Annotated in this window: 49 protein-coding genes (1 of these 49 running past the window's edge); 26 read left to right on the top strand and 23 right to left on the bottom strand. The window is 34.1% G+C overall.

Features of this window, described 5'->3' with window-relative positions:
* The 4 genes from OM075_RS07855 to OM075_RS07840 all read right to left on the bottom strand — a co-directional run.
* On the bottom strand, window positions 1–41 hold the start of the coding sequence (locus tag OM075_RS07855) for a Crp/Fnr family transcriptional regulator (RefSeq protein WP_301189941.1). Its footprint begins 670 nt before the window's first position; the window shows 41 of its 711 coding nt (coding positions 1–41); it begins with the start codon at window positions 39–41; the stop codon falls past the left edge of the window.
* Between the two features lie 134 nt (window positions 42–175).
* Window positions 176–1,825 carry an NAD+ synthase gene (locus tag OM075_RS07850; RefSeq protein ID WP_301189940.1) on the bottom strand — a complete coding sequence of 550 codons (1,650 nt, stop codon included), beginning with the start codon at window positions 1,823–1,825 and terminating at the stop codon, window positions 176–178.
* 248 nt (window positions 1,826–2,073) lie between these two features.
* A complete protein-coding gene (locus tag OM075_RS07845; protein WP_301189939.1) occupies window positions 2,074–2,730 on the bottom strand; it encodes a porin family protein in 657 nt (218 codons plus the stop codon).
* 63 nt (window positions 2,731–2,793) lie between these two features.
* Window positions 2,794–3,762 (bottom strand): bile acid:sodium symporter family protein, encoded by a 969-nt coding sequence (locus OM075_RS07840; RefSeq protein ID WP_301189938.1) that lies wholly within the window; start codon window positions 3,760–3,762, stop codon window positions 2,794–2,796.
* A 125-nt stretch (window positions 3,763–3,887) separates the two neighbouring features.
* Here OM075_RS07840 and gldB point away from each other — a divergent pair, with 125 nt between their 5' ends.
* A complete protein-coding gene (gene gldB / locus OM075_RS07835; RefSeq protein ID WP_301189937.1) occupies window positions 3,888–4,898 on the top strand; it encodes a gliding motility lipoprotein GldB in 1,011 nt (336 codons plus the stop codon).
* Between the two features lie 15 nt (window positions 4,899–4,913).
* Window positions 4,914–5,444 (top strand): 5-formyltetrahydrofolate cyclo-ligase, encoded by a 531-nt coding sequence (locus tag OM075_RS07830; RefSeq protein WP_301189936.1) that lies wholly within the window; start codon window positions 4,914–4,916, stop codon window positions 5,442–5,444.
* A 79-nt stretch (window positions 5,445–5,523) separates the two neighbouring features.
* Here OM075_RS07830 and fdxA read toward each other — a convergent pair whose 3' ends face one another.
* Both fdxA and OM075_RS07820 read right to left on the bottom strand, forming a co-directional pair.
* Entirely contained in the window at window positions 5,524–5,691 is a 168-nt protein-coding gene (fdxA, locus tag OM075_RS07825; RefSeq protein WP_301189935.1) for a 4Fe-4S ferredoxin, read from the bottom strand.
* A gap of 151 nt (window positions 5,692–5,842) precedes the next feature.
* Window positions 5,843–7,033, bottom strand: coding sequence for a M20 metallopeptidase family protein (locus OM075_RS07820; protein ID WP_301189934.1), 1,191 nt, complete (start codon window positions 7,031–7,033; stop codon window positions 5,843–5,845).
* Between the two features lie 674 nt (window positions 7,034–7,707).
* On the opposite strand from OM075_RS07820, the gene gcvP reads away from it, so the two are divergent.
* A complete protein-coding gene (gene gcvP / locus OM075_RS07815) occupies window positions 7,708–10,584 on the top strand; it encodes an aminomethyl-transferring glycine dehydrogenase (RefSeq protein ID WP_301189933.1) in 2,877 nt (958 codons plus the stop codon).
* A gap of 603 nt (window positions 10,585–11,187) precedes the next feature.
* Entirely contained in the window at window positions 11,188–11,751 is a 564-nt protein-coding gene (locus OM075_RS07810; RefSeq protein ID WP_301189932.1) for an REP-associated tyrosine transposase, read from the top strand.
* 234 nt (window positions 11,752–11,985) lie between these two features.
* Here the strand turns inward: OM075_RS07810 and OM075_RS07805 are convergent, their stop codons facing one another.
* The 7 genes from OM075_RS07805 to OM075_RS07775 form a co-directional block, all read right to left on the bottom strand.
* Window positions 11,986–12,972 (bottom strand): D-alanine--D-alanine ligase, encoded by a 987-nt coding sequence (locus tag OM075_RS07805; protein WP_301189931.1) that lies wholly within the window; start codon window positions 12,970–12,972, stop codon window positions 11,986–11,988.
* Window positions 12,973–12,983: 11 nt separating this feature from the next.
* Window positions 12,984–14,045: an RluA family pseudouridine synthase gene (locus tag OM075_RS07800; RefSeq protein ID WP_301189930.1), complete on the bottom strand. Its 1,062-nt coding sequence runs from the start codon at window positions 14,043–14,045 to the stop codon at window positions 12,984–12,986.
* A gap of 12 nt (window positions 14,046–14,057) precedes the next feature.
* Window positions 14,058–14,906 (bottom strand): PASTA domain-containing protein, encoded by an 849-nt coding sequence (locus tag OM075_RS07795; RefSeq protein WP_301189929.1) that lies wholly within the window; start codon window positions 14,904–14,906, stop codon window positions 14,058–14,060.
* Between the two features lie 132 nt (window positions 14,907–15,038).
* Window positions 15,039–15,197 carry a 50S ribosomal protein L34 gene (rpmH, locus tag OM075_RS07790; protein ID WP_044262814.1) on the bottom strand — a complete coding sequence of 53 codons (159 nt, stop codon included), beginning with the start codon at window positions 15,195–15,197 and terminating at the stop codon, window positions 15,039–15,041.
* A 141-nt stretch (window positions 15,198–15,338) separates the two neighbouring features.
* Complete coding sequence (gene rsmG / locus OM075_RS07785) at window positions 15,339–15,959, bottom strand: 16S rRNA (guanine(527)-N(7))-methyltransferase RsmG (protein WP_301189928.1); 621 nt, start codon at window positions 15,957–15,959, stop codon at window positions 15,339–15,341.
* Window positions 15,960–15,994: 35 nt separating this feature from the next.
* Window positions 15,995–16,606, bottom strand: coding sequence for an RNA polymerase sigma factor (locus OM075_RS07780; protein WP_301189927.1), 612 nt, complete (start codon window positions 16,604–16,606; stop codon window positions 15,995–15,997).
* Entirely contained in the window at window positions 16,597–17,748 is a 1,152-nt protein-coding gene (locus OM075_RS07775) for a glycosyltransferase (protein ID WP_301189926.1), read from the bottom strand. The genes OM075_RS07780 and OM075_RS07775 overlap by 10 nt, the downstream gene beginning before the upstream one ends.
* 151 nt (window positions 17,749–17,899) lie before the next feature.
* Here OM075_RS07775 and tgt point away from each other — a divergent pair, with 151 nt between their 5' ends.
* The 4 genes from tgt (at window position 17,900) to OM075_RS07755 (ending at window position 22,282) form a co-directional block, all read left to right on the top strand.
* Window positions 17,900–19,030 carry a tRNA guanosine(34) transglycosylase Tgt gene (tgt, locus tag OM075_RS07770; protein ID WP_301189925.1) on the top strand — a complete coding sequence of 377 codons (1,131 nt, stop codon included), beginning with the start codon at window positions 17,900–17,902 and terminating at the stop codon, window positions 19,028–19,030.
* 108 nt (window positions 19,031–19,138) lie between these two features.
* The gene (locus OM075_RS07765; protein ID WP_301189924.1) at window positions 19,139–20,233 is read left to right on the top strand and encodes an LptF/LptG family permease; all 1,095 of its coding nucleotides are present in this window, start codon (window positions 19,139–19,141) and stop codon (window positions 20,231–20,233) included.
* A gap of 171 nt (window positions 20,234–20,404) precedes the next feature.
* Window positions 20,405–21,949, top strand: coding sequence for an acyl-CoA carboxylase subunit beta (locus OM075_RS07760; protein WP_301189923.1), 1,545 nt, complete (start codon window positions 20,405–20,407; stop codon window positions 21,947–21,949).
* Window positions 21,950–21,961: 12 nt separating this feature from the next.
* A complete protein-coding gene (locus tag OM075_RS07755; RefSeq protein WP_301189922.1) occupies window positions 21,962–22,282 on the top strand; it encodes a biotin/lipoyl-containing protein in 321 nt (106 codons plus the stop codon).
* Between the two features lie 57 nt (window positions 22,283–22,339).
* Here the strand turns inward: OM075_RS07755 and ispE are convergent, their stop codons facing one another.
* Entirely contained in the window at window positions 22,340–23,152 is an 813-nt protein-coding gene (gene ispE, locus OM075_RS07750; protein WP_301189921.1) for a 4-(cytidine 5'-diphospho)-2-C-methyl-D-erythritol kinase, read from the bottom strand.
* A 290-nt stretch (window positions 23,153–23,442) separates the two neighbouring features.
* On the opposite strand from ispE, the gene dnaB reads away from it, so the two are divergent.
* Together dnaB and OM075_RS07740 are read left to right on the top strand one after the other, a co-directional pair.
* Window positions 23,443–25,011: a replicative DNA helicase gene (dnaB, locus tag OM075_RS07745; RefSeq protein ID WP_301189920.1), complete on the top strand. Its 1,569-nt coding sequence runs from the start codon at window positions 23,443–23,445 to the stop codon at window positions 25,009–25,011.
* A 199-nt stretch (window positions 25,012–25,210) separates the two neighbouring features.
* Complete coding sequence (locus tag OM075_RS07740; protein WP_301189919.1) at window positions 25,211–25,933, top strand: peroxiredoxin; 723 nt, start codon at window positions 25,211–25,213, stop codon at window positions 25,931–25,933.
* A 95-nt stretch (window positions 25,934–26,028) separates the two neighbouring features.
* Here the strand turns inward: OM075_RS07740 and OM075_RS07735 are convergent, their stop codons facing one another.
* The 4 genes from OM075_RS07735 to OM075_RS07720 all read right to left on the bottom strand — a co-directional run bounded on the left by OM075_RS07735 (window position 26,029) and on the right by OM075_RS07720 (window position 29,394).
* On the bottom strand, window positions 26,029–26,724 hold the full coding sequence (locus OM075_RS07735) for a YjjG family noncanonical pyrimidine nucleotidase (protein WP_301189918.1): 696 nt from the start codon (window positions 26,722–26,724) through the stop codon (window positions 26,029–26,031).
* A 128-nt stretch (window positions 26,725–26,852) separates the two neighbouring features.
* Entirely contained in the window at window positions 26,853–27,728 is an 876-nt protein-coding gene (locus OM075_RS07730) for a Cbp1 family collagen-binding glycoprotein adhesin (RefSeq protein WP_301189917.1), read from the bottom strand.
* 64 nt (window positions 27,729–27,792) lie between these two features.
* Window positions 27,793–28,515, bottom strand: a complete 723-nt coding sequence (rsmI, locus tag OM075_RS07725; RefSeq protein ID WP_301189916.1) for a 16S rRNA (cytidine(1402)-2'-O)-methyltransferase — start codon at window positions 28,513–28,515, stop codon at window positions 27,793–27,795.
* Between the two features lie 21 nt (window positions 28,516–28,536).
* Window positions 28,537–29,394, bottom strand: a complete 858-nt coding sequence (locus OM075_RS07720) for a DUF8457 domain-containing protein (protein WP_301189915.1) — start codon at window positions 29,392–29,394, stop codon at window positions 28,537–28,539.
* 258 nt (window positions 29,395–29,652) lie between these two features.
* Here OM075_RS07720 and OM075_RS07715 point away from each other — a divergent pair, with 258 nt between their 5' ends.
* Genes OM075_RS07715 through OM075_RS07705 form a run of 3 tightly spaced genes read left to right on the top strand, consistent with a single transcriptional unit; the run spans window position 29,653 to window position 32,967 of the window.
* The gene (locus OM075_RS07715; RefSeq protein WP_301189914.1) at window positions 29,653–30,228 is read left to right on the top strand and encodes a thymidine kinase; all 576 of its coding nucleotides are present in this window, start codon (window positions 29,653–29,655) and stop codon (window positions 30,226–30,228) included.
* Window positions 30,229–30,231: 3 nt separating this feature from the next.
* Window positions 30,232–32,700, top strand: coding sequence for a bifunctional UDP-N-acetylmuramoyl-tripeptide:D-alanyl-D-alanine ligase/alanine racemase (locus OM075_RS07710; protein ID WP_301189913.1), 2,469 nt, complete (start codon window positions 30,232–30,234; stop codon window positions 32,698–32,700).
* A gap of 12 nt (window positions 32,701–32,712) precedes the next feature.
* Complete coding sequence (locus OM075_RS07705) at window positions 32,713–32,967, top strand: hypothetical protein (protein WP_301189912.1); 255 nt, start codon at window positions 32,713–32,715, stop codon at window positions 32,965–32,967.
* A 43-nt stretch (window positions 32,968–33,010) separates the two neighbouring features.
* On the opposite strand, the gene OM075_RS07700 is transcribed toward OM075_RS07705, so the two are convergent.
* The 4 genes from OM075_RS07700 to OM075_RS07685 all read right to left on the bottom strand — a co-directional run bounded on the left by OM075_RS07700 (window position 33,011) and on the right by OM075_RS07685 (window position 36,918).
* On the bottom strand, window positions 33,011–33,769 hold the full coding sequence (locus tag OM075_RS07700) for a CHAD domain-containing protein (protein WP_301189911.1): 759 nt from the start codon (window positions 33,767–33,769) through the stop codon (window positions 33,011–33,013).
* A 106-nt stretch (window positions 33,770–33,875) separates the two neighbouring features.
* A complete protein-coding gene (locus tag OM075_RS07695; RefSeq protein WP_301189910.1) occupies window positions 33,876–34,703 on the bottom strand; it encodes a DUF3108 domain-containing protein in 828 nt (275 codons plus the stop codon).
* Between the two features lie 44 nt (window positions 34,704–34,747).
* Window positions 34,748–35,059, bottom strand: coding sequence for a thiamine-binding protein (locus tag OM075_RS07690; protein ID WP_301189909.1), 312 nt, complete (start codon window positions 35,057–35,059; stop codon window positions 34,748–34,750).
* A gap of 56 nt (window positions 35,060–35,115) precedes the next feature.
* Window positions 35,116–36,918, bottom strand: a complete 1,803-nt coding sequence (locus tag OM075_RS07685) for an Ig-like domain-containing protein (RefSeq protein ID WP_301189908.1) — start codon at window positions 36,916–36,918, stop codon at window positions 35,116–35,118.
* Between the two features lie 141 nt (window positions 36,919–37,059).
* Here OM075_RS07685 and OM075_RS07680 point away from each other — a divergent pair, with 141 nt between their 5' ends.
* The 12 genes from OM075_RS07680 (at window position 37,060) to OM075_RS07625 (ending at window position 54,212) form a co-directional block, all read left to right on the top strand.
* Window positions 37,060–37,956 (top strand): DUF8429 coiled-coil domain-containing protein, encoded by an 897-nt coding sequence (locus OM075_RS07680; protein ID WP_301189907.1) that lies wholly within the window; start codon window positions 37,060–37,062, stop codon window positions 37,954–37,956.
* Window position 37,957: 1 nt separating this feature from the next.
* A complete protein-coding gene (locus tag OM075_RS07675) occupies window positions 37,958–39,121 on the top strand; it encodes a lytic transglycosylase domain-containing protein (protein ID WP_301189906.1) in 1,164 nt (387 codons plus the stop codon).
* A gap of 104 nt (window positions 39,122–39,225) precedes the next feature.
* A complete protein-coding gene (locus tag OM075_RS07670) occupies window positions 39,226–40,227 on the top strand; it encodes a DUF4837 family protein (RefSeq protein WP_301189905.1) in 1,002 nt (333 codons plus the stop codon).
* Window positions 40,227–40,628 (top strand): hypothetical protein, encoded by a 402-nt coding sequence (locus OM075_RS07665; protein ID WP_301189904.1) that lies wholly within the window; start codon window positions 40,227–40,229, stop codon window positions 40,626–40,628. Before OM075_RS07670 ends, OM075_RS07665 begins: the two co-directional genes overlap by 1 nt.
* Window positions 40,629–40,666: 38 nt before the next feature.
* Window positions 40,667–42,115, top strand: a complete 1,449-nt coding sequence (locus OM075_RS07660; protein ID WP_301189903.1) for a leucyl aminopeptidase family protein — start codon at window positions 40,667–40,669, stop codon at window positions 42,113–42,115.
* A gap of 227 nt (window positions 42,116–42,342) precedes the next feature.
* Window positions 42,343–43,446: a 4-hydroxythreonine-4-phosphate dehydrogenase PdxA gene (pdxA, locus tag OM075_RS07655; protein ID WP_301189902.1), complete on the top strand. Its 1,104-nt coding sequence runs from the start codon at window positions 42,343–42,345 to the stop codon at window positions 43,444–43,446.
* Between the two features lie 279 nt (window positions 43,447–43,725).
* Complete coding sequence (locus tag OM075_RS07650) at window positions 43,726–44,778, top strand: lytic transglycosylase domain-containing protein (protein ID WP_301189901.1); 1,053 nt, start codon at window positions 43,726–43,728, stop codon at window positions 44,776–44,778.
* Between the two features lie 47 nt (window positions 44,779–44,825).
* Window positions 44,826–47,696 carry an excinuclease ABC subunit UvrA gene (gene uvrA / locus OM075_RS07645; protein ID WP_435873469.1) on the top strand — a complete coding sequence of 957 codons (2,871 nt, stop codon included), beginning with the start codon at window positions 44,826–44,828 and terminating at the stop codon, window positions 47,694–47,696.
* Window positions 47,697–47,773: 77 nt separating this feature from the next.
* The gene (locus OM075_RS07640; protein WP_301189900.1) at window positions 47,774–49,438 is read left to right on the top strand and encodes a nucleoside kinase; all 1,665 of its coding nucleotides are present in this window, start codon (window positions 47,774–47,776) and stop codon (window positions 49,436–49,438) included.
* 100 nt (window positions 49,439–49,538) lie between these two features.
* Window positions 49,539–51,431: a sensor histidine kinase gene (locus tag OM075_RS07635; protein WP_301189899.1), complete on the top strand. Its 1,893-nt coding sequence runs from the start codon at window positions 49,539–49,541 to the stop codon at window positions 51,429–51,431.
* Between the two features lie 150 nt (window positions 51,432–51,581).
* Window positions 51,582–52,289 carry a 3'-5' exonuclease gene (locus OM075_RS07630; protein ID WP_301189898.1) on the top strand — a complete coding sequence of 236 codons (708 nt, stop codon included), beginning with the start codon at window positions 51,582–51,584 and terminating at the stop codon, window positions 52,287–52,289.
* A gap of 24 nt (window positions 52,290–52,313) precedes the next feature.
* Complete coding sequence (locus OM075_RS07625) at window positions 52,314–54,212, top strand: DUF294 nucleotidyltransferase-like domain-containing protein (RefSeq protein ID WP_301189897.1); 1,899 nt, start codon at window positions 52,314–52,316, stop codon at window positions 54,210–54,212.
* 81 nt (window positions 54,213–54,293) lie between these two features.
* Here the strand turns inward: OM075_RS07625 and lpdA are convergent, their stop codons facing one another.
* A complete protein-coding gene (lpdA, locus tag OM075_RS07620; protein ID WP_301189896.1) occupies window positions 54,294–55,685 on the bottom strand; it encodes a dihydrolipoyl dehydrogenase in 1,392 nt (463 codons plus the stop codon).
* A gap of 669 nt (window positions 55,686–56,354) precedes the next feature.
* Here lpdA and OM075_RS07615 point away from each other — a divergent pair.
* Window positions 56,355–57,440 carry a DUF1573 domain-containing protein gene (locus tag OM075_RS07615; RefSeq protein WP_301189895.1) on the top strand — a complete coding sequence of 362 codons (1,086 nt, stop codon included), beginning with the start codon at window positions 56,355–56,357 and terminating at the stop codon, window positions 57,438–57,440.
* The last annotated feature ends 231 nt before the right edge of the window (window positions 57,441–57,671 follow it).

Genomic DNA, 57,671 nt, shown 5'->3' with positions numbered 1-57,671 from the left:
GTAGGTTCAGCGTTAAAATTGTTATCTATTCTTCTTGGCATCTTATCTATTATTAGCTCAGCTAGATTTATGTTTTATAACATATTGAGTCCAAAAATAGAAAAAAGCCCACATACTAGCAACTATTATAGTTGTAATGCAGACTTTTTTATCTTATTTTAAGTAAAATAAATTCTTAAAACTTGGAAACCAGAGGAATTCTTCGTCCTAAACCAAATGCTTTTGATGAAACACGGATGATAGGTGCCGTTTGAAAGCGTTTATATTCGTTTATATTTACCAAACGAACTGCTTTTAACACTACTTCTTTATCAAAACCTTGTTCAATGATTTTTTGAGGATGTTCATTTTTCTCGATGTAATTAAATAGTACTTGATCCAAAACATCATAATCAGGTAGTGAATCACTATCCTTTTGATCCGGGCGTAATTCTGCTGAAGGTGGTTTTACAATAGTGTTAATAGGTATAATTTCCCGCTCTTTATTTATGAATCTGGCCAAATCAAAAACATCTGTTTTATATACATCGCCTAAAACAGATAAGCCACCGTTCATATCTCCATAAAGCGTTCCATAGCCTACAGCAGCTTCACTCTTATTAGATGTATTTAAAAGAATATGACCAAATTTATTGGATAGTGCCATTAATAAAGTACCTCTGATTCGAGCCTGAATATTTTCTTCAGTAACATCCGGATTTAACCCACTAAATAATGGTGCTAATGTATTATCAAATCCTTCTACAATATCTTTAATAGGAACAATATCATATTGAATCCCCAGATTATTTGCCAAATCTTCTGCATCTTTTATGGAGTGGTCAGAAGAATATTTTGAAGGAAGTAATAACACCCTGACATTTTCGGCTCCTAAGGCTCTTTCTGCAATAACTACAGTTACTGCAGAATCAATACCTCCCGATAAACCTAAAGTAGCCTTTTTAAAGCCCATCTTGTTAAAGTAATCCTTAACACCTAATACCAAAGCATCATGAATTAACTCAATTTTTTCTTTAGGATTAGTTTGAATGGCTTTATCAGAAGTCATCTCATCCAACTCGCAATACTGAATATCTTCGTTAAAAGAGTGGAGTTGTTTAATGATTTCACCACGGTTATTTACCGCTAATGAACTACCATCAAAAACAAGTTCTGTATTGGCGCCTATCTGATTTACATAAAAGAATGGAATCTCATTCTTAGCTGCCTTTTGTGAAATAATCTGTTGACGAATTTGTCCTTGATTATACGAAAAAGGAGAAGCTGCAATGTTGATCACCATATCCGGATTTAATTGTTTTAACTCCTTCATTGGTGATTTTTTGTAAAGCTTACTTTTGGCAAAGGAGTTAAATACAGGCTGTTCATCCCATAAGTCCTCACATATTGTAATAGCCAGTTTCTGGCCTTTATATTCAACTAAATTGAATTCGCTGTTGGGTTGAAAATATCTGTACTCATCAAAAACATCGTAGTTTGGCAATAATGTTTTGTGGTGTACGGAATTTATTTTGCCCTCAGCCAATACAAATGCAGAATTAAATAGTTTCTTTCCTTTTGGTTCCGGATTTATACTTGGACAACCAACAATAGCCATAATGTTGTTGCAAGCTGCTGCTATTTTTTCTACATAAAATAAACATTGCTCAATAAATTCTTCTCTTTCCAGTAAATCAAGAGGAGGATATCCACAAACAGCCAATTCGCTGAATACGATTAAATCACAACCATCATTTTGTGCTTTATTTATTGCATCAATTATTTTATTCGTGTTGGACTCAAAATTTCCAACATGGTAATTGAGTTGAGCAAGTGCTATTTTCATATTTGAGACTTTTAATTACGAGATGGAAACGATATTCAGAGCTTGATTTATTTCAAATTCTTATCGTATGCATCTGTCTATATGATTTTGGAAGTACAAAGAAACATCAAAGAATTGAAGATGCAAACAGAAATGCTTTATGAATTTACGGGTTAAAACATAAAAAAGGGTTTCAAATTACTGAAACCCTCTCAAAATATTGTCTGTCATTCATTTCTAATGACCTATATACTAAATATTCTGTTCGATTAAAATATAATACCAAAGTTAAATACTAACCTGTTTAATGTTGTTTTATCATTCGTATCTGCATTTTCGGTAATATCTGTTAATCCCTGGTTATAAGTTAAACCAAATTTCAGATAGGCATCTCCTCCAATAGAATATTGCATTCCTCCGCCAAACTGATAACCAAAGTTGATAAATCTTACTTCGTCATTAATGTTATTACCTGAACCATCATTGGTTTTGATATTAAACTGTGTGGTAACACCAAAAACACCATAAAAGCTACTTCTCTGAAAATCACTTGTTTGAAGTTTTAATCTAAAGGGAACTTCCAGATATTTCAGGCGATATTCTAAGGTTTTATTTGTTTCGGTTAGTGTTTCACCTCCAACCTTAAAGGATGTTTCATCCTGATATCTTAATTTACCCCCGGTAGTATTAATGGTTAAACCTGTTGATATCGCATAGTTTTTTGCAAAAAACTTATCCATTTCAACACCAAAGTTATATCCAAATAAACTTCCGTTGCTGTCTACTGAGCCATGGTCTGATTTTAACCAACTGATTTGTGGACTCAGGACAAATGCAAATCTTAGATCTGATTCTCTGTCTGTTTGAGCAAAAACAGAACCTGTGATCATCAGTAATAGTATAAGTAAAGAACTTATTTTTCTCATCATATATGTGTTTAGTAATTTGATTTTGCAAACATAAATAAAATTGTAGTTCGCTTCAAGTGTTTAATGCTGTGCTTGTTTTCCTAATTTTTGAGCAATAAAACTTACTACAATTAATTGTAATGAATGGTATATCATTATGGGAACAATGAATATACCTTGTGAAGCCATATTTTTAAAGAGTACATTTGCCATTACAGTACCATGGATTAATGATTTCTTTGAACCACAGAAAGTTGCAGTGATTCTGTCTTCTCTTGAAAAATTTAACCATCCTGAAATACCAAAAATAATGCCATATATTGCAGTGAATATGAAGGCTATAATAATGGCGGTAACGATTAAGTAACTCATGTTAATTGAATCAAAAATGTTAGCAGAAAAGGATTTGCTAAAACTATTGTATACAATCGACAGGATGATACTTTTATCGAATAAGGTAATGTATTTACTGTATTTACGTGCGTAAGCTCCAAATTTGTGATTAAGAAATAATCCTAATGCTACAGGTAATAATATTTTAATCACCAGGCTTAAAATGCTTTCCCAAAAATTAAAGTCGGCAGCACCAGAACTCATAAAAAGACCTATCCACATAGGCGTGATAATAATACCTATCAATCCTGAAATGCTGGCATTAAATATAGCACCGGGAATATTTCCTTTGGCTATGGATACCATAACTACAGATGATGATACGGTAGAGGGTAATGCAGCCATAAAAAATATTGCCAGCCAAATAAGTTCCTGATCTTCGTTTTGTATAAATGGTTTTAATAAAAGAACCAGTACAGGGAAAAATAAAAAAGTGGATAGCTGCGACAAAATATGAAGTTTGTAATTACTAAGTCCTTTTTTCATATCGCGAGGACTTAATTTTAATCCATAAAAAAAGAAGATTAATGAGATTCCTACCCCTGAGATATTTTCAAGATTAAAGACCGGATCAGCGCTTCCAATACCTGGTATAAAATAGGCGAGCCCAATCATACTGAGCAACGCAACTATAAAAAGATCTATTTTTTTAAGCATATATATGTTGATATTTAAAACAATGCGAATTTGCGTGAGGTTAGATTCGTAAGTGTGTAATCGATTATTCAGGAAGCAAAAATATGCTTTTTTATTTTTAAGTTTGTTCTCAAAATGTAGTTCATATGCGTATTTCTTATAAAATTTCAATTATATCACTGTTGGTTTTAGGACTGGCTTCATGTGTAAATAAATCTTTACATCCGGATGTGTCTGATGTGCAGGTTGATTTTAAGGTAATTCCATTTTATCAGGAGTTGAATCAGTTGGATTCTTTAGATGTCAGAGCTTCTATAGCTCCATTACGACAAAAGTATCCTCAATTTTTAGAGGCATTTAATAAGCAAATTATAAAAATAGGAGGGTATGAAAGAGTAGATTATCCCCAGCGATTAATGAGTTTTGTAAATTACGATGCCAATCAGGATATTATTAAGAAGTCAAAGGAAGTCTTCCCGTCATTTGATGGTTTCAAACAAGAGTTGGAAGGTGGATTTAAGCATTATAAACATTACTTTCCTAATGCTCATGTACCCGATATATTTTTAATGGTATCTGGTTTTAGCCAGAGTATTGCTGTTGATTCTGCCTGGGTAGGTGTAAGCATCGAAAAATATTTAGGTACTGATTGTGAATTTTATGAGTGGTTAGGTATTGCAAAATATTTGCGAAAAGGTATGACTAAGGAAAAAATGGCTTCGGATGTGCTACGTGCCATGGCTTTAACAAATTATGATTACGACAGACAAAAAGATGATGTAATCAATCATATGGTTTATACTGGAAAGATCAAATATTTTGTCAAGCATATGTTTCCTGATATAGCGGATACCTTGTTGTTTGATTATTCTGCCTATCAAATGAAATGGTGTTTGGATAATGAAGAGAACATGTGGTCTTCATTAGTGGAGTGGAAGCACCTGTTCAGCAACGATCGTATGTTAATACAAAAATATACTGGAGATGCTCCTTTTACAGCGAATTTTGGCGAGAATTCAGCACCCAGGGGTGGTGAGTTTTTGGGTTATAAAATTGTTGAGGCCTATATGAAAAATAACGATGATGTTACGCTGCAGGATTTAATGTTTGAGGAGGATGGACGTAAAATATTAGCCGCATCACATTACCGACCATAACTGGAAATGATTGAGATGGATAAGAATGAATTGAGGAAAGTTATTCAGAAAAGAAAAAAGAATCTGTCAAAAGAAGAGCGTATTGCTTCATCTATGGAGGTTTTTAAAGCACTTGAAGCGTCTCCAATATTTCAAAATGCTACACATTTGTTATGTTATTGGTCGCTTTTTGATGAGTTGGATACGCACTACTTTGTAAATAAGTATTGTAAAAATAAGAGCATCTATCTGCCTCGTGTAGTTGGAGATGAAGTTGAAATTGTTCCTTATTGTGGTGAAGCGTCAATGGAAAAGGGGGCCTTTGGTATTATGGAGCCTAATGGTAGTGCTATCTCTAATTATAATGAAATAGATTTAGTAATCGTTCCCGGAGTAGCTTTTACAACTGACGGTTACAGAATGGGAAGAGGAGGAGGATATTACGATCGCCTATTACCATTGTTAGCTAATGCCACAAAGGTAGGTGTAGCCTATAAATGCCAGATGTTGAATCAAGTACCGATAGAACCACATGATGTAAAAATGGATCAGGTATTTTGGGGATAAACACAGTTAGAAATATGATATAACAAAAAAGCCTGCTTAATCTGATTAAGCAGGCTTTTTGTGTATTTTCAATCTGCAATTAAGCAGGCTTAATTGCTTCTGTAGGACATACATCAGCACAAGTACCACAGTCAGTACAAGCTTCTGCGTCAATTTTATAGATATCTCCTTCAGAAATAGCGTCTACTGGACACTCATCGATACATGTTCCACATGCGATGCAATCTTCGTTTATAACGTAAGCCATTTTTTTATTGTTTTTATTAGTATTACAGCTAACAAAATTATTTTCTTTTTTTTTATATAAAAACAATATTATCTGTTTTAGCTTTATTTGAAATGTTTTTAAATAAATAAAAAGTTATAAAAAAACTTCTATTGGTCTTATTTATAGTTATTTATTGCGCTAAAACATCTAAAGCTATATATGCCATTAATCCTACAGAAGTCTCTAAGGATGATTCATTTAAGTCAAATCCAGGGGTGTGTAACCCACCTGTAGGCTTATTGTTCATCTGTTTAACTCCAAATCGGTAGAAAGTACAAGGATACTCTTGTGTGTAATAGCCAAAATCTTCAGCAGTCATTCTAATATCCATTTTATGGACATATTCCTGACCCAAATACTCACAAGCCGACTTATGTGCCAATTCTGTTACGTACTCTGAGTTTGTTACTACAGGATAACCATCATTGATTTTAATTTCACAGGTAGCTCCCATACTTTGGGCAATTTCACTGGCCATTTTTCTGATGTAGGCTTTTATTTTAGCTCTCCATTCCTCATTCATGGTTCTTAAAGTACCAGCTATTTCAACTTTTTCAGGGATAATATTGGTTGCTCCATCAGCAATAACACGTCCAAACGATAACACTGTAGGAATATTGGCCGGAACCATGCGGGCAACAATTTGCTGTAGTGATACAATGATATTGGCAGCAATTAAAACGTTATCATTTAAAGTATGAGGCATCGCAGCGTGTCCGCCTTTACCTTTAATCGTTAAATAAACTTCATCACCTGAGGCCATGTACATACCTTCTTTAAATCCAACATGCCCGGTTTCCATATCAGGCAGTACATGTTGTCCAATAATAATTTCAGGTTTAGGATGATCAAGAGCACCTTCTTCCATCATTAATTTGGCACCGCCAGGAAACTTTTCTTCTCCAGGCTGAAAAATAAGTAATATGGTTCCTTCCCATTGGTCTTTTAGTTCACTAAGTATTTTAGCTGTTCCTAATAATGATGCAGAGTGTGCATCATGTCCGCAGGCATGCATCACTCCGGCATTGCATGATTTTACTGAATGATCTTCGCTTTCATGGATTGGTAAGGCATCCATATCAGCTCTAAGTGCAATGATTTTTTTATCAGGATTTTTACCTTCGATTTTTCCAATGATACCGGTCTTAACATATCCTGATTTATAAGATATGCCATATTCATCTAATTTTGAGCAAATGTACTTTGAGGTATTGTATTCCTCAAAAGATAATTCCGGGTTTTCATGAATATGTCGTCTTATACCAACAATTTCATCAAAGTATTTATGAGTTAACTCTTTTATCTGATCCTTAAAATCCATATCTACTTGTTTAATTTGCTGCAAAGATAGTTTTTTACTCTGAAGCATTGATTAATATAGTATAGTGGATTTTAGTTTAAATTTATCATGTATGTAGTATTGGTAAAGTAGTTACTGAATTAAGCAGAGCGTCAGGCTAGCTAAGTTTGGCAAAGTGTGCCGCTATGTTGGTTTTTACCCGGCTTCCAGTCAAGTGTAGTTGAATAAAGATTAATAATACTTGTAACTTATATATAAAGTAATAAAAAAGCAGGAAGATAACTCACTCGTAAAAATACAGAAAAAGGCCTGAAAGGACTTATATATTATAGCATAGGGCATCGCCTCAGTTCTGCATAGCGTTTCGCAATGTCGTTTTATACCGGGCTTCCAGCCGGATGTGGTTTTGCAAAGATCATTAATGTATTTTGTTTATTGTTGCAAGTAAATTAGAACGTCCAGAGGCCGATTGTAAGGCAGTGAAGCGAGACGCTTCGCTGAGCAATGGAGTTGTACCAACAGATGTTTTTCGTCGATTATTCGCCCTTCTCATAATGACAAAAATCATCTTGAAAAGAAGTGTCTGTCATTTTTATAATATTCTTATTATCTTACCTTTAAAGCCATCCTGAAAAGGTGTGTCAGGGTTGCTATAATAAAGTGTAACTCTCATATTTTTAAATAAATAATTTATAATGGCTACAGATAAGTTTGTTGCAAGGCATATTGGGCCTCGCGATTATGAGATTGAAGAGATGCTTAAAACCATTGGTGTAGAATCAATGGAACAATTGATTGATGAAACAGTTCCTGAAAGTATCAGATTGAAGGAGCCTTTGCGTTTGGCAAAAGGATTAACAGAGCGACAGTATTTCAGAAAAATATTGGATATAGCCTCAAAAAATAAAGTATACAATACTTATATAGGAATGGGGTATTACGATACTATCACTCCTGCTGTAATTCACAGAAATGTTCTTGAGAATCCTGTATGGTATACTTCTTATACGCCTTATCAGGCCGAGATTTCACAAGGTAGATTAGAGGCTTTATTAAATTTTCAGACTGTAATTTGCGAGTTAACAGGAATGGAAATAGCCAATGCATCATTGTTAGATGAAGCAACAGCTGCAGCTGAAGCTATGGTAATGATGTTTAATTCGCGTCCAAGAGCCATGGTAAAAGCTAATGCAAATATCATGTTTGTGGATGAAAAAATATGGCCTCAAACAAGAGCCGTGTTGGAAACAAGAGCGAACCCTCTTGGAATTGAACTGCAATTTGGTGATTGGAAAGCGTGTGAACTATCTGAAAAACATTTTGGAGTGTTGGTTCAATATCCAAACTCAGATGGAAATGTAGTGGATTATAAAGAGTTGGTTACTAAAACTCACGAAGCAGGTTGTAAAATTTCGGTAGGTGCCGATTTATTAAGCTTATCTATGTTGGTTCCTCCAGGTGAGTGGGGAGCAGATATTGTTTTTGGATCTACACAGCGTTTTGGAGTTCCAATGGGATATGGAGGTCCTTATGCAGCTTATTTTGCCGCTCGAGAAGAGGGAAAAAGAAATATGCCAGGACGTATCATTGGTATTACTAAAGATGCCAATGGAAACAGAGCTTTAAGAATGGCTTTGCAAACCCGTGAGCAACATATTAAAAGAGAAAAAGCTACATCAAATATTTGTACAGCACAGGCTCTTTTAGCTACTATGGCCAGTTTTTATGCCGTATATCATGGTGCTGAAGGTATCAGAAGAATAGCAGGTCAAATACATAATATTGCATCCTTATTAACGCAAGAGATAGAAAAATTAGGATACAAGCAGTTGAATGAAAACTACTTTGATACCATCCGTTTTTCTATGGCTAAGCATGCATCTGTTGAATTAATAGAAAAGTATTCTCTTGAGTTGGAGATGAACTTCCGTTATTTTGAAAATGGAGATGTAGGTATCAGTATTGATGAAACTACCAACTTAGAAGATGTTAACTGGATTGTTGAAGTATTTGCTCGTGCAGCATGCAGCGATGTGCCAACAATTCTTGATATTGATGAAGTTTGTACTATTGATGAGGCTTATTTAAGAAAATCAGAGTATTTACAGCAAGAAGTATTTAAGTTGTATCGTTCCGAAACAGAGATGGTTCGTTACATCAAGAAATTGGAGCGTAGAGATATTTCACTAACACATTCTATGATTTCGTTGGGATCATGTACCATGAAATTAAATGCTGCAACAGAAATGTTACCATTAAGCTGGATTGAGTTTGGTGGAATTCACCCATTTGTGCCGGTGGATCAGGCTGCAGGTTATCATTTACTTTTTGCTGAATTAAAAAGAGACTTAGCTGAAATTACCGGATTTGCTGATGTTAGTTTACAACCTAACTCAGGTGCTGCAGGTGAGTATGCCGGATTAATGGTAATCAGAGCTTATCATCAAAGCAGAGGCGAAGATCAACGTAATGTGGCTATTATTCCTTCTTCTGCTCATGGAACTAACCCTGCAAGTGCTGTAATGGCAGGTATGAATGTAGTGGTTGTTAAATGTGATGAGCGAGGAAATATTGATGTAGCTGACTTAAAAGACAAAGCTGAAAAATATAAGGATACACTATCATGTTTGATGATTACTTATCCATCCACTCATGGTGTGTTTGAAGCTTCGGTTGTTGAAATTTGTAAGATTATCCATGATAATGGTGGTCAGGTTTACATGGATGGTGCCAATATGAATGCTCAGGTTGGTTTAACAAATCCGGGATTAATTGGTGCTGATGTATGTCACCTGAACCTGCATAAAACATTTGCTATCCCTCACGGTGGTGGAGGTCCTGGTGTTGGACCAATTGGAGTGGCTGAGCACTTGGTTGACTTTTTACCAACTCACCCTGTTGTTCAAAACGGACGAAGAGGTATTTCTGCTGTAGCAGCAGCACCTTGGGGAAGTGCCAGTGTAATGCCAATTACCTACGGTTATATAAAAATGTTGGGTAGTGACGGATTAAAGAGATCTACTGAAATAGCTATTTTAAATGCAAACTATCTGGCACATCACTTAAAAGAAGAGTATGGTGTGTTGTATACCGGAGAAAAAGGCAGAGTAGCTCATGAGATGATTTTAGAATGCCGTCATTTTAAAACAAGTGCAGGTATTACAGAATTGGATATTGCAAAACGATTGATGGATTATGGTTTTCATGCTCCAACTTTATCGTTCCCTGTACACGGAACTTTAATGGTTGAGCCTACTGAAAGTGAATCAAAACAAGAGTTGGATCGCTTTGTGGAAGTAATGAAATCTATATATGCAGAAATAAAAGAAGTTGAATCAGGTGAAGCAGATAAAACTAATAATGTATTAAAAAATGCGCCACACCCTGATTACAAAGTAGTTTGTGATGAGTGGACTCATCCTTACGGAAGAGAAAAAGCTGCATTCCCATTGGAATGGATTAAAGAAAATAAATTTTGGCTTACTGTGGCTCGTGTAGATGATGCCTTTGGTGATCGAAATTTAATGTGTACTTGTGGTTCTCCTGAAGAATACGAGTTACTTAATAAATAAAAATTGAGGTTTGAAAAGATGCCGTTCTAGTTTAGAGCGGCATTTTTTTTATGCCTTTAATTAAGGTGTCTGTTATGGGATGTAGTCGGGATAGCTTTGGGATTGGTAGCATTATAAAACAGATATAAGTCAAATGAAAGTTATATAAAAGCCATACCAAACTCATTAAACAATGAGTTTGGTATGGCTTTTATATGTTGAATATATGACGTAAATATGACTTAGTATCATTGCCTATACCTATTCTACCCAAAGCAAGTACATTGTTAATGTTATGAACAGTTGAATTATTTATCGAAAGAAGTTGACAGAACATTCAGTCATATGATATCATGCCCTGCATAGCGAACATAACCATGATTAAGTAATAGTAATAGATTCCATTCGCAGGAGCTCGGCATAGCGTCTTTGCTAACATAATGGTAAATAACTGTTAGCAGTTTCTTTTTCTAATTAATTATTGATATATTAAAGGTATGGTTCGGCATAGCGTCTCGCTATGTCGTATTAAAAAAGGCCTCTGGCCTCAATCTACATTAGATGTATAGCAGCTATTCATATAATTAACCAAAATAATACCTTAATTCAATTAAAAACTATACTATGAGCACAGCTTATCAAATAAGAGAGCAAGGTGAAATTTACTTTGTAACACTACAAATAGTTAATTGGATTGACTTGTTTAGTAGGCTTGACTATAGAAATATAGTAATTGATAATCTGAAATACTGTCAGAAAGAAAAAGGATTGGTTATTAATGCTTATGTCATTATGAGTAATCACATTCATTTAATTATACAAGCAAAAGAAAATAATTTGAGTAATGTGCTCAGAGATTTTAAAAGTTATACAAGTAAATGCTTGCTTGGTAGAATAGTGAATGGAGTAGAGAGTAGGAGAGAATGGCTTTTAATGCTGTTTAAAAAGGCTGCAAAAAAGCATAACAGAAATAGTCAATATCAGGTTTTTACTCATGAAAATCATGCAGTTCAACTGTATTCAGATAAATTTATCGACCAAAAACTTGATTATATACATGAAAATCCAGTGAGAGCTGGACTTGTTATGGAACCTCAGGATTATATTTATAGTAGCGCTACGAATTATGCTGAAGAGTCAAGTGTTTTGGATGTTGTTATCGTTGATAGAAGTTGGAACACAATTTAAATACCGGCCAGAGGCCGATTGTAAAGCAACGAAGCGAGACGCTTCGCTGAACGATTGTTGCACCAGCACTTTGGCTTCGAAAAATGTTATAGTGTAAAGAACAGTTCGGCCTAGCGTCATGCTGTGTTGTATTACATCCGGCTTTGAGCCGTATCTTTGAAATAAAGATTAATAATAAAAAAAGCTGCACTTAAAAAAATGCAGCTTTGAGTAATGAAATTAATATTTTATGCTTTAGTTGGCTCTGTTAATAGAGTCTTCAATAATATCTGTAAATACTTCTTTGATATCTAAACCTGCAGCTTTGATTTGTTGAGGAATAAAGCTTGTTGGAGTCATTCCTGGAGTAGTATTTACTTCAAGTAAAAATATTTTATTATCGCTCAACATATAATCTACACGGGCAATTCCTTTACAACCTAAGATATCATAAATCAAAGAAGTGATCTTTTGAATTCTATCGGTAGTTTCCTGTGGTAAACGGGCAGGGGTGATTTCCTGAGCTTTTTCGGCGTTGTATTTTGCTTCAAAATCGAAAAATTCATTGGCCGGAATTACTTCTGTAATAGGAAATACACATTCCTTTTCAGGTGTTTTATATAATCCACAAGTAAATTCATGTCCGCTGATAAACGATTCAATAATAACCTCGTTACTTTCTTCAAATGCTTTAAGAATGGCAGGTTCAATTTCCTCAAAGGTTTTTGCTTTGGAAATACCAAAACTTGAACCTCCGGCATTGGGTTTAATAAATAAAGGTAATCCTAATTTATCTGCAATATTTTCGCCCGCATATTCGGTTCCTTTTCTAATCAACAACGAGTCAGCAACAGAAACACCAAAGCCTTTAAGATAAGTATTGCAGGCAAATTTATTAAAGGTTAATGATGCTGCTAAAACGCCACATGTAGAATAAGGAATTTTCAACATATCAAAATACCCTTGTAGTCTTCCATCTTCACCCGGAGTTCCGTGGATTGTTATGTAAGCGCAGTTAAACAAAACCTTTTCACCATTCTTAGTAAACGAAAAATCATTCTTGTCAATTGGGTATTCACAACCATCCGATTCGGCTACCCATTTTTCGAGAGTGATTAATACTGCAACGGTGTTATATTTTGAACTGTCAATAAAAGAAAGTACACCTTGCGCACTTTTTCGTGAAACAACAATTTCAGAGGAATCGCCTCCGTAAACTACTGCAATATTTTTCTTATCCATTGATTGATATTTTATTCTTCAATATCTCTGTTTGATACATATGTCCTCCACTTTTCAATACATTGCATCATATCATCAGGAATTTCTGTATTAAAACTCATCTTTTCACCTGTATGAGGATGAACAAAACCTAATGATTTGGCATGTAAAGCTTGTCGAGGTAAAACCTTAAAGCAGTTTTGAACAAACTGTTTGTACTTTGTAAAAGTAGTACCTTTTAAAATTTCATGACCACCGTATCTTTCATCATTAAAAAGAGTATGGCCAATATATTTCATATGTGCTCTGATTTGGTGTGTTCGTCCTGTTTCTAAAATACATTGAACAAGTGTAACATAGCCAAATCTTTCTAACACTTTATAGTGCGTTACGGCGTGTTTACCCATTTCGCCCTCAGGATAAACCGTCATTTGCATCCTGTTTTTCAGGCTACGACCGATATGACCGGTTACAGTACCTTCGTCTTCTTCAACATTTCCCCAAACAAGAGCTACATAACTTCTTTCTGTTGTTTTTTCAAAGAATTGGCGTGCTAAATGATTTTTAGCTTGTTCTGTTTTGGCAATCACCAATAAACCAGATGTATCCTTATCAATTCTATGCACTAAGCCAGGACGAGGATCATCTGAATTAAACAGAGGCAGATCTTTAAGATGCCATGCCAATGCATTAACCAGTGTTCCTGTGTAGTTACCATGGCCGGGATGAACTACCAGTCCCGGATTTTTATTCACAACCAAAAGATGATCATCTTCGTAATGAATATCCAAAGGAATATCTTCAGGGATAATTTGAAGCTCACGCCTTGGGTATTCCATAACAATTGAAATGACATCGTTAGGCTTTACTTTGTAGTTTGGTTTAACAGAAACATCATTAACGCGAATGTTTCCTGCAGCTGCAGCATCCTGAATTTTACTACGTGAAGCATTTTCTAACCGGTTCACTAAAAACTTATCTATTCGGATTTGTTTTTGTCCCGGATCAGTAACAAAACGATAATGCTCAAACATTTCATTTTGCTCTTCTTCTATATCATCAAATTCTTCTTGTTTGTCGTTCTCCTCAATCATTGCTTATGCTTCTTATTCTTGTATTGGTTCTGGTGTTAAAATATCAGTACTTAAACTGTCAGTAACTAAAGTATCAGGAAGTATTTTTAAAGAATCAATGGTTAACCAGATATCTAAAGATGAGCCTAAACGAAGTTTTTTACCCATGTTAGCTTCTGGTAATTGTTTCCAAATAAAAGCTCTTAAGCTATCCTCCTGTGTGGCAATTGTATCATCATAAATGGTTACGTCAATATTTAAGGAGTTGCTTTGGCAAAGAGCCAGAGCTTCTTCAAGTGTCATGCCTTGTAAATCCGGAACCTCTGTTTTTGTATTGCTTAAACCTTGTCCCACTAAAAGGTCAATGGAAGATCCTTTGGCAATTAGGGTACCTGGTTCAATAGGTTTTCCTTTGTAATGCTGACCTAAAACCAACTGTGTGTATTCTGAAGGGATATAAATTAATTGTCCAACACGTAAGCCATAAGATTCTAAAGTAACCTGAGCATTACGTAAAGATATTTCTGCAAGCTGAGGCATAGGAACCTGTTCTGCAGTATATGCATTAATGGTAAAGAAAACAGTTCTGTTTTCTTTAACGAAGTTACCCGGTTTTGGAGTTTGTTCAACCACCACTCCAGGAGTTAAATCATCAACATGTACTGAATCGATAATTTTATATCGTAAACTTTTTTGTTGAATTAAATCAATAAACTGTTGTTCGGTTAACCCTGAAAAATCAGGTGTGGCAAAACTTTCACCGTGGTTGGTATAAATACTTATTCCTGTAAAAGTAATAATAAGCAGTATGGCTAATACTGCAAATGCTAAACCGATATGAGCAAAAAACTTTTTGCTGATAAAAAATTTGAGAACAGACATATTGTTGTGTTTTATCAAGATGAGCTCAAAAATAATATAATTACTATAATCTTGAATTAGAAATGGCTTGATTTTAAGGCAAAAAAAAAGGATTCATAAAGAATCCTTTTTTATATTCAGTTAAGCAATTACTTATGCTTTGTGTCTTTTTTCACTAGAAACGCTTAGTTTTTTTCTTCCTTTAGCTCTTCTTGAAGCTAAAACCTTACGTCCATTTGCACTAGCCATTCTAGCTCTAAATCCGTGCTTGTTTCTTCTTTTTCTGTTCGAAGGTTGAAATGTCCTTTTCATCTTAGTATTATTTTATCTTACGACTTTCTTTAATGTTCTTTTTTCGGACTGCAAAAATACATCTTTATTCTCTTTTTCCAAAAAAAAATACTTTTTATTTAAGTATTTCTTAATTTTTGTGTTAGGGCACAAATGGAATCTTTAAAAGGTTAGATGTATTAACTTTTTTGTTTCAAAGAATTCCTCTTCAAAAAAGTCTGTTAAAGGAGTTACGGTAACCCTGTTTTTAAAGGGTTTTACTTCTTCCATAAAATCACCACCTTTTAAATAGAGGATACCATTTGATATGGCATTGTTATTTTTGTCACTTATTAAATGTCGGGTTAAAGAAACAAACCGGGGGAAAGCAGTCACTGCCCTGCTGACTACAAAATCATATTTAGATTTTATTTTTTCAGAGCGTTCCTGTTGAGCGGTTACATTTTTTAAACCCAGCTCTTCCGCAATAGTTTGTACTACTTTTATTTTCTTTCCAATGGAATCCACTAAATGGAATTGGCATTCAGGAAAGTAAATGGCTAATGGAATACCCGGGAATCCTCCACCAGTACCCACATCTATAATTTTCGTTCCTGGTGTAAAGTTAATGAATTTGGCAATGCCTAAAGAATGAATAATATGTCTGATACCAAGTTCAGAAATATCTTTTCTGGAAATAACATTGATTTTTTCATTCCACTCCGGGTAAAGTTCTTCCAGTTTCTGGTATAGTTGAATTTTTTCCTCTGATAAATCAGGAAAGTATTTTTTGATCAAGCCCATCTTGTGTATCGGTCCCTCTTTGTTGATTTTAATGATTAGTCAAGCTTAACGTCAGAGTTTTTAAGCGTGTTAAATAATAATTCTCTGGCACGGAATAGTTGTGCTTTTACTGTACCTAAAGGAAGGTCTAGTTCCTGCGCAATTTCTTCATATGAAAACTCGTTGAAATATCTAAGTTCAATTAAAGTACGATATCTTGGTTTTAATTTTTTAACAACAGTGCGCATAAGTATGGCTTTTTGTTGTCTGATTAAACCTTCTTCCGGATCTGGAGTTTCGTCTTTAAGGTGGATAGGTTGATCATTTTCTTTTTCCTCGCTAAGATGAGTACCATCGATAGAAACAATATTGGTTCTTTTTTTACGAAGGTAATCAATGCAATTGTTCGAAGCTATTTTAAATAACCAGGTACTAAAAGCATAATTAGGAGAATATTGATGAATGTTTTTAAAGGCTTTACCGAATGCTTCAATGGTTAAATCTTCTGCATCACTTTTATTATTAACCATTTTTAAAAGCATAAAATAAATCGCGTCGCGATAGCGTCCCATTAGCTCAGCATAGGCTTTTTGATCTCCCTCTACTGCCAGCTGTACCAGACTGTAATCGTGTCTTGCTTTATCGGATAAGTTAGGATTTATGTCCATTTATTTTTTTTTGCTTGTCTTTTTCCGCCGAGTAATAATAAACCGGTAATTAAAGGTAATGTAAAATCAAATAAAATACCTCCAAAAGTTAAATCTCTTTGATTAAATTTTTTCGAAAGAACATTTAGTACCAATAGTTGAAGTACTATTTTCAAAAAAATCAATGCCAAGATACTTGCCACAAAAGTATGAAAAAAAATAGAAACAATGGAGAGCCCCCAAAATAATTGTCTCGAAAAGACTTCTGTTCCAATTATATATTTAATTTTTCTTTTGTAATAGGGTGAAGTTGTTAAATGTCTGCTTTTTTGTCTTCTCCATTCTTTAAAAGTTTGTGATGGTTGGGAGAATGTAAACGAATCAGGATGTGTAACAATACCAATATTATCTTTTGTTCCAGCATCTCTGATAAACAGATCGTCATCTCCAGACAATATATGCTGATGTTTTTTAAATCCCTGGAGTTTATTAAATAGCGCTTTGGTATAGGCCATGTTTCGGCCCACTCCCATATATGGAACGCCTCTAAGTGCAAAAGATAAATATTGAATAGCTATGGTAAATGTATCAAACCTGATCCAGTAATTTAAAAGACCTTTTTGTTTTGTATATCCTCCAAATCCCAGAATAATTTCTTTGCCTTGGTTAAAGCCTGCGGCCATATGTTTTAACCAATTTTTTGATGCAGGTACACAATCAGCATCTGTAAAAACTAAATTATTGTATTTGGCTGCTTTAATACCAATGGTCATGGCTAGTTTTTTGCCATGTCTGAATTTTTTATCGTAAGGTATAGTAGTATAATAAAGTTCTTTATGGTTTTCTTTAAAACGGGCTAATATTAATTCTGTATCATCTTCTGAAGCGTCGTTTACAACAATAACTTCAAAAATTCCCGGATAATCCTGATTAAATATTTCAGGTAAATTATTTTTTAAATTTTTAGATTCATTTTTTGCACATATAATTACCGACAATGGCGGATATTCAGAAAGGGGTTTTTCTTCCTTTTTTTTGATGTGCGTGTTAAGCTTTAAAAAGAAAAATAAATAGTAAAATACCTGTATTAGTAACAAGATGGCTAATGATATTATAATATAAAGCCATACTCCTGTAGTTGGTATGAAGTTTGATAAATCCACCTGATGTATTTATGTAAATTCTATATAAATGTTGTGTTTTGCGCAAGTGCAAAATACTATTGTTTTTTAAAAAAGCGAAGTGTGTTACAATATTTTTTGTGATTGCTAATTAAAGACTGTTTATATTTGCATCCCCAAAAAGAATAAAAAAATGGATTTTAAATTACAAGTAACAGATTCTAAATCAAGGGCGAGAGCCGGTAAAATCACTACGGATCATGGAGAGATTGAAACTCCCATTTTTATGCCTGTAGGAACTGTTGGTAGCGTTAAAGGCGTACATTTTAACGATCTTAAGGAAGATATTGAAGCACAAATTATATTAGGTAATACATATCATTTGTATTTACGTCCGGGACTGGATATTATTGAAAAGGCAGGAGGTTTGCATAAGTTTAATGGCTGGGACAGACCTTTATTAACAGATAGTGGAGGTTACCAGGTATTTTCATTAAGTGGAAACAGAAAGCTAAAAGAAGAAGGTGCTGTTTTTAGATCGCATATTGATGGTTCAAAACATTTGTTTACTCCAGAAAATGTGGTAGATATTCAACGTATTATCGGAGCCGATATTATAATGGCTTTTGATGAGTGTGCCCCGGGAGATGCAGATCATAAATATGCCAAAAACTCGATGGAACTAACTCATCGCTGGTTAAAAAGAGGTATTACTCATTTTGATCAAACAGATCCAAAGTATGGACATAGTCAAACATTTTTTCCAATTGTACAGGGAGCCGGCTTTAGAGATTTAAGAAAACAATCAGCTGAATATATTGCTTCGTTTGGTAGAGAAGGAAATGCTATTGGAGGTTTATCAGTTGGTGAACCAGCTGAAGTAATGTACGAAATGACAGAAGTAGTAACCGGAATTTTACCGGAGGATAAGCCAAGGTATTTAATGGGAGTGGGGACTCCGGTAAATATATTGGAATCCATTGCTTTGGGTGTGGATATGTTTGACTGCGTAATGCCAACACGAAATGGTAGAAACGGAATGCTTTTTACATCAAGAGGTATTATGAATATGAAAAATGAAAAGTGGAAAGACGACTTTTCGCCTATTGATCCAGAAGGCACTTCATTTGTAGATCATCACTATACCAAAGCTTATTTACGACATTTGTTTGTTTCAAAAGAATTGCTGGCAGCTCAAATTGGAAGTTTGCATAACCTGGCATTTTATTTATGGCTGGTAAAAGAAGCCAGAAAACATATTATTGCCGGAGATTTTGCCGTTTGGAAAGATCAAATGGTAAAACAATTAACTGTTCGGTTGTAAGTTTGTTTTTATGCTCTTTTTGATGACTATTTTATTGTTACACAAATAAGTAGCATAGTTCATTATATTTTTGTTCTTTTGTAATCTATATTAGAATATACCACTTTTATGAGAGGCGCTATACAAAGGCTTGATAGGTACATTATTCGTAAATTTTTAGGTACTTATTTTTTTGCAATTCTATTAATTATCAGTATTGCTGTAGTATTTGATATCACAGAGAAAATTGATAATTTCTTAGAAAATGGAGCACCCGTTCAAGCTATTATCTTCGATTATTATTTTAGTTTTATTCCATACTTTGCCAATTTATTTTCTCCGTTATTTGTATTTATTGCGGTAATCTTTTTTACCTCAAAAATGGCTTATGATACGGAGATTATCGCCATTTTATCAAGTGGAGTAAGCTTCAAGCGGCTGATGTTTCCTTATTTTGTTTCTGCATTTATAATAGCTGTATTTTCCTTTCTTTTAGGGGGATATGTTATTCCTCCATCCAACCAAACAAGATTGGAGTTTGAAAGTACTTATGTAAAAAAGAGCAAAAAGGATACCGGTTTAAAAGAAATTCACTTTCAGCTTGAACCTGGCGTATTTATATATATGGGACGCTTTTATAGCTATAGTAATAAAGGAAGTAAATTTAGTGCAGAAAGGTTTGAAGGCACTGAAATGAAATCGAAATTAACAGCTAAAACCATTAAGTATCTGGAAGATGAAAAAAAGTGGGAGTTGTCAAACTATATGATTAAAGATTTTATAGGTGATAATAGAATTAGTATTCGGGAAGGAAGTAAGCTGGATACCGTTTTTAATATGACCCCAGAAGATTTTAAATCAGAGCATAATTGGTTTGAAACAATGACTTATACAGAGCTAAGTAGATATATTGATGTTCAAACGCAAAAGGGAGTTGGATCTGTTAAGCCGTTTATTATTGAGTATTATAAAAGGTTTGCCAACCCATTTTCAGCATTTATTTTAACATTGATTGGAGTGTCATTGGCCTCCCGTAAAGTTAGAGGCGGAATTGGTTTACATATTGGAGTTGGTTTAGGATTGAGTTTTGGATATATTTTATTCATGACCATATCAACAACTTTTGCTATTAATGGTAATATGAATCCTTTACTGGCCGTGTGGTTGCCCAATATTGTGTTTGCAATAATTGGCGTGTATTTATATTTCAAAGCACCTAAGTAAAATTGGTAAAAGGTTAAATAATTAGCTAACCTGTTGCATATCCGTTTTTTATTTCGGTTCTTTGTGCGGTTTTTGAAAAATAATTTTCTAATTATTATATACCCAGAAATTCGCAAACTTTGTCTGTGTTATGACATTGATTTGTATTAGGTTAATTAAAAATGTTTAATTATGTCATTGAAAAAACACATCCTTGATCTTCGTAAAAGAAAAGAGAAGGTTGAAATGGGTGGTGGTGAAAAAGCCATCGAAAAACAAGTGGCCATGGGTAAAATGACTGCCCGTGAGCGTATTCTTGCCATTCTTGATCAAGATTCTTTTACAGAGTATGATCTTTTTGTTGAGCACGAAGCTAAAGACTTCGGTATGGACAAAAAGCAGCTTCATGGTGACGGTGTGATTATCGGTACAGGAACAATCTACGGAGCACCTATTTGTGTGTTCGCACAGGATTTTACTGTAGCGGGAGGATCTTTAGGGCTAATGCACGCTCGTAAGATCACAAAAATCATGGACCATGCGTTAAAAATGCGCGTGCCTTTGATCGGTATTAACGATTCAGGTGGTGCTCGTATTCAGGAAGGTGTAAATTCACTTGCCGGTTACGGTGAGATCTTTTACAGAAACACAATTGCATCAGGAGTTATTCCACAAATTTCAGTAATCTTAGGTCCTTGTGCCGGAGGAGCAGTTTATTCTCCTGCATTAACTGACTTTGTATTTGTGGTTGATAACATTTCTAAAATGTTTATCACAGGACCTGGTGTAATAAAAACAGTTCTTGGTGAAGAAATTTCAATGGAAGAACTAGGTGGAGCCCGTGTTCACGCAGAAACTACAGGTAACGCCCATTTCTTTGCAAATAGTGAGCAGGAATGTTTTGAGCAAATTAAAAAGCTGATCACATTTATCCCTTGGAATAACTCTAAAAAAGCTAAAGAATTCCCTCCAAAAGAACCATTGTATAAAGGTAATATTGAAGACCTTATTCCATCTGACCCACGTAACCCTTATGATGTACGTGATGTTATTAAAGGAATTGTTGATGATGGTGATTTCTTTGAAATTCAGGAGTTGTTTGCTGCAAACATCGTAATTGGTTTTGGTCGTTTAAATGGTCAAACTATTGGTTTTGTAGCTAACCAGCCTATGGTACTTGCCGGTGTATTAGATTGTGATAGTTCAGATAAAGCAGCTCGTTTTATTCGTTACTGTGACTCATTTAATATTCCAATTGTAACTCTTGAGGATATGCCAGGTTACTTACCTGGAGCAGATCAGGAGCATGCAGGTGTGATTCGTCACGGAGCAAAAGTTCTTTATGCTTACTCTGAAGCTACAGTGCCAAAAATTACTGTAATTCTTCGTAAAGCTTATGGTGGTGGTTATATCGCTATGAACTCTCGTCACTTAGGTGCTGACTTTATGTTTGCATGGCCAACTGCAGAAATCGCAGTAATGGGTCCTGAAGGTGCAGCTAATATCATCTTTAAGAAAGAAATTGATGCTGCTGAAAATCCTGAAGAAATGCGTAAACTTAAAGTTCAGGAGTACAGAGAGAAATTTGCTAACCCATATGTGGCTGCAGCAAAAGGATATATCGATTCTGTTATTGAGCCAAATGAAACACGTAATATTTTATTACATGCTCTTGAGGTGTCTGAAGGAAAAGATATTGTACATCCAGACAAAAAACATGGTATTCCTCCATTTTAAAAACAGCTGATAATGAGCGATAAAGAAGAATTGGTTGGATTTAGGGTACATACAATGGAGTACCAGACTAAAGTTACTAAAAAGTATGCCAACAGAAAAGCCTGGCAAGCACCAGATCCAAACGAAATTAAATCGTATATACCTGGAACGATTATTAAAATAAACGTAAAGGTTGGAGATAAGGTGAAAGAAGGAGAGTCGTTATTGGTTTTAGAAGCTATGAAAATGCAAAATCAAATTGCTATGCCATTTGATGGTACAGTAAAAGAGATTTGTGTTAAGGAAGGCGATAAAATTCCAAAAAACGAATTGATGGTTGTTATTGAAGAGTAATATTATTCGAAACAATTAAATATAAAGGCCCTGATACTTCAGGGCCTTTTTTATGTCTTATATTTTTTCAATCCAATTAAAATATTCGGGAAACAGTACCTTTGGTTTCTCATTAAAAATTCCAAAAACTGCCGCTCCACTTCCTGTCATTGCAGCATAGGTAGCACCGGAGTTATAAAGTTTATCCTTTATTTCTTTTATGCCAGGATGGTTAGGGAAAACCGACGCTTCAAAGTCATTAACAACAGTATCTTTCCAGTCTTTAATAGGTTGACTTAATTTTTCTGTTAAACTCATATCCGGAAATGCGGGTTTGATTCCACTGTAAGCTTCAGGAGTTGAGATATGAATATCGGGTTTAATCAGCATGAGGTATTTATCTTTTAAATTTAAAGAAACAGGTTGTAAAATATCTCCAATGCCAGTTGCAATACATGGTGTGTTAAGGATGAAAAAAGCACAATCAGCACCCAGTTTTGCTGCATAACTAATTAGTTTTTCATCAGAGATTTTTAATTGAAACATTTCGTTTAATGTGGTAAGTGTAAATGCAGCATCTGCAGAGCCGCCACCCAAACCGGCACCAAATGGAATCACTTTGTGTAAATGTATTTTTACAGGAGGAATATCGAAATCTTGTTTTAGCAAAAGTAATGCCTTAATGCAAAGGTTTGATTCAGCATTTCCATCAATAGCAATTCCGCTACTACTCCACAAATAAGGCTCATCACCGGATTTATTTTCTATGATTTCAATAACATCATATAATTTTGTTGGATAAAACAGCGTTTCAAGATTATGATAGCCATCAGGTCGTTTTTCAGTGACATGAAGACCGATGTTTATTTTTGCATTGGGAAAACAGATCATAGAAATATAATAATGTGAGATTTTTAAAATTGCTCAAAGATATTAAAGTCTTCAAATTTAAGTTTAAGGTTGGATGAAATAATCTTTGTCTATGGTAAAACAACTCCATTATTTAAGCATCATGGCATAGTATAAAGGCACATCAAAATTTAATTTTCATGGTGTGTATTGAGAATCAAGAACAAGGATTTATAGATGAATTTTTTTGATGAATGGGGTGGCTAATCGTGATATATTATAGCAAAAACTAATTAACTTTGTCCTCCCTTTGAAAAAAAGAATTACAGGTTATGGCACAAAAAAGGAATTATTCAAACAAAAAGGTACCAAGTGTAGATTTAGAGGTGGGCAAGATGCCACCACAGGTGTTGGAATTAGAAGAGGCGGTTCTGGGTGCATTGATGTTGGAGAAAGAAGCTTTTACAAGTGTTGGGGAATTGCTAAAACCTGAGTGCTTTTATAAGGAAGCTCATCAGAAGATTTATGCAGCGATTCAGAATTTGTATAGTAAAGAATATCCGGTAGATATGCTTACTGTTACTGAGGAGCTTCGAAAAGTAGGTCAGTTAGAAGAGATTGGTGGGGCTTTCTTTATCACTCAATTAACAGGTAGAGTTGCATCCGCAGCTCACATTGAATATCACGCGCGAATTATCTGGCAAAAATATCTTCAGAGAGAGGTAATTAAAATAAGCTCAGAAATTCAAACCAAGGCTTATGATGAAGGTATTGATGTTGATGATTTATTGGATGAATCAGAAAGTGCTTTCTTTAAATTGAGTCAGGGTAACATGAAAAAAGATGTTACTCAAATTAATCCGGTGATTGATGAGGCTATTGCAATGATTAAAGAAGCCTCTCAGCGTAGTGATGGATTGAGTGGTGTTCCTTCCGGATTTACAGAGTTGGATAGAATTACTTCCGGATGGCAGAAGACTGATATGATTGTTATTGCTGCCCGTCCTGCGATGGGTAAGACAGCTTTTGTATTATCTATGGCCCGGAATATGGCACTTCAGTTTAATCAGGGAGTAGCAGTGTTCTCACTTGAGATGGGTAATGTTCAGCTGGTGAATCGTTTGATTGTATCAGAAACTGAACTTCCGGCAGAGAAGATTAAAAAAGGTAACCTGGCAAGTTATGAGTGGGAGCAACTGGATCATAAAATTCAGAACTTAATTGATGCTCCTATCTTTGTGGATGATACCCCCGGTTTATCGGTTTTTGAACTGAGAGCAAAATGTCGAAGATTAAAAAAACAGCACGATATACAAGTTGTAATCATCGATTACCTTCAGCTGATGAATGCTAACGGTATGAATCCAGGTTCACGTCAGGAAGAGGTGAGTATGATTTCACGATCGTTAAAAGGATTGGCAAAAGAATTAAATATTCCTATTATTGCCTTATCGCAGCTGAATCGTGGTGTTGAAGGGCGTGCGGGAGCAGAAGGAAAAAGACCTCAGCTATCTGACTTGAGGGAATCGGGAGCGATTGAGCAGGATGCCGATATGGTGTGTTTTATTCACCGTCCGGAATATTATAAAATTACCGAGGATGAACAAGGTAATTCACTGATAGGAATGGGTGAGATTATTATTGCAAAACATCGTAACGGTGCCACAGGAGATGTTCGTTTGAGGTTCCGTGGTGAATTAGCTCGTTTTGAAAATCCTGATACTGGTGTATTTGGAGATGATTTAGGAATGGATCAGGGCGGACAGTCTGTAACTTACGGCTCTAAAATGAATGAATCAACAGATGGTGGTTTTGCTCAGCAACCTGCGGGTAATGATTTTGGATTACCAAATTACCCTGATGGACCTCCAACTCCTTTTGATAATGATGTTCCGTTTTAATGGATAAAAGATATTCAACATATGAGCCCTGCATGATTTTTTGTGCAGGGTTTCTTGTTTTATATAATGATAATATTCTCAATATATCTGGACTTTTAATTCATTTAGGGTTAATTTTATTGGGTGAATTATAACTGATTATCAGTATTGAAATAGTTACTTGATTTGCTTTTATGTTTAACCTTAAATATTAACAGATATGGACAATACTCAAGAGCAACAAGTGGTAAGTATGCCAAGAATTGGAGATCCTGCACCCGAATTTAAAGCTGTTACTACACAAGGAGAAATAAATTTCCCATCTGATTATAAGGGTAGTTGGGTTATATTATTTAGTCACCCTGCAGATTTTACGCCAGTATGTACTTCTGAGTTTATGACTTTTGCATCAATGGAAGATAAATTTGCTGAGGCTAACTGTAAATTGGTTGGACTATCGGTTGATGGATTATACAGTCATATTGCATGGCTTCGAACAATTAAAGAGAAAATAGAATATCGAGGAATGAAGGATGTTGAAGTAAATTTTCCTTTGATTGAAGATATTACTATGAACGTGGCTAAAGCATATGGTATGATACAGCCAAATGAGGATACAACAAAGGCAGTTAGAGCTGTGTTCTTTATTGATCCTATGGGTATAATTCGTACGATTATATATTATCCATTGAGTCTGGGGCGTAATTTTGATGAATTATATCGTGTTATTATTGCTTTAAAAACTGCTGACGAATTTGGTGTGGCAACTCCTGCTGATTGGAGAGCTGGTGATGATGTTATCATATCTCCAGCTGGTTCTTGTGGTGCAGCAAAAGATCGTATGGAAGGTAATGATAGTAATGTGGACGAATGTAAAGACTGGTTTTTTTGTACTAAAAAGTTAGATAAGGATATGGTTCTAAATAAAGTATTAAAAAAATAAATTACCAGGTTTGTTAAAGCAAAAAAAGGATTGAAGGTTCTACTATTCAATCCTTTTTTTATTCGTTTTTTTTATGATTTATTGAAACGAAGATTTTATTTCACAATCTCTAGAATTTCTTTTAAGTCGCTTATTTCGTGCATCAACTCTCTGTTGTGAGGCGTTTTGTTTGGATTAAAAAATACATAATCCAGTTTGAAATTGATTGCACCATCAATATCTGTATCAAGATTATCGCCAACAACTAGGCATTCGTTTTTTCTTGCGTTTGCACTTTTTATAGCATATTCAAAAAAAGCCGTTTTAGGTTTAGATGCACCTATGGTTTCAGAAATGAATATTTTAGAGAAGAAATGCTCCAGATTGCTGTTTTTGAGTTTAATAAATTGAACTTCTTTAAATCCATTGGTAATGACGTGAAGTTTGTGCCACTTTTTTAATTCTGTCAATACTTCTATAGCATTGGGCATAAGTGCTGTTTTAGTAGGACTAACTGTAATATAGTCTTTACAAAAATGCGCTGCAATACTTTCATCCTTAATGCCAACCTCTGAAAAAGGAGTATAAAAACGATCAAAATTTAGTCTTTCTTTATTGATTTTTCCTTCCCGGTACAATACCCACAATTGTTCATTGTGAGCCTCATATCTTTCATAGAACTGGTTGAAACTATCAAAGCTATTATTGAGATGGTATTTGGCAAACAGTTCTTCAAGCGTTTGAATTGAATTTGTTTCAAAATCCCAAAGTGTGTGATCTAAATCAAAAAATATATGACTGTATTTATTCATTATGAAGTTTATTTTGTGCAAAGGTATTTATAAACTTGTATGATACCGTCCTTTTTTAAGAAAGACTAATGCTTTTAAATGAAAAACTCCGCATTTAGCGGAGTTTAAATATTATTGTAAAAAACATTTTAGTTTACTTGAACTACCAGGAATCTGGAAATACTCCAAAAATCTTCTTTATTCAAAATTTTAATGGTTTTTGTATCCTCTTCTCCATTTAATATTTCGTAGGAACCTTCCGGATGGTTGGTTAAAATTTTATACTTAGGACGAAATAAAGGAATATCCTCCACCTCACGGATGTCAACTTTAGTAAAGTAATCTTCATTAAAATCCTCTGTCAGTACTTTTTGTTTTCCAATGATAGGTAGTCCTTCGTTTGAAATCACATTATGCTCTCTTAGTTCCTTTTTTGTTCCAAATGCATAATAGCCAGAGTACAATTCGATAGTAGTTGAGTCTAATACTGCTTGTGTTCTTTCGTTAGATCTGCGGATAGAATCAATTACCTGACTCATGCCTTCTACTGTAAAGTTTAATGAAGCTATTTCAATGTTTTTTGTGTTTAATAGCTCTCTAAGTTCAATGATTTCAACGCTTTTGTCTTTGAGTTGCTTGTTTAACCGTGTAACAAGATTGGTAAGGTTTTTATTGTCAGAACCTGATTTTTTAATCTGTTGTTCTAATTCTGCAATTCTCTCCTTATTGGCAAGCATTAAATTGTAAATATCCTGAATATCGTTATTGATTTTATCCTGAATCTGATCAGAATTAGCTTCAGGAGTACCCATATTTACCTGAATAAGATTTTCTTTTTCTTTAATGGCCTGCAAATTCTCATCAATGGCAACCAGAGAGCCGGCTAAATCATTTAAGTATTTGTCTTTTTCGGCATTGGCAACCAGTAATGAATCATTTTGTTGGGTTAATTTTTTTGTTGAAGAAGGCCCGTTACAAGCTATAAAACCTGCGGCTAAGACTAGTGAAAAAAGTATTTTTTTCATAATAAATTGTGTTGTGTGTTAATTGTTTATGATTATTTCAATCTATAATAATAAGATTTTATTTTTATTCATCATCCATATCTTTGTACTTATTTCCTTTCTTACGTTCAACTTTTTCGTGCAATCCATCTACAATAATTACAATTTCGCCTTTTACTGTTTTGCTATTAAAATGGTCAATCAGCTCTTTTAATGTTCCCCTGGCATTCTCTTCGTGAATCTTTGTTAACTCTCTCGAAACGGATGCCTTTCTATCTTCACCTAAAACTTCAGCTAGTTGTTCAAGCATTTTTACCAGTCTGAATGGAGACTCGTAGAAGATCATTGTTCTTGTTTCAGTTTCAATAGCCTGAAGTCTCTTTTGACGTCCTTTTTTTTGCGGTAAAAAGCCTTCAAAGCAAAAACGCTCGTTAGGTAATCCAGAGTTTACCAGCGCCGGAACAAAGGCTGTTGCTCCCGGAAGACACTCCACATCCACTCCTTCATCAACAGCATGTTTAACCAATAGATATCCTGGATCAGAAATAGCAGGAGTTCCAGCGTCAGAAACTAAAGCACAGTTTTCTCCTGCCATTATTCTCTGCACAATCATCTCTGATGTTTTGTGTTCATTGAATTTATGGTGAGAATACATTTTGGCTTCAATTTCAAAGTGCTTTAGTAAAAAGCCTGTTTTACGAGTATCTTCAGCTAAAATAAAGTCTACTTCTTTTAGTATTCTTAAGGCACGAAGGGTCATGTCTTCGAGATTTCCAATTGGAGTTGGAATGATATATAATTTCGCCATCAGGTAAATGGGTTTCTTTGTCTAATAATATTTTCTTTTGATATAACTGTAAAAAGCTTGCGTGGCTTCCTGTTCGTTATCCCAACTAAAGTTTGATGATATAAATGCCTGTGCAGTGTTAAAATCTGGCATTTCATTTAATTGAAGTAATGTTTGTTTCATAACATCAGCCTTGCCTTCAAATAATTCGCGCTGAAACATAAATCGATCATTAAGTCCCAGACTTTTTGTTAAATCGGCAACAGGTTTTCCCATTAAGGTTTGCTGAAGCTTGGATTCTTTGTTGTTTGCAATTAAATCATTGACCGATTTCTTTTCGCCAATCAAAGATTCCCCCAGTGTTTTTGCTGTGTCTTCTTTTACTTCCTCTTTTTTAGGTTCAGGAGCCGGTGTTTCAATAATTTCAGACTTAGCGGTTATGATAACCTCTTCTTCAATCTCTACTTTTTCAACAGGAGCTTTTACTTCTTCAGTTGTAACTTCAGTAATTATTTTTTCTTCAACTATTGGATTAGTATCTTCAGTAACAACAGGAACTGGTTCTATAATTTGTGGTTGTTCCTCTTTTAATTCTTCAACAACAACAACTTTTTCTTCTTTTATGTCCGGTGTTGCAGGTGCTTCAACTTGAGTTTCTTTAGTTTCTACAATAACAGGCTCAGCTTTTTGTTCTACTACTGTTGTATGAGGTTTTGATGGTGATGGATTTTGGGTAAGCGATTTCAATAAGGCGAACTCTTCTATAACATGAGTCATTTTTCTTTCAGTAAGATCAATAAAAGCAGCCGGAATTTCCTCTGAACCTTGAAATGATTTTAACAAGGTCTCCACTTCATTAATGTCGCTTAAAATAATGTTTAGTAATGCTTCTTTATTCATCTGTATAAATTTATTTTAATCGGCCAGACGGAGCGCTCCATTAAATTTAATTATCCTTTTGATTGTGAATTTGGATGATCAAATTTATTGGCTCGTTTCATGTTCGTCTCCTAATTATATCAAAACAAAAGCTTTTTTACTTACTTTGCAAAGTTAGTTGCAAAATATAGTATAAGTTCTCAGACAAAAGTATCAAGAAAATATATTAAAATATAATAGACAGTCTTTTATCTTTTGTCAAATAACCTAAAATAGAGCATGTTTCTTGAAAATAAGTTAAATAGCGAAAGAAGGCATGGATGGATTGAAGTAATTGCCGGCTCAATGTTCTCTGGTAAAACAGAAGAGTTACTACGAAGATTAAAAAGAGCTAAAATTGCCCGGCAAAGAGTAGAAATCTTTAAGCCTCATATTGACGTAAGATACAGTAATGATGAGGTTGTGTCGCATGATTCCAATTCTATTTTATCAACGCCTGTTGAAACATCCGGAAATATTTTGCTTTTGAGTGGAAATGTGGATGTGATTGGAATTGATGAGGCACAGTTTTTTGATCATGGTTTAACTGAGGTGTGTCAAAAACTAGCCAATCAGGGCGTGCGTGTTATCATTGCTGGTTTGGATATGGACTTTAAAGGGATTCCGTTTGGGCCCATGCCACAGTTAATGGCTGTAGCTGAATATGTAACTAAAGTACATGCAGTATGTATGAAATGTGGCGACTTAGCTCATTTTTCTCATCGTTTGTCAAGTGAAGAAAAGTTGGTGATGTTAGGTGAGAAAGTGGAGTATGAACCGCTTTGCAGGGCTTGTTATTCAAAGTTAAAAAACTAAAAGATGATGCAATCTTATTTATTTAGTCGTATTTCGGAATGGGCTATGGCTAAAACAATTATAAATAATGATCTGGAAATATCTTATATTATCACAGATAGTCGGTCTGTTTCTTATCCTGAAAAGTCTTTGTTTATTGCCATAACAGGAGGGAATCATAATGGACATGATTATATTTCATCCTTATATCAGCAAGGTGTAAGATGTTTTATGGTGGATGAACATTATGCTATTGATGAAAAACTGGCTGATGCAAATTATATCATCGCAGATAACACATTAGAATGCTTTCAAAGGCTGGTAGCTGAGAAAAGGCATTTGTATCACTGTCCCGTTATTGGTGTTACGGGAAGTAATGGTAAAACGATTGTTAAGGAGTGGATTTCGCAATTAATAGGAAATTCTAAAGTTTTAGTGCGCTCTCCTAAAAGTTATAATAGTCAGATAGGTGTTCCATTGTCGGTTTGGCAACTGAATAAAAATACTGAAGTAGCTGTTTTTGAAGCAGGAATATCTCAAATGGGTGAAATGGAGCGTATTGCCTCAGTTATTGAACCAACCATTGGCTTAATTACGAATATTGGTGCAGCTCATCAGGAGAATTTTGCTTCTCGTAAAGAGAAATTGAATGAAAAATTAAAGCTGTTTGCTAACAGTGAAATTATAGTATTTTCTACAGAAGTTCCTTTTGTTGAGGAGGGAATTAGTAAGATGTATCCTCATAAAAATGTCTTGAGATGGGGAACTAACCTTAATAACGAATTGCAGATTGTTAAGAAAGTTGTGGCATCATCTTCTTCTCAGGTTGAATTAAAATGGAATAATAAAACATGCTCACTCGAATTACCTTTTATTGACGAGGTTTCATTTGAAAATGCCATGCATGCAATAGCAGTTCTGCTGTATTTGGGCTATGACTTAAAGTATATGGAGTCGGCAGTTAAAAAACTGGTTCCTGTAGCTATGCGTATGGAGTTGAAAGAGGGCGTTAACAACTGCATTTTAGTAAACGACTCTTATAATTCCGATATTTCGTCATTGGGACTTTCGCTTGATTTTTTAATTCAGCAAAGTAGAAAAAGTAACACGGTAAGAACTTTAATTCTTTCAGATATCTATCAGAGTGGCATCGAATCAGAAGTTTTGTGTCGTCAGATAAATGACTTGTTAAAGAAAAAGGGTATTTCAAGATTAATAGGAGTAGGTGAGGTGTTGAAAAATAATGCTCAGCTATTCGATTTGGAGGCATCTTTTTATAACACAACAGCGGAATTACTGGATTCGATATCGCACAATACATTTAAAAATGAAGCTATTTTAATTAAAGGTTCCCGAAATTTTGAGTTTGAGCAGGTAAGTGATTTTTTGGAAAAGAAGCATCATCAAACCAGACTGGAAATTAATTTGAATGCTTTAGTTGACAACCTGAATTATTTTCGTTCAAAACTAAAAGACACAACTAAGATTTTAGCCATGGTGAAGGCTTTTAGTTATGGCAGTGGGTCCTTTGAAATAGCAAATGTATTACAGCATCAAAAAGTAGATTATCTGGGCGTTGCTTTTGCCGATGAAGGAATTGAACTTCGCAAATCCGGAGTTTCATTACCAATTATTGTGATGAATCCTGAAGTGAAAAGTTTTCCCGCAATGATTGAACATCAGCTGGAGCCTGAAATATATAGTTTTAAGGTGCTGAATCAGTTTATAGATGTACTTAGGAATGAAGGGTTAACTCAATATCCTGTTCACATCAAGGTAGATACAGGAATGAATCGTCTTGGATTTATGACCTCAGAAATAGATCAGTTAAAAGAGGTTTTGAGAGATCTTAATGAAATTAGGGTAAGATCTGTTTTTTCTCATTTGGTAGGTTCAGATGAGGTTCAATTTGATGATTTTACAAAAACTCAGATAAATACATTTGATCGGGTTACGCAGGAGTTGAAAGAAGCTTTAGGGTATTCTTTTATCCGGCATATTCTGAACACAGCCGGGATTTTGCGTTTTACCGAATCTCAATTTGACATGGTTAGAGTTGGCATTGGAATGTATGGAATAGGAGTTGAAGGTCATAAAAAATTAAAGAATGTTACCAGCTTTAAATCTTATATCTCACAAATCAGAGAAGTTAAAGCTCATGAAACGATTGGTTACGGGCGAAGAGGTGAATTGGCTTACGACTCGGATATTGCGGTAGTTCCGGTTGGTTATGCTGATGGGTTGAATAGAAAACTAGGTAATGGAGTGGGAAAGATGATGGTGAACAATCAGTTGGCGCCAATAATTGGCAATATTTGTATGGATATGTGTATGATTGATGTTACAGGTTTAAATGCCAAAGAGGGAGATGAAGTTCAGATTTTTGGACCAGCACAGCCGGTAAGTGATTTGGCAAAAGCTTTAGGAACGATTCCTTACGAGATATTTACCAGCATTAGCAGAAGGGTGAAAAGAATATATTATTACGAGTAAAAGAAAGTGGTTATGACTGTGCTTAGAACAATAAAAAGCGATTATGAAATGTATGAAAACCAACGTTTGGAATGTTTGGTTGCTATTGAGCGGGATGATTGTAAAATCATAAAATCATACTTTAAAAAATATAAGGGAAAACAAGATAAACCTAAGGATAAGGTTCCCGGATATAAGTTTGTTTTGGATGAAGAATTTGATTCGTTAAAGATTGATTTTGAGACTAAATATGACTTTGAAATACGGGATTTAGTAAAAGTGAAGTAATTTTCTGAAGGATGCTTTAGTCTGTTTAGCGTTTTGCAAAATATTAGAGTTGGGGAATAATGCTGTTAAGGAATGACTTGGCTTCGGTTTCAATACTTGTAACAGTATTGGGATTTACAGTCATTTTAGAATGAATCAGGTCATGATGAAAAACTCTTAAATCGTGCCAATCACCAAGTTTACTGCCCATTTCTTTCTTTTTTGCAATTTGATTTTCATCTGAATTGTATTTGTATACTTCTTTTAAAATAGAAAGAAGATAATATTGTTCTTTTATTAATCTGCGAATCAGATGGTAATTAGCGTTTGCTTTATTTTGTTGTTCTTTGATTTGTTTTTCGTTTTCAGATATTCGTTTTATGAAAATGTTGATAACAAATTCCGGTCGTAAAATATCTAAGGCATAAAATATCCTGGTAATGTATCTAATTTCCTTTTTTAGGTTCTGGGATTCACCAATCTCCTGAAGTTTCAGAAAAGCAGGTTTTATCATTCGATTGCATTTTCTTCTGTAATTTACATACTCATTATGCATTAACCTTTCTTGTGCCAGATGCATCATGATTTGGCGATCCCTAATGATTCCTGCAGTCTTAAATAAGGTTTTAACCAAATGAAATCGTGGCTTAAAAGAATGTTCGTAATCAAGAACGGATTGTTTTAAAATGTTTCTGACAGCAAACACTTGTTTCAATGCCACTCGCAGGTCATGTATGGCATCTTCGTTGTGATTTAGAGATGCCATGTTTAGATTGTCTGCAAAAACAATGAGTTGCTTATTTACATAGCTGTGTAATAACATTTATATCCTTCCAGGTTATTAAATACCAATTCAATCTGAATTTAAATCATATTCAGACCTTAATTCCTATAAAGATAAAATGGAAGAATCACTATATCAAGTGATGTTAATCAAAAACCTCAGCAGTAATCTTGTGTCTTAAACCAATAGCATCCACAAATACCGCTTTAATGGACCCAACTAGAATTTTGGCTTCCACCATGATTGGGATTCTGTTTAAGTCATCGGTAACCCAAACGGTCATATCTTCACCGGATTCAAAGATGGTTCCGGGTACCAATAAGGGGGAGAATTTTAAACAGCGAAACTTTCTGTCATCCCTGTTTTTGATGGTTTCTTTTCCTAAATACCGAATGTATAAATCATAGATTTTTCCATCTACAATCATTCGAATGGGGATTTTATCATCTTTTTGGTATTTGTCAAATTCAAGGTTGCGAGCCTTGTAAACCATTGTTAATAGATCGTTAGTACAATCTTGCAGCGTAAGAGTACTATCCTTATATCCTGTGTTTTCTTCTTTTTTTATTTGTGAGTTTACCTGATTGTTCTGATAATCAAAAAAGTATTTGTGATGAGATTCTGTACTTCCTTCTTTGGTAACCCGGTTAAAATATAAAGGCTGAAAGTTGTTTTTATCAACATACACTTCAAAAGTATCCCGAACCTTCATAAAATGGTCGTACCCACTATATGTTCTGCCATATGCGGAGAAAAACCAGGAGTTTGTGTCTTTATAATTGCGGTCTTCAACATTAAAGTGCACAATCCCTGCATTAAGCCAGATAAAATGCCAATTATAATAGGCGTGATAGGTGACTGTTTCTCCAGGTTGAAAACTAAAATTATCAACTGAGCATTGAGATTTTGCCTGCGTAGAATATATGAGAAATAAAGTAATTCCTACGGTAACAAAATGAATCCATTTAAACATGATTGTAGATGCTATTATTTATTGCTCAGTTTAAACCGTTTGTTTTATTTGTTAACGGTTCCAATTTTGTTTTCAATAGAATCTATTTTGCTGGTCATTCTGCCTAAATCACCTTTTCGTGCATCAATAGTTATTGTTGAATAAATTCTTTCGTGATCAGATTCAAGAACCTTGTAGGCACCATTGATGATGGCAAGAGCTTCTTCCATGGTTTCTGTTTCAACAGTTGTTGCCATTGGACTTAATTTATAGTCCACTCCAGAATTTTTAATAAATTCTAAAACTTTACTTACTGATTCACTTTTGCTGGTTCCCTGATCTGTAGGAAACATGGCGAAATTAACTAGTACTGACATAATATTTAATATTTAGCTATAATAGTTTTTTGCTTAGTGGTCATTAAAATAAATGCTTATCTGCCACTTTTCTTGTCTTTATCTTTGCTGTCTTTTAACGTATAATCATAAATATCAAACTCAGCAGGATTCCAAGGTACCGTAATATCCCAGTTTGCTCTTACATCCACTTTCTGAGGATAAAAGAAAACTTGTTCTGGCTGCTTTTTTATTGCATATTCTCCGGTATCCCATTTGCCGTTTCTGTTTTTATCGATGATAAGTTTTAAGGAGTATGAGCCTGGTTTAATAAATTGAAATGCAAATTTTCCGGTTTGAGGAACATATTTTTGAGTTACGACTTTTTCACCATTGCCCATCAGTTGTACCAGCCAGTTTTCGCCGGGATTTGTGATGTTAACCAATAAGGTTCCGTAACTATCCAGTGTTTTAACTGAAAATTGTTTGGCAATAGAGTCGCTGGCCAGATTATAGATGTCTTCTATGGCTGCAGAATCTGCTGCGATAATATATTTTCCTCCGGGAGTCCAGCGCGTTTTTGTATTGATTGAATATCGTCGGGCAAGCGCTGAGTCCTGAGTAAATTCATAATCGATGCTTTGCATTAAAGTGTCCACAATTTCGTATAGTTTAATACTATTCCAATCTATTTTTTTAACAGGTGTTGGTAAAATAAAATTGAAGGTGCTGTTAACATCAACTGTTGAGGAGGCATTGTTTATTAATAGAGTTTTCTTAGGTTCCGGACCATCTTTCTTTTTCTTTCTTTTCGATTCCTTTTTAGGTGCCTCAAAATAGTAAAGTTTAAGAGTGTCTTCAACCTGAATAGGATTTTGCAACGTATCTAGTCCTAAATAAGTAAAAGCTAAGTCCAATGTATCTTTTTTATACATGGCACTATCTGTTAGCCATATTTTAACCGTGTCGTTATTCAGTGAAGGTTCAAAAATAGCCCAATCTTTATCATATTCAGTATTTAGTGGCTTTACCCCAAATTTTTCAACTGGTAGGTTGAATATAAATGAAACTATATTTGAATCTTTTCTTTCTTCGCCAACAAAATATTGTTGTTTTGATTGTTCCTCAAACATAAAAAGTTTTACATCATTAGGTGTGTAAACCAATTCATCTCTAAAAACCACAGAATCATTTTCTAAAGTATCCGGAAAAGCTACATATTCCATATGAGGAGATACAATTGTATCAAACCAGGCAATTCTTTCGCCGGGTTGATCAAACTTATAATTTCTGTTGGCATCTTCAATGGCATATAATCTGTATTCGCCAGGACTTAGATTTCGGATAGCGAAAAATCCTTCTTCATTTGATTTTCCTAATCTTACCGGAATGTCATGCGTAAAAGCTGTGTCGTTTAGGTTTTTATGAGCTAAAATTAAAGCACCTTCTACGGGCTTAAGATCAAAGCTATTCCAAACATTTCCCATAATGGCAAAAGAGTCAATTACTTCACCAGTAGAAAATGAGAAAACGAATGATTCAATAGGATTGCTTTCATTGTTATCCTGAATGGCATCAGCAAAATCAAGTGTGTAAGTCGTGTTTTCCTGCAGATCTTCATTGAAATCCACATATAGCTTCTGAGCTCGGGCTTCAATATTTGGTCTTTCTTTTAAAGGAGGAGAAACTACTAATTTCTGATTTACTTCATTGAGTTTGATAATTTCATCGAACTCAATCATGATTTCTTTCTTTTTGTAGTTCATCTGTCCGTTTAAAGGAACTGATTTTTTTATGGTTGGAGGATCTTCATCCTTAGGGCCTCCGGTAGGATAGCCAGGGTTAGCACATGAGTAAGCAATGATGAAAAGGATGAATAATCCAAAAATATATTTCTGCATCTATTATAAATTCAATCGTTTAAAATCAATGGCAAATTTAATTCAATTATCGTTTATCTAAAATCTAACTATCTATTATTACATGAAGAATGCCAAAAAATCATAAATTTGTCGCTGACTTAAAAAAAAAGTGAAAAAATTATGAGTAATCAGGACAACGTACCACATCAAAAATCTCACAAAACAGCAATAATAGTAGGGGCAGTATCTGCAGTATTACTGATTATACTAGGATTCTTGTACTTTAAGAATAAAAGTGAAATGCAGGTGTTGGTTGAAGAAATGACTGAGGAAAAAGATCTTCTGACTACTGAGTTTGAAAGTCTGGCCTTAGATTATGACTCATTGAAAACCAATAGCGATACATTGAATTTATTGTTGGAAAAGGAACGTGAAAAGATTTCACAATTAATTGAAGAAATACATACGATAAAAGCGACTAATGCTTCTAAAATAAGAGAGTATAAAAAGGAGTTGACATCTTTACGTAAAGTGATGAGGAATTACGTCATTCAGATTGATTCTCTGAACCAAACCAACAAAGCGCTGCAGCAGGAAAATCAACAGATACGACGAACGGTTTCGAATATAAAAACCTCCTATCAAAAGCTAGAGAAGGAAAAGGATAATCTGGCAGAAAAGGTGGACATAGCCTCTAAACTCGAAACCTACAATATGGAAGCCACCGGATTGAACTCTAAAGATCGTAGTACAACCCGGGCGTCCAGAATATCAAAAATCAGGATTTGTTTTACTATTCAAAAAAATATCACCGCAGAAGTAGGAGAGAAAGAGATATTTTTAAGAGTATTACGTCCTGATGGAGCTCTTTTGTATCATTCAAAAGATGATTTGTTTAAGTATGAAAATAAAGAAATCAATTTTTCATCCAGACGAGTTGTGGAATACGGAGGTGATGAGCTCGATGTATGTTTGTATTATAATGTAGATGCAGGAGAATTAACAATAGGTGATTATACGGCAGATATTTTTGCAGATGGCCATCATATTGGAAATATGACTTTTAGCCTTAGATAATATGCTTGTATCCCACTTAAGAAATATTGTACTTGTTTTTGTAGTATTTACCTGTTTACATGTTTTTGCTCAGGAAGAAAGTATACCTCAATTTCCGGAGTGGATGGTGAAAAAACGTATTGATGCCTTAAATTACCAAACACCCATTCAACTGGATTATAATGAAACTGTTCAGGCTTATATAGATGTATATACTGTAAAGAGACGTGATCATTTAGCTAATATTATTAGTCGGTCAAAGCTTTATTTTCCATTGTTTGAAGAGTATCTGGATAAATATAATTTACCGCTCGAATTGAAGTATCTGGCTGTAATTGAGTCGGCTTTGGATCCACGGGCTAAATCAAAATCCGGCGCAAAAGGCTTGTGGCAATTTTTGTATCATGCCGGAACCATGTTTGATCTTGATGTATCAACCTATATTGATGAAAGAAGCGATCCTATTTTAGCAACCGAGGCAGCATGTAAATATCTGGAATATCTTTACAGGAATTTTAATGACTGGCAACTGGCATTAGCTGCCTATAATGGGGGTGTTGGTATGGTAAAAAATGCCATAGAGCGTTCCGGAGGGAAAAGAAATTATTGGGAACTTCGTCCTTATTTACCCACTCAGGTTAAAGGTTATGTACCTGCTTTTATAGGTGCTTTATATGCAATGAAATATGCTGAGAATTACGATATCAATGAAGTTCCGGCAAAATACAACTTTCATGAAATTGATACTGTTGATATACGTAAAACACTTTCGTTTAAGCAAATTTCAGATGCCTCTGGTGTAAGTGTTGATGAAGTAGCATTTTTAAATCCCACTTATACAAAAGAGATTATACCTGTTGATTCTAAACCTGTAAGTGTTTTTCTTCCCAAGAAAAATATCCCGGAATTTGTAAAAAATGAGTATCAGGTTTATGGAGAACAAAAACAGGTAAGTGCGATGAGCGAATCTCCTGATAGGGAAATAGTACATCATATTGTTGCTAAAGGAGAATACTTTCATAAAATTGCAATTAAATACGAATGTACCATTGAGGATATTATGAAATGGAATCATATGTCTTCAAAAGACCTTCATCCGGGACAAATTCTTGAGATCTGGAAAATAAAAGAAGATCATCGTTTCTTTTTTGTTAGAGATGAGGTGGATTATCTGGTCGAAAAATAATCATTAAGCTCGTTTCAACATTCCTGTCAAAATAGTGTTCCTTTTTGTACATTTGTAAGCAACTCAAATCTTAATACCTAAATATTTTTAATAAAAGTAATATCATGAAGCAGTCTATTTTATTTATTCTACTTATTTCTTACATATTTAGCGGATGTAAAACAACACCAGATTCAAATAAACCTACACCATCCGGAGCTGCCGGGGTTATGATCATAGTAATGAATGATAAGGTGAAGAAAACTGAATCCGGGAAAAAATTATGGGATATGATGGTACAGCCAATGATAGGTTTACCACAAGAAGAACCTATGTTTGATGTATCTGTTATTCCGCATCGATCGTTGTCGGATTTTATGAAAACTTATCGTAATTTAATTACTGTTGAAGTAGGAGCTGGAGTGCAGGAGGAAGGTATTAAGTTTTACAGGGGAACCTGGGCTAAACAACAAGCTTTGGTAAGAATAGAGGCAAAAAGTATAGAATCATTTGATAAAATGGTTACTGAAAATGAGTTAAAACTAGTGGGTTTTTTCACAAAAGCAGAAAGGGAAAGGTTAATAAAATACTTTAATAGTTCATTCAACCAAAAATTAAGTGATAAACTAAAAGAAGACTGGAAATTTTCAATGTCCGTACCTCGTGATTTTGAATTAAGAAAAGAAGATAAAGACTTTATATGGATGTCGCACGAAACTGCTAAATCGAGTTTAGGCTTATTAGTTTATCAGTTTGATTATGTTGGAGAAGGAAGCTTTTCAAAAGAATATCTGTTAAATAAAAGAGATGAAACTTTAATGAATCAGGTTCCGGGAGAGTATGAAGGTTCGTTTATGACCACGGAACATGCATTTCCAATTAATTATCAGGTAATCAATACCCCAAATGATTCAAATGTTGTTGTGATGCGTGGATTATGGAAGGTTCAGGGAGATATGATGGGGGGTCCGTTTATTAGTATGGCACACTATGATAAAGAAAACAATAAAGTAATTGTTACAGAAGGTTATTCTTACAATCCGGAAAAACCTAAGAAAAGAAATATGGTGCGTCAACTTGAAGCTATTCTTCAAACATATAACAGAAATTTTAAACAGAAAAAATAATGAGTTTTCCGGCTCTTACAAGAGATGCATTGGTACAGGCATCCAGAAAAAATGAACTGATAGTAGAAACAGGTTACCAGATTCAAAAGGATTTTGGTGAGTTTGGTTTAGAAGTGAATTTTTCTGGAAATGCGGCTTCATTTTATGAAGAATTGTTTGATCAGATGAAAGATCATGTGGAACAAATAATGGCAGAAAGTATGGAGCGTTTTATGCATTTTTTATATCGTATCGATATCAGTCAGCACAATATAGCTCAGTATGAAAAAGAGATGGAGGAAGAAGATATTCATGTTGTTCTTACAGAATTAATCATACATCGGGAACTGAAAAAAGTAATTACAAGAGATTATTTCAGGCAACAGGCAAAGAATAATGATCAGAAAGAATTAGATCTGTAGTTAACTCTTGTTCTATTCATTTATTTAAACGTAATGTTATGCAACCAATTATAAAGAATTCTATTGAGATTAAACAAGAAGCCAATTTGGTATTTCTTGTAAAAGAAATTTCATTGTTAAAAGATTTTGGCTTTACAGAAACAGAGATAGATTATATTGAAGGTAAAGTATCTAAAAAGAAAAACCTGATTCATCTTAACCGATTGGAACAACAGGTATTTGTTCGTTTCTCAAAAGATACAGGTAATGATGAAAATGAAAAGATAAGAAAGGATGGAAATCTTATTTTAAAGGAATTAAAAAAGGAAGATGTTTCGGAAGTTTCAGTTGTAGATTTAATTGGCTGTAAAAACAGAACTATTGCTTTGGTTGAAGGAATTGCATTAAGTGCTTATGCTTTTGATCGATATAAAAGTAAGAAGGATGATGTGGTAGATTTTGAATTAAAAGAAATCTTTGTCTCTAGTCCGGCTGTTGACGGTTGTGAAATAAATGAGTTAAACAATATCATTGAGTCAGTTTATATAACACGTAATTTGGTAAATGAACCTGTTGATAAACTAAATGCGGTGCAACTGGGAGAATTTATTGTAGAGCAGTCTAAAAAAGATGGTTTTCATGCAGAAGTTTTTAATAAGAATAAAATTGAAGCATTAAAATTTGGTGGATTATTAGCGGTTAATAAAGGAAGTATTGATCCTCCAACTTTTTCTATTATGGAATGGAAACCAGAAAATGCGGTTAATGAAAAACCATATATTTTAGTTGGAAAAGGAGTTGTTTTTGATACCGGAGGTATCAATTTAAAAACACCTCCGGGAAGCCTTGATACGATGAAGTGTGATATGGGAGGTGCAGCATCAGTTGTAGGAACCATAACTGCTATTGCAAAAAACAAACTACCAATTTATGTTATTGGGTTAGTGCCGGCAACAGATAATCGTCCCGGTAAAAATGCTTTTGTGCCAGGAGATATCCTTGAAATGCACAATGGATTAACGGTTGAGGTTTTAAACACCGATGCAGAAGGAAGACTTATTTTAGCAGACGCATTAAGTTATGCTAATAAATATGAGCCGGAGTTAGTCATTGATTTAGCTACCCTTACCGGGTCGGCAGTAATGGCCATTGGAGAATATGGAACTGTAGCTATGGGAACTGCCAGTGATGAGGTGTTTGGAGAATTGGAAAAACATGGATATGTAACCCACGAAAGAGTAGTTAAATTTCCATTTTGGAGTGATTATGATGCTTTAATTGAATCAGATATTGCAGATATAAAAAATCTTGGCGGAAGAGAAGGTGGTTCAATAACTGCAGGTAAATTTTTGTCAAAATTTGTGGAATATCCCTGGATTCATTTGGATATAGCAGGTCCTGCATTTCATTTAAAAGAAAGTAGTTACAGAGGCAAAGGAGCTTCAGGTGTTGGCGTAAGATTGCTGTACCACTTTTTTAAATCTATTGTATCTGATAAGCAAGCTTAAGGTAAATAGATATTACACCATAAATAATTGAGATCATTAGATTTATTCTCAAACTAGTTTCTGTAAAAAGAGAATAAAAATTAGGATAATTAAGCTGAATGTTACATAAAAATGTCGATATTTAGCTCCCATACATAAGAAATTTATGGATGAAAAGCATAGAATATCTTAAATACATAGAAGATATTGAATCCAAATTTCGAATGTTCATCGCAAAAAATGAGTAAATGAGGACAGATAAAATAAGACTGGGTATTTCCCATGGAGATATTAATGGAATAGGATACGAGATTATTTTTAAAGCATTAAATGATAGTAGAATGCTGGATATGTGTACGCCTATTATTTATGGTTCTTCAAAAGTTGCAGCATATCATCGTAAAACATTAAATATTTCAAATTTTAGTCTTAATAACATCAAAGAAGCTGATGATGCACATGCTAAAAGAGTAAACATTATTAATTGTGTGGATGATAATGTACGTGTAGAATTAGGTAAAGAAACAAAAATGGGGGGTGAAGCAGCTCATGCTGCTTTGAGTGCTGCCGTTGAAGATTTAAAAAATAATAAAATTGATGTGTTGGTTACAGCGCCAATACATAAAAAGAATATTCAATCAGAGAGCTTTCAATTCCCAGGGCATACGGAGTATTTACAAAAGGAATTTAATTCAAAAGATTCTCTGATGTTTTTAGTCAGTGATGTTTTAAAAGTAGGTGTAGTTACAGGACATATTCCTTTGAGTGAAGTATCAAAAGCGATTACCAAAGAAAAGATACTTACAAAGCTTAAAATTATGAATAAGTCTCTTAAGGAAGACTTTACAATCAGAAAACCTAAGATTGCAGTTTTGGGCTTAAACCCTCATTCTGGCGATAATGGTTTGATTGGTAAAGAAGAGCAAGAAATTATTATTCCTGCGTTGGAAGAGGCTAAGCAAAAGGATATTGTTGCATTAGGGCCATATCCAGCTGATGGATTTTTTGGTTCTAATAATCTTTCAAAATTTGATGCCGTTTTAGCGATGTATCACGATCAGGGGCTAACTCCTTTTAAAACCATAGCATTTTCTTCAGGCGTTAACTTTACTGCAGGATTACCAATTATCAGAACTTCTCCGGATCATGGAACGGCTTTTGAAATTGCTGGTCAGGGGGTAGCAGATGAAGAATCATTCCGTCAGGCAGTATATTTGGCAATTGATGTATTTAAAAATCGTACGTCATATAAAGAGCTTTCAAAAAATCCATTGAAATCATATGATATCAGTAAGATGGATGATAAGCTTGATGAGTCACTTCCTGAAGAAATTGAAGAGCCAGAGATCTAGAAATTAATAGATATATATTTACAAAGGACTTTCCATACAGGGAGGTCCTTTTTTTATTTGTAATGATTAAACTTTTGGTGTCGATAAGACAAAATTTGGATAAAATTAAAATACCCAGAAAATTAAGTCTATTAGTAAAACAAAATTGGGTTTTAAGCGTAATTCTTAATACAATATGTCTTGTAATTTTTAATAAAAAAGATAATTTAGCAGTTGTAATATTAATCAGACCAGAAAAGAATAGGAAAGAGTGTTTTTGAGGTTTTAAAGTGGGGTGAAATGAAAAAAAATAGTACATCAACAAATATATATATTAAAGTTTTAACCATATCAACCAGTATCATAGCTATTTTTATAGTACTTAACCTTTTTACGTTTTCAGTTGATCCAACGGATTCGTCAGAGAAGTTAATGCCTACATTTGAAAATAGCTATTCCATATTTTCACTTGATATTCCTCAGGATTTAAGTTTTGCAGAAGAGCGTGTTCCTGTTGAAAAACATTGGGTAAAAGAAAGTTTTGACAGAGAGTTGTTGGTGAATACCTACTGGCAATCTCAAACCGTATTGTTTATTAAACGAAGTAACAGATATTTCCCGATTATTGAGCCTATTTTAAAAGAATATGGTGTTCCTGATGATTTTAAATATTTGGCCGTCATTGAAAGTGGTTTAATGCCCAGATCTGTGTCTCCAGCTGGAGCTGCAGGAATATGGCAATTTATGTCGGCAACAGGTAAGGAATATGGTTTAGAGGTAAATTCAGAAATAGATGAAAGGTATCATCTTGAAAAAGCAACCGTTGCAGCATGCAAATATTTTTTAAAATCATACGAGGCATATAATGACTGGACTTTAGTTGCCGCTTCATATAATGCAGGAAAAAGAGGTGTCAGCAACCAGTTGGATCGTCAGAAAACAGATAACTATTATGATCTGTTATTAGGCGAGGAAACAGGAAGGTATGTATACCGAATTCTTGCAGTTAAAGAAATTCTTTCACATCCGGAAAATTATGGGTTTTATGTAGACAAGAAAGATTTGTATCCGGTAATTCCTACTCAAACATTAACCGTTGACAGCGCAATATCAGATATGGCAGACTTTGCTGGCAAATATGGTATTTCTTACAAAGAGTTAAAAGACTTAAATCCCTGGTTACGCGATGTGGTATTAACAAACAGATACAAAAAGACGTATCAGATTTCTATTCCTAAAGAAATTGCACTTGTAGAAAAAACGGAGCCTATTGGTAATGAGTCAGGTGTGGTTATTCCAGTTGATCAAAAAGAAATTAAATTGGAAAAACAGTCGCTTATCATTCAACAATAGTTTTCTATATTTGCTTACTTATATAAAAGGGCATTTGAGTAAGTATTATGGAAAATAAAAATATTACAAAAGAAAGCACAGGCGAAGGCGCATTTGTAGAAGAAGGAGCTGTATCTGTAATGGGTGCACGAGTGCATAATCTGCAAAATATTGATATAGAATTTCCTCGAAATAAACTTGTTGTTATTACCGGATTAAGTGGTAGTGGTAAGTCATCACTCGCATTTGATACCATTTATGCTGAAGGTCAGAGAAGGTATATAGAGACATTTTCGGCCTATGCCCGTCAGTTTTTGGGTAATATGGAGCGGCCTGAGGTGGATAAAATTACCGGCCTTAGTCCTGTTATTTCCATAGAGCAAAAAACAACCAATAAAAATCCTCGCTCAACCGTTGGAACAATAACCGAGATATACGATTTTTTACGACTTTTATTTGCCCGTGCATCAGATGCCTATTCGTATAATACGGGTGAAAAAATGGTGAAATACACCACCGAAAAAATATTGTCCTTAATTCAGAGTAATTTTGATGGTAAAAAGGTGATGATTCTGGCACCTCTGATTCATAACAGAAAAGGACATTATAAGGAACTTTTTGAACAGATCAGAAAGAAAGGATATCTGCATGCCCGTGTAGATGGAGAAGTGATAGAATTAGCGCATGGATTTAAAGTAGATCGATATAAAAACCATAGTATTGAAATGGTTATCGATCGTATTAAAGTCTCAGGTAAAGATACCAAACGATTGTCTGACTCTTTAGGTTTGGCAATGAAGAATGGTAAGGGTATTATGATGATTTTGGATGCTGAAACACAGGATGCCAAGTTCTACTCACAAAAATTGATGTGTCCAACTACCGGTATTTCTTATAATGAACCTGCGCCGCATTCATTTTCGTTTAACTCACCTCAGGGAGCATGTAATAAATGTAAAGGACTAGGTGCTATAGATAACGTAGATATTGAAAAAGTAATACCTGATGATTCTATATCTATTTATTCGGGAGGTATTGCTCCTTTAGGAAAGTATAAAAACACCTTAATCTTTTGGCAGCTGGAAGCAATTGCCGAAAAGCATGATTTTACATTAAAAACTCCAATTAAAGATATTCCAGAAGAAGCTCTGGATACCATACTTCATGGATCAAGTGAACCGATTACATTAAAGAATACACCGCTTGGAACCAGTTCTAATTACTTTATTAGTTTTGATGGTGTTATTAAATATATTTTACAACAACAAAGTAACGATACTTCCCTAAAGGCAAAAAAATGGGCCATGCAATTCGTTACCAATGTAACTTGTCCGGTATGTAATGGACAGCGCCTGAATAAAGAAGCTTTACATTTTAAACTAAATGATAAAAATATTGCAGATTTGTCTCATATGGATTTAAGTCTGCTGGCTGAATGGTTTTCTGATATTGAAAATCATATGAGCGATAAGCAGAAAGCAATTGCCTCTGAAGTTTTAAAAGAAATCAGAAGTAGATTGGGTTTTCTGTTAGATGTTGGCCTGGGCTATTTATCGTTGGATCGTAGTGCCATGACCTTATCGGGAGGAGAAAGTCAGCGAATCAGGTTGGCTACTCAGATTGGTTCTCAGTTGGTTAATGTACTGTATATTTTAGATGAACCAAGTATTGGTCTGCATCAACGAGATAATCATAAATTAATTCATTCCTTGCAACAATTAAGAGATACCGGAAATACGGTATTGGTTGTTGAGCATGATAAAGATATGATGATGCAATCGGATTATTTGATTGACATGGGCCCTTATGCCGGAAGACACGGAGGTGAGGTTGTGGCTCATGGTACGCCTTTGCAAGTAATTCAGGAAAATACCCTGACTGCCGATTATCTGAATAACAAAAAGAAAATTGTTGTTCCTGAAGTCCGAAGAAAAGGAAATGGAAAAAAGTTGGTTTTACATGAAGCATCAGGAAATAACCTTAAAAATGTTACTGCAACTTTTCCTCTGGGAGAATTAATATGTATTACAGGAGTTTCTGGCAGTGGAAAGTCAACTCTAATCAACGAAACATTATATCCTATCTTAAATCAGCATGTATACGGAGCAGTAAAAGATCCGCTTCCATATAAAAAGATTGATGGCTTAAAACATGTGGATAAGGTGGTAGATGTGGATCAGTCTCCACTTGGAAGAACTCCGCGTTCTAATCCAGCAACATATACAAAGGTATTCGATGAAATCAGAAAGCTTTTTACCGGATTGCCGGAATCAAAAATAAGAAACTATAAGCCAGGAAGATTTTCATTTAATATGGCTGGAGGAAGATGTGAAACTTGCAAAGGAGGAGGAGTTCAGGTTATTGAAATGAATTTTCTTCCAGATGTGATGGTTGACTGTCCGGAGTGTCATGGAAAGAGATATAACAGAGAAACACTTGAGGTACGATATAAGGGAAAGTCCATAAGTGATGTGTTGGATATGACCATTAATCAAGCAGTCACTTTCTTTGAAAGTATTCCTAAAATATCGCACAAATTAAAAGTTTTACAAGAAGTTGGTCTAGGCTACATTACATTGGGACAGCCATCAACAACACTTTCAGGAGGTGAATCGCAACGCGTAAAACTGGCAAGTGAGCTGGCAAAAAAAGATACCGGAAAAACCATCTATATTTTGGATGAACCAACTACAGGGCTACATTTTGAAGATATCAGAGTATTGCTTGATGTGCTTAATAGATTGGTGGATAAAGGAAATACTGTTATTGTAATTGAGCATAATCTGGATGTTATTAAAGTTGCAGATTATATTATAGATATAGGTAAAGAAGGTGGACGATTTGGAGGTGAGATTCTATGTGAAGGAACACCTGAAGAAGTCGCGAAAAACAAAGAAAGCTTTACCGCTAAATATCTTAAGGAAGAGTTGGAGGCATAAATGCTTTTTTGAGATAATTCAGTTTTTGTTTGTAATAAAATTACTTACTTAGTGAGACATATAAACAAAGCTGAATTATGGGACAAAAGGTGAAAATTAAATGCATTAATAATAATACATATACAAAATATTCAAGAGGAATCACTTTAGCGGAAATTGCTGAGGATCAGAATATCCAATTACGAAGTAAAGTACTTGGTGCCTTAGTAAATAATAAATTGGAGAAGCTTCCTTTTGAGGTTTTTAATCCTTTAACGGTTGAATTTATTGATATTACAAATCCTGATGGAATGCGAATGTACATCAGAAGCCTTTCTTTTTTGTTATATCATGCAATTGAAAATATTTTACCGGGTGTAAAATTAAGGGTGGAACATTCTGTTTCAAAGGGTGTGTATTGCGAACTTCAAGGTATAGAAGAAGTTACTGTTGAAAAAGTTGCTGAAATTGCTGAATATATGCGAAATTTGGTTCAGCAGGATTTACCCTTTGTTCATTACAAAAAGGAAACTGAAAAGGTGATTAAACTATTTAAGAAAAATGGTTTTGTCGATAAAGTAGGATTGTTAGAAAGCAGGGGAGAGTCCTATTCTTCCTATTATCAGTTGGGTGATTCCATCGGATCTTTTTATGGTTATTTGGTGCCATCAACAGGTTATCTCGAAGTTTTTGATGTCAATAAATATTATAATGGAATTTTGTTACAGATTCCAAAACGTTTTGAACCAGAGGTGGTTGAGGATTTGGTGATCCAAAATAAAATGTTTGAAATATTCCAGGAATACAGTAATTGGAATAAGGTTTTGGATGTAACTAATATTAACGATCTTAATGAATTGGATCAAACCAATGGAACAGAACAATTAATCAAAGTTTCCGAAGCCTTACACGAAAAAAAGATTGCTCAAATTGCAGATCAGATTACTGCACAACGAGACCGTGTAAAAATTATTCTTATCAGTGGACCTTCATCAAGTGGTAAAACTACTTTTAGTAAAAGATTAGCCATTCAGTTATTGGTTTCAGGGTTATATCCTAAAACAATTTCATTGGATGATTATTTTGTAGATCGGGATAATACTCCTAAGGATGAAAACGGAGACTATGATTTTGAAGCATTGGAGGCTCTGGATATAGAGCAGTTTAATCAGGACTTAAGTCGTTTATTAAAAGGAGAAGAGGTTGAAATTCCAAAGTTCTCCTTTGAAAAAGGGCAACGATATTATGATGGTTCAAAAATGCAGCTTGAGCAAAACCAGATTTTGGTTATAGAAGGAATACATGGATTAAACCCTAAGTTAACACATACAATACCTGATACTTTTAAATTTAAAATCTATGCCTCTGCGCTAACGGCTATAAATATCGATGATCATAACAGAATTCCAACTACAGATAACAGATTAATCCGTAGAATAGTAAGAGATTACAGATATCGCAATTATTCAGCTGAAGAAACTATTTCAAGATGGCAGAGTGTTCGTAGAGGTGAAGATAAACATATATTCCCTTATCAGGAAGAGGCGGATGTAATGTTCAATACAGCTCTATTGTATGAATTTGCTGTACTAAAGCATTATGCAGAACCAATATTACTTGAGGTAAAAAATATTAAACCTGAGTATGCTGAAGCAACACGATTGTTATATTTCTTTAGTTACTTTAAGCATATTAAGGATATTAACATTCCACCAACATCAATAATCCGTGAGTTTTTTGGTGGAAGTAGTTTTAATTATTAAATAATTTGTATTTAAGAGCTACTTACTTGATTTTAAAAATCCTAAATTCTAATAAGATATAGCAACAATTTTTCTTATATTACTGTAAAAATTTTGTGGTGTGTCTAGAAAGAATTCAAGGATATATTATTTAATAGGGATTGTTTTATTTTTCTTTTGTACAGACACGATTTGTGCTGTGCCAAAGGATCATAAAAAAATCCTTATTGTTAATTCCTATCATGTTGGATATTCGTGGGCTGATAATGTAACAGAAGGTATCCAATCTAAATTGGATTCTGCAAAAAACATGGACTATTTTGTAGAGTTTATGGATACCAAACGTTTCTTTTCCGAAAATACGTTCAATTTCTTTTATTCTTACCTGAAGACCAAATATAAAAATATCGACTTTGATGTTGTTATGGCCTTGGATAATAATGCGGTAGACTTTTATCTTTCATATCGCGATTCTTCTTTATTTAAAGATAAAACATTTGTGTTTGGAGGGATTTCGGATACCAAACCTTATCCATTTGAACGCATAGGAGCTTATGGAGTAGTTGAACTCAGGAGTTTACCGATGTTGTTTTATTCAATGCATCGTTTTTTTCCTAAGAGAAATAATGTGGTTGTATATTTGGATAGTACATCCACTTCCATGACCTATAAATCATTAATTAAAAGATATGAAGATGAGCATAAAGTTCCTCATTTTACTATTATTGAAGATGTTCCAAGCGATTCCATAAAGTATCATATCAAAACTTTACCAGATAATGTTATGGTTTATTTATTTGATTTGAATTATGATAACGATAAGTATCGTCCTTATGAAATGTATTTAAGCGAATTGGACAAATCTAATAAAATACCTGTTTTTTCGAGTAAGTTTGATGATATAAAAGGGATTGTAGGAGGAGAGATGATTAGTGGCCAGGAGCATGGACGAATAATAGCCCAGCTTACACTTGATGTAATTAACAAAAAACAAATTCTTAATAATATTATATATCCGGAGCCTGTTCTTTATTTTAATGCAAAACAGCTGAAAAGATTTAAAATTGAAGAAGCGTTATTACCACGAAATTCGCAGGTTATAAATGAAGAAAAGTCATTCTTCAAAATATATGGTGAGATTTTTCTTGTTAATGCAATCCTTATTCTATTTGTTTTATTAGTGGTTGCAACCTTAATTAAGAGTAATCAGAAACTGAGAAAGTTTAAATCGGTTCTGGAAGATGCAAAGAATAAAGCTCTGCAGTCGGAGGCTGTTAAAACTGCACTGATTGCAAATATTTCACATGAGTTACGAACTCCCCTAAATTCAATTATCGGTTTCACGGATGTATTGGCTGATTCAAATAAAGATGAGGAATTATCGGACTATATTAAATATGTTAATGATAGTTCCAGATTACTGGAGAATCTTGTAAACGAACTATTGGATCTGTCTTTGATTGATTCAAACGAATTGAAACTAAATTTTAGTGAAGTTTATTTGCCTGAGCTACTAGATCATTTGGTACAACAAAATACAATTCAGATTGATCATCAACGTAAACCAAAGTTGGGAATAAGAGCTAGTAATGCAGAAAATGAACCACAGTCTATTTATACAGATAAACTTCGTTTAAGACAGATATTGCAAAATCTGATAAGTAATTCCATTAAATATTCATTTTCAGGAACGATTTCAGTTGGTTATCATTTGTTGACAAAAGATGAGGTAAAAGAGAGGGTCCCCAATAACAATAATTTAAATCATGATTATTACTTTTTGTTTTTTGTGAAGGATTATGGAATAGGAATTCCCAAAGATTTAAGAAGTTTTGTTTTTGAACGCTTTCGCAGGATTGATCAAGTGTATGATGGACAACATGGAGGAGTTGGCTTAGGTTTAAGTATATCTAAATCTATTGTTCAGATTATGGGGGGAGATATGTGGTTCACCAGTGTGGAGAAAAAAGGTTCTACCTTCTATTTTACTATTCCCCATATCAGTAAAATGTAGCACATTAATTTGGGTATTTGTTTATAACGACTTGATTTCAAGATAGAATAATAATTGAAATCAGGTTAATAGTATTTTTTACTAACAAAATAGTTGAATCCTCATTAAACTGACTATTTTTGTTTTCTGTAAAATCTATAATCCCGGAAAATGAACGACTACATTCTTTTTTTAGATACAGAAACTTCTGATAAACCTAAATATTGGAATGCACCAACAGATGAGGTGGATCATTGGCCATATATTTTGCAAATAGCATGGACAATTTGTAAAAAGTCAGGAGAAACTGTTTTGACTCATGATTATTATATCAATCCGGGAGATATTAAAATGAGTGAAGAATCAATGCGTGTTCATGGAATTACGCTGGATTTTCTTAAAAAAAATGGTATTAAACGTGAAGAAGTGTTGCAACAATTAAGTGATGATTTAGAAAAATTTAATCCACTTGTTGTAGGGCATTTTCTCAAGTTTGATATAAAAATGATTGAGGTTGGGTTTAACAGGGCAGGTATAAAACAAAGCTTTTTACACAGGCCAAGGTTTTGCACCATGTTTGTTACGCGTAGTATTTTTCTGGGGGCAAATTCCAGATTATTAAGACTTAATGAACTTTATAAATCTCTTTTTGGAGCGGAGTTTAAAAATCAGCATAATGCATTGTATGATGCATTAGCTGCTAAAGATTGCTTTTTTGAATTACTGAAAAAAGGACAAATTAAAGAAAAGGAATTTATTAAGCAGGCAAAGTACTTTAAAGAAAAACATAATTCAGGGCTGTTAAAAAAAGTTGTAATGCCCTCTATTATTCTGGTAATTATCATATTTGTACTCTATTTATTGCTCGTATCAATCTGATCATAATTTTATTTTTTACTTAAGATGGTAAACAGAAAAGAATTTCTTAAAAATATTGCTCCATTCAATATTCTTCCTGAGACAGTGTTGGATGAAGTTTCAAATATGATGAAGCATAAAGTTTTTAAGAATAGCGAGACTGTTTATACACAAGATGAAACTCCATTAAATACAATAGATGTAATTGTAAAAGGTGCTTACAACGCATATTTTTATGATTCAAATAACGAAATACGTTTAGAAGAGCTATACGCCATAGGCGACATTTATGGAGGAAGCTCCGTGCTATTAAATAAGCACTATTCTATACGAACTGTAGTGTCCAAACCAGATACTGAGATTCTGAGTTTAGATAAAGATGAATTTAAGGCACTATGTCGAAGTTACAATAAGTTCTTTCATCATTTTACAATCCAGTTTGGAAATAAAATGCTTAACGATGAGTATGCGCATTTTGTAAAGCGTAATACTACGTTTGAAGAGAACTTTATGGATGCTGATATTATTTTTACCAGAAAAATCAGCTCTATCACACCTCGACTGTTAGTTACATGTAGTATTGAAACTCCAATTAGTGAAGTAGCTGCATTAATGTCGAATAAGCAGGTTAATTGTGTTTATATAAAAGAAGGAGATGAGTTAACTGCTTTTGTTTCAAAAGATATCTTAATTAAAGAAGCTTTGGCTTCAGGTAAAAAAGTGAATACTCCTGTAATGGAAGTGGCTCATAGGGATATTATTTGTATTCAAAAAGATGCTTTGGTATATGAAGCTTTGTTAGCATTATATCCCTCTAAGCAGGAGTATATTCTGGTTAAAGATGGTACTGAAAGTCTGGGATATTTAAGTCGTTACCGTCTACTAACAGAGCATGCGCAATCGCCTCTGGTATTTATTCAATCTGTAAAATTATCCAATACCATTCTTGATCTAAAAGAAAAGTGGTCGAGGGTTCCGGAGATGATTTCGTTAATGATTGGCCGGGGTGTTCATGCTGAAATTGTAAACCGAATTGTTACTACAATTGCTGATGAGATACTACTTAGAATCATTGACGGAGTACAAAAAGAAATGGGTCCTGCGCCAGCTAAGTATTGCTTTATGGTAATAGGTAGTGAGGCGCGTCAGGAGCAAACATTGGCAACGGATCAGGATAATGCCATTATTTACGAAGATAAAGCAAATGAACAACGTGAGTTAGTACGTAAATATTTTCTGGAGTTTGCTGACCGAATATCTACACGATTAAATGATGTAGGCTTTAAGTTTTGTACCGGCGGTTTTATGGCTAAAAACCCCAAATGGTGTCATTCCCTTTCGCACTGGAAAAGGAATTATGACATGTGGATTAATGAAGCGGCTCCGGATACTGTTACGAAGTTTTCTACTTTTTTTGACTGTCGTTTTGTTTATGGAGAAAAAGATTTGTTTGATGAGCTTTATAATCATATGAATAATTGCATAGATAAAACATCAACAAAGTTTTTAATGAACTTGGTAACGAATGCTTTGCGATATGAGGCTCCACTTACCTTATTCAATAATATTAAAACTTTTTCTAAAGATGAACGAAAAGTGTTTAATATTAAAAAAGCCATGAATCCGATTGTGGATATGATGCGTATGTATTCCTTGAAAAATAAAATTCTGGTGGCTAATACAGGTAACAGGATGAAAGCACTTTTAGAAGCAGGCCATATCAATGAGGTAAAGTATAAAGAAATGCAACATGCTTACTATTACTTAATGGGGGTAAGGTTAAAAAGTCAATCTTCTGAAATATTAAATGAATTTAGAGAAGCAACAAACTTTATCGAACCCAAAAAACTAACCCAAGTGGAGCAAGCAACTCTAAAGGAGATTTTTAAATTTATCAAAGATCTTCAATGGGGTATCAAGATGAGTTTTAATAAGCAAGGTTAATATCAAAATATAATAAACAAGAAGAGGATGATCTTAATGATGCATCCTCTTTTTATTTTGTTTTAAATTCAATGTGTGAATTTAAATATGAATCACTTCATCATAAGCTGCAGCAGCAGCTTCCATAATTGCTTCTGACATTGTAGGGTGAGGATGAACTGATTTTATTAATTCGTGACCAGTAGTTTCTAACTTTTTAGCTACAACTAATTCAGCAATCATTTCAGTTACATTCGCTCCGATTAAATGAGCACCCAACAACTCACCATATTTAGCATCAAAAATAAGTTTTACAAAACCATCTTTGTGTCCCGCTGCACTGGCTTTACCAGAAGCTGAAAATGGGAACTTGCCAACTTTTAATTCATATCCAGCATCTTTAGCTGCTTTTTCTGTCATTCCTACAGATGCAACTTCAGGAGAAGTATAAGTACATCCTGGTATGTTACCATAATTTAATGGTTCTGGAGAATGTCCGGCAATTTTCTCCACACATAAAATGGCTTCAGCAGAAGCAACATGCGCAAGAGCCTGACCAGGAACTATATCACCAATAGCATAAATTCCATCAACAGAAGTTCTGTAGAATTCATCCACTTTAACTTTGCCATTTTCAACAACAACGCCTACTTCTTCCAAGCCAATTCCTTCAAGATTTGGAGAAATTCCTACTGCAGAAAGAATGATATCCGCTTCGTGAGTTTCTTCTCCTTTTTTAGTTTTGATAACAGCTTTAACTTTATCTCCAGATGTGTCCACACTTAAAACTTCTGAAGAAACCATAACATCAATACCTGCCTTTTTAAAAGAACGGCCTAATTGTTTAGAAACTTCTTCGTCTTCTAATGGAACAATATTAGGTAAGTATTCAACTAAAGTAACTTTTGTACCTATAGAGTTATAAAAATAAGCAAATTCACTACCAATAGCTCCCGATCCAACAACAATCATTGATTCTGGTTGCTTTTCTAAAGTAAGCGCTTTTCTGTAGCCAATTACTTTTACACCATCCTGGGGTAAGTTTGGTAGTTCTCTACTTCTGGCACCTGTGGCTAAAATTATATGATTAGCAGAAACTTGTTCGCTGCTTCCATCTTCTTTTTTAACTTCAATAGTTTTGTTGTTGATTAATTTACCAAAACCATTAATTACATCAATTTTATTTTTTTTAAATAAAAACTGAATTCCTTTACTCATGCCATCAGCTACACCACGGCTTCTTTGTACCATGGCTTCAAAATCAGCTTCAGCTTTGCCATCTATTTTTATTCCATACGATTCTGCGTGTTGTAGATATTCAAAAACAGATGCACTTTTAAGTAAGGATTTGGTTGGGATACATCCCCAATTTAAACAAATTCCTCCAAGTTCTGCTTTTTCTACTACTGCTACTTTTAATCCTAATTGCGAAGCTCTTATGGCTCCAACATATCCTCCGGGACCGCTTCCCAGAACAACTAAATCGTATTGCATATCTTATTTTTTATTTTTGGTTACGCGATATTTTATCATCATTGCAATTAAATAACAATGTTATCATTAAAAGGTTGGAATAAAATGATATTTTTTACTTAAAGTTAAAAAATAATACATCTAAATAAGAATTGCAATTTCAATAATTAAAGTAGTTGATTCTGTATATTTAGATGGAATAAGTGTTTTATATATGTACACAATATTAACAATATGCCTTTCAACAGTAAGATGAAAATGATCTAATAAGCAGATGTAAGATTTATTTAGAAGTTACCTGTAAAATCATGGTTGATTGATAAAATATAAAGAAATGTTTAACGTTAACAACTTGTTAATGGCATATTTTTTTAATTGAAGAATGATATGTTTTATTAGTTTTGTGTTACAAATTTGGATAAAACTTTAATCAGAAAACGATAATTTTTTAAAATGAAAAGCGTATAAAGTGATCATCTTTTTCATAAATATATTGAAAGTGAATTAGATAGGGACTTTGTAAAATAAGATTTGCAACAAATGAAGCGGTCTTGTAAAATTTCATTTAAAAATAAATTTTACAGAGCGTTCCATCTGATAAATAAAATTAAAATGTAAACACTATGAAACAAGCTATGAGAATACTTTTCAGGCGAGTTTCATGTGACCTTAAAAAAAAATTATAAACAGATGAAAAAATTAGTTTTAGGTTTAATAGCATTGCTATGTTATGCAGCTGTAGATGCTCAGCATAGTAAACCTTCCTTTTCTTTTGAAGAAACACTTCATAATTTTGGAGATATTAATGAAGAAAATGGTAAAGTGTCTTATCAATTTGATTTTACAAATACAGGCGGTCAACCTATAGTTATTCACAATGTAAGAGCTAGCTGTGGTTGTACATCTCCGGAGTGGAGTAAACAACCTATTCCTCCAGGGGGTAAGGGGTATGTAAAGGCAACTTTTGATCCTAGTAATCGTCCTGGTAATTTTAATAAAACAATTACAGTAACAGCAAATACAGAAACACCGAATACTGTATTAAGAATTACAGGTAAAGTGCTCCCTCGTCCAAAAACATTGGAGGATGAATATCCAAGAGAATTGGGACAGTTACGTTTAAAATCAACACATATTAGTTTTACACGTATTGAACCTAAAGGAACAAAAACAGAAGAGGTAGAAGTAATTAACACTTCAAACGAAGCTTTAAAAATTGCTTTTGAAAGAGTTCCTGCTCATATTTCTATTAAAGCAGAACCTGAAGTTTTAATGCCAGGCGCAAAGGGTAAGTTTGTTGCAACTTATGATGCTGCTAAGAAAAATGATTGGGGATTTGTTTATGATCAGATTTTTGTTTCGTTTGATGGCAAAGTTGATTATAAAAACAGAATTAGTGTAAATGCTAATATTCAGGAAGATTTTAATACCTGGACTGAAGAGCAAAAAGCAAATGCTGCAAAAATTAATGTCGATAACAAAATATTTGATTTTGGTACAATTAATCAAGGTGATGTTACAAAACACACTTATTATATTACAAACACCGGAAAATCAGATTTAATTATTCGTAAAGTGAAAGCTTCTTGTGGATGTACAGCTATTAAACCAGAAAAAACGGTTATTGCTCCAGGAGAAAAAACTTCAATAGCAGCAGAATTTAATTCAAGAGGTAAACACGGACGCCAAAATAAATCGATTACAGTAATCACTAACGATCCTTTGGCAAGCAACATTCTTCTTAGAATTCAGGGTACGGTTAATGCTCCTGAATAATAACGCAAAAAGTCGATTTTATAGTATTAGTTAAGGAGTATCATATTATGGTACTCCTTTTTTATATTAGAACAAGGTGTTTTAGCTTGTTGGTTATTAATGGGAGTAAGGTACTGTTGACAGAAGTAATTAAAAATATCACTAGTGACCGAGTAAAAAAATAAAAGAGGGTACTTCCTTTCGGTTTCCCCTCAAAGTTGTAAATTGATTTTGCGAAACTTTTTACAACAT

Source organism: Plebeiibacterium sediminum (assembly GCF_026013605.1).
Lineage (GTDB): Bacteria > Bacteroidota > Bacteroidia > Bacteroidales > Marinilabiliaceae > Saccharicrinis > Saccharicrinis sediminus.
The sequence above is the reverse complement of the archived record's forward strand: the minus strand, read 5'-3'. Positions and strand labels throughout refer to the sequence as shown.

Excerpts from the sequence above, each read along its gene's own strand:
- OM075_RS07850 (WP_301189940.1), bottom strand. The coding sequence starts at position 1,825 with ATGAAAATAGCACTTGCTCAACTCAATTACCATGTTGGAAATTTTGAG.
- OM075_RS07845 (WP_301189939.1), bottom strand. The coding sequence starts at position 2,730 with ATGAGAAAAATAAGTTCTTTACTTATACTATTACTGATGATCACAGGT.
- OM075_RS07840 (WP_301189938.1), bottom strand. The coding sequence starts at position 3,762 with ATGCTTAAAAAAATAGATCTTTTTATAGTTGCGTTGCTCAGTATGATT.
- gldB (WP_301189937.1), top strand. The coding sequence starts at position 3,888 with ATGCGTATTTCTTATAAAATTTCAATTATATCACTGTTGGTTTTAGGA.
- OM075_RS07830 (WP_301189936.1), top strand. The coding sequence starts at position 4,914 with ATGGATAAGAATGAATTGAGGAAAGTTATTCAGAAAAGAAAAAAGAAT.
- fdxA (WP_301189935.1), bottom strand. The coding sequence starts at position 5,691 with ATGGCTTACGTTATAAACGAAGATTGCATCGCATGTGGAACATGTATC.
- OM075_RS07820 (WP_301189934.1), bottom strand. The coding sequence starts at position 7,033 with ATGGATTTTAAGGATCAGATAAAAGAGTTAACTCATAAATACTTTGAT.
- gcvP (WP_301189933.1), top strand. The coding sequence starts at position 7,708 with ATGGCTACAGATAAGTTTGTTGCAAGGCATATTGGGCCTCGCGATTAT.
- OM075_RS07810 (WP_301189932.1), top strand. The coding sequence starts at position 11,188 with ATGAGCACAGCTTATCAAATAAGAGAGCAAGGTGAAATTTACTTTGTA.
- OM075_RS07805 (WP_301189931.1), bottom strand. The coding sequence starts at position 12,972 with ATGGATAAGAAAAATATTGCAGTAGTTTACGGAGGCGATTCCTCTGAA.
- OM075_RS07800 (WP_301189930.1), bottom strand. The coding sequence starts at position 14,045 with ATGATTGAGGAGAACGACAAACAAGAAGAATTTGATGATATAGAAGAA.
- OM075_RS07795 (WP_301189929.1), bottom strand. The coding sequence starts at position 14,906 with ATGTCTGTTCTCAAATTTTTTATCAGCAAAAAGTTTTTTGCTCATATC.
- rpmH (WP_044262814.1), bottom strand. The coding sequence starts at position 15,197 with ATGAAAAGGACATTTCAACCTTCGAACAGAAAAAGAAGAAACAAGCAC.
- rsmG (WP_301189928.1), bottom strand. The coding sequence starts at position 15,959 with ATGGGCTTGATCAAAAAATACTTTCCTGATTTATCAGAGGAAAAAATT.
- OM075_RS07780 (WP_301189927.1), bottom strand. The coding sequence starts at position 16,606 with ATGGACATAAATCCTAACTTATCCGATAAAGCAAGACACGATTACAGT.
- tgt (WP_301189925.1), top strand. The coding sequence starts at position 17,900 with ATGGATTTTAAATTACAAGTAACAGATTCTAAATCAAGGGCGAGAGCC.
- OM075_RS07765 (WP_301189924.1), top strand. The coding sequence starts at position 19,139 with ATGAGAGGCGCTATACAAAGGCTTGATAGGTACATTATTCGTAAATTT.
- OM075_RS07760 (WP_301189923.1), top strand. The coding sequence starts at position 20,405 with ATGTCATTGAAAAAACACATCCTTGATCTTCGTAAAAGAAAAGAGAAG.
- OM075_RS07755 (WP_301189922.1), top strand. The coding sequence starts at position 21,962 with ATGAGCGATAAAGAAGAATTGGTTGGATTTAGGGTACATACAATGGAG.
- ispE (WP_301189921.1), bottom strand. The coding sequence starts at position 23,152 with ATGATCTGTTTTCCCAATGCAAAAATAAACATCGGTCTTCATGTCACT.
- dnaB (WP_301189920.1), top strand. The coding sequence starts at position 23,443 with ATGGCACAAAAAAGGAATTATTCAAACAAAAAGGTACCAAGTGTAGAT.
- OM075_RS07740 (WP_301189919.1), top strand. The coding sequence starts at position 25,211 with ATGGACAATACTCAAGAGCAACAAGTGGTAAGTATGCCAAGAATTGGA.
- OM075_RS07735 (WP_301189918.1), bottom strand. The coding sequence starts at position 26,724 with ATGAATAAATACAGTCATATATTTTTTGATTTAGATCACACACTTTGG.
- OM075_RS07730 (WP_301189917.1), bottom strand. The coding sequence starts at position 27,728 with ATGAAAAAAATACTTTTTTCACTAGTCTTAGCCGCAGGTTTTATAGCT.
- rsmI (WP_301189916.1), bottom strand. The coding sequence starts at position 28,515 with ATGGCGAAATTATATATCATTCCAACTCCAATTGGAAATCTCGAAGAC.
- OM075_RS07720 (WP_301189915.1), bottom strand. The coding sequence starts at position 29,394 with ATGAATAAAGAAGCATTACTAAACATTATTTTAAGCGACATTAATGAA.
- OM075_RS07715 (WP_301189914.1), top strand. The coding sequence starts at position 29,653 with ATGTTTCTTGAAAATAAGTTAAATAGCGAAAGAAGGCATGGATGGATT.
- OM075_RS07710 (WP_301189913.1), top strand. The coding sequence starts at position 30,232 with ATGATGCAATCTTATTTATTTAGTCGTATTTCGGAATGGGCTATGGCT.
- OM075_RS07705 (WP_301189912.1), top strand. The coding sequence starts at position 32,713 with ATGACTGTGCTTAGAACAATAAAAAGCGATTATGAAATGTATGAAAAC.
- OM075_RS07700 (WP_301189911.1), bottom strand. The coding sequence starts at position 33,769 with ATGTTATTACACAGCTATGTAAATAAGCAACTCATTGTTTTTGCAGAC.
- OM075_RS07695 (WP_301189910.1), bottom strand. The coding sequence starts at position 34,703 with ATGTTTAAATGGATTCATTTTGTTACCGTAGGAATTACTTTATTTCTC.
- OM075_RS07690 (WP_301189909.1), bottom strand. The coding sequence starts at position 35,059 with ATGTCAGTACTAGTTAATTTCGCCATGTTTCCTACAGATCAGGGAACC.
- OM075_RS07685 (WP_301189908.1), bottom strand. The coding sequence starts at position 36,918 with ATGCAGAAATATATTTTTGGATTATTCATCCTTTTCATCATTGCTTAC.
- OM075_RS07680 (WP_301189907.1), top strand. The coding sequence starts at position 37,060 with ATGAGTAATCAGGACAACGTACCACATCAAAAATCTCACAAAACAGCA.
- OM075_RS07675 (WP_301189906.1), top strand. The coding sequence starts at position 37,958 with ATGCTTGTATCCCACTTAAGAAATATTGTACTTGTTTTTGTAGTATTT.
- OM075_RS07670 (WP_301189905.1), top strand. The coding sequence starts at position 39,226 with ATGAAGCAGTCTATTTTATTTATTCTACTTATTTCTTACATATTTAGC.
- OM075_RS07665 (WP_301189904.1), top strand. The coding sequence starts at position 40,227 with ATGAGTTTTCCGGCTCTTACAAGAGATGCATTGGTACAGGCATCCAGA.
- OM075_RS07660 (WP_301189903.1), top strand. The coding sequence starts at position 40,667 with ATGCAACCAATTATAAAGAATTCTATTGAGATTAAACAAGAAGCCAAT.
- pdxA (WP_301189902.1), top strand. The coding sequence starts at position 42,343 with ATGAGGACAGATAAAATAAGACTGGGTATTTCCCATGGAGATATTAAT.
- OM075_RS07650 (WP_301189901.1), top strand. The coding sequence starts at position 43,726 with ATGAAAAAAAATAGTACATCAACAAATATATATATTAAAGTTTTAACC.
- uvrA (WP_435873469.1), top strand. The coding sequence starts at position 44,826 with ATGGAAAATAAAAATATTACAAAAGAAAGCACAGGCGAAGGCGCATTT.
- OM075_RS07640 (WP_301189900.1), top strand. The coding sequence starts at position 47,774 with ATGGGACAAAAGGTGAAAATTAAATGCATTAATAATAATACATATACA.
- OM075_RS07630 (WP_301189898.1), top strand. The coding sequence starts at position 51,582 with ATGAACGACTACATTCTTTTTTTAGATACAGAAACTTCTGATAAACCT.
- OM075_RS07625 (WP_301189897.1), top strand. The coding sequence starts at position 52,314 with ATGGTAAACAGAAAAGAATTTCTTAAAAATATTGCTCCATTCAATATT.
- lpdA (WP_301189896.1), bottom strand. The coding sequence starts at position 55,685 with ATGCAATACGATTTAGTTGTTCTGGGAAGCGGTCCCGGAGGATATGTT.
- OM075_RS07615 (WP_301189895.1), top strand. The coding sequence starts at position 56,355 with ATGAAAAAATTAGTTTTAGGTTTAATAGCATTGCTATGTTATGCAGCT.